Below are 57,671 nucleotides of genomic sequence, written 5' to 3'. Positions count from 1 at the left end.
TGCGCTCTCTCAGGCATCTTACATTCACGTTCGTGAAGGGCGTGGGGCCGTGAACTTCTCCCGCTTTAACCAGGCGTACATGATGCACGCCACCACCTCTCCGCTGTATGCTATCTGCGCCTCAAACGACGTGGCGGTCTCCATGATGGACGGTAACAGCGGCCTGTCGCTCACTCAGGAAGTGATCGACGAAGCAGTCGATTTCCGTCAGGCCATGGCACGGTTGTACAAAGAGTTCACCGCCGAAGGCGACTGGTTCTTCAAACCGTGGAACAAAGAAGTGGTAACCGATCCGCAGACCGGTAAAACCTATGACTTTGCCGACGCGCCAGCCACATTGCTGGCAACCGATCAGAACTGCTGGGTGATGCGTCCGGGTGAATCCTGGCACGGCTTTAAAGACCTGCCGGATAACTGGAGCATGCTGGACCCGATCAAAGTCAGCATTCTGGCACCGGGGATGGGCGACGATGGCGAACTGGAAGAGAACGGCGTACCGGCCGCACTGGTTACCGCCTGGCTTGGCCGCCACGGCATCGTGCCGACCCGAACCACCGATTTCCAGATTATGTTCCTGTTCTCCATGGGGATTACCCGCGGGAAATGGGGCACACTGATCAACACGCTGTGCTCTTTCAAACACCACTACGATGCCAATACCCCGCTGGCACAGGTGATGCCAGAACTGGTTGAGGAACATCCTGACACTTATGCCAACATGGGTATTCACGATCTGGGCGACACCATGTTCGCCTGGCTGAAAGAGAACAACCCAGGCAGCCGTCTCAATGCAGCCTACTCCGGTCTGCCGGATGCGGATATTACTCCGCGTGACGCTTACAACGCGATAGTCAGTGACAACGTTGAGATGGTGGCGATTGAAAATCTGGCGGGACGTATTGCGGCAAACTCCGTGATCCCTTACCCACCGGGAATTCCGATGCTGCTGTCCGGTGAAAACTTTGGCGATGCCAACAGCCCGCAAATTGGGTACCTGCGTTCGTTGCAGTCCTGGGACCACCACTTCCCTGGATTTGAACATGAAACCGAAGGAACGGAAATTATTGACGGTGTTTATCACGTTATGTGCGTGAAAGCATAAGGTCTCTTTTAGATAGTCCGATGTTTAAGGTAGACATGTCATTCTTGAGTAATTCCTGAGTATTGCTGCAAAACAATAACACTGTCATACCTTTTTGCGCGGGACCACCCCGCGCTTTTTTTATACGCAAATAGCATCTTTCCACTTGCGTAAAAAAATGTGTACATAAGAAAAATCCCACCAAACATTGTAATTAATTTCAGACACGTTATTTTATTGCGGTCCTGGTTTCATCATACAATTTCAATTTAGCCGATTTGGCTCATCTGATGTTGAGCTACGGTGTTTTTTCATATTCCTGGAGTTGGGTATGAAGCTTTGCAGCAAAGAAGCTTGTGTTGTTGTATTAACGGAGAAGGATGTTTGGTTAAGGATTAACGGTAAAGAAGCCATCAGTTTAAAAGCTAATCATATGGCACTGGTGGCATGCGATAATAATATTATCGATTTTTCATCACTTAATAACGCATTGGTCGTACATATTAGCCGCGATATCATTAAAGACTATCTGCGCTTTTTAAATAAAGACCTTTCACAGATCCCACTCTGGCAACGCAGTGCCAGCCCAGTAATGACCTCAGCGTGTCTGACGCCGGATGTCTTCAGGGTGGCTGCCCAACATAGCGTAATGGACACAGTGAACGAAGCTGAAAGAGAGCGTACGCGCTCGCTACTGTTCACGGTGTTATCACGCTTTCTCGACAGCAAAAAGTTTATCTCTTTGCTCATGTATATGCTGCGCAACTGTATCAGCGACAGCGTTTATCACATTATTGAGAGCGATATACATAAAGACTGGAATTTAAGCATGGTTGCCAGTTGCTTATGCCTGAGTCCCAGTTTGTTAAAGAAAAAGCTCAAAAGTGAAAATACAAGTTACAGCCAAATAATTACCACCTGTCGCATGCGATATGCCGTCAATCAATTACTGATGGACGGCAAAAATATTTCCCAGGTCTCTCAACTATGTGGATATAACAGTACCTCATACTTTATCTCCGTATTCAAAGAGTTCTATGGGATGACGCCTCTGCATTATGTTAGTCAACATAGGGAGCCATCCGCCGCCTGATTTTTAATCAGTTAGCGATAAGCCATAATAATATCAGCATTAGCGATACCCCAGCTCCGCCATCATTAAACAGACTTTTGACGAGGTATGATAAGGCGTCATTTATCCTTATCAGGAGTTAGAAAATATGTCGACGGATGCTGATGCTCACAAAGTGGGCTTAATCCCCGTCACCCTTATGGTGTCGGGGAATATTATGGGTTCCGGTGTATTCCTGCTACCCGCAAACCTTGCGTCAACTGGCGGGATTGCAATCTACGGATGGTTGGTCACGATTATCGGTGCTCTGGCACTGTCGATGGTGTACGCCAAAATGTCGTCCTTAGACTCCAGTCCCGGTGGTTCTTATGCTTATGCCCGCCGCTGCTTCGGTCCTTTTTTGGGCTACCAGACCAACGTGCTGTACTGGCTGGCCTGCTGGATTGGTAACATCGCCATGGTGGTCATTGGTGTCGGTTACCTGAGCTACTTCTTCCCCATCTTAAAAGATCCGCTGGTCCTGACGCTGACCTGTGTCGTAGTACTGTGGATCTTCGTATTACTGAACATTGTCGGACCGAAAATGATCACCCGCGTGCAGGCCGTCGCAACGGTACTGGCACTGGTACCAATTGTCGGGATTGCCGTCTTCGGCTGGTTCTGGTTCCGCGGTGAAACCTATATGGCGGCCTGGAACGTCAGCGGCATGAACACCTTCGGCGCGATTCAAAGCACTCTGAATGTTACCTTATGGTCATTTATCGGGGTAGAAAGCGCCTCCGTCGCGGCTGGCGTGGTTAAAAACCCCAAACGTAACGTACCTATCGCCACCATGGGCGGCGTGCTGATTGCCGCTGTTTGCTACGTGCTCTCCACCACCGCGATCATGGGTATGATCCCTAACGCGGCGCTACGTGTTTCAGCCTCTCCGTTCGGTGATGCCGCACGCATGGCGCTGGGTGACACCGCAGGGGCAATTGTCTCCTTCTGTGCTGCGGCCGGGTGTCTTGGTTCTCTGGGCGGCTGGACGCTGCTTGCCGGGCAAACCGCCAAAGCCGCAGCCGATGACGGCCTGTTCCCACCGATTTTTGCCCGCGTGAACAAAGCCGGTACACCAGTGGCCGGGTTAATTATCGTCGGCATTCTGATGACCATCTTCCAGTTCAGCAGCATGTCGCCGAACGCAGCGAAAGAGTTTGGTCTGGTCTCTTCGGTCTCCGTTATCTTCACCCTGGTGCCGTATCTGTATACCTGTGCCGCGCTGCTGCTGCTCGGCCATGGTCACTTTGGTAAAGCACGCCCGATGTACTTACTGGTGACCTTTATCGCCTTTGTCTACTGCATCTGGGCGGTTGTCGGTTCCGGAGCCAAAGAAGTGATGTGGTCGTTCGTCACGTTGATGATCATCACCGCTCTGTACGCACTGAACTACAACCGGATCCATAAAAACCCGTATCCACTGGATGCCCCGGTAAACAATAACTAACACCAACAATCGTCGTGGCCCGATGGCGTAAGTTCATCGGGCCAACGTTCTCCCACCGCTCTTCGAAAAATCAACATTAAGAACTTAAGGTTGGCTTAATTTTACTTTGAGAGGATTTGCGCCACATAGTCGATGGAACCCCCCTTAATGTTAAAGCTCTTGTTTAAAAGGCCCACTCTCGGGCTAATCAGCTGGCTTCTGCTGATCTCATTTTATCTTGCGACCTTCCTGAACATTGCGTTCTATAAACAAGTGCTGCAAGACCTGCCTCTGGACTCTGTGCGTAACGTGCTGGTGTTTTTATCAATGCCGGTGGTCGCGTTCAGCGTCATGAACATTGTGCTGACACTGGCCTCATTCCTGTGGCTTAATCGCCTGGTGGCGTGCATTTTCATTCTGGTTGGCGCATCGGCCCAATATTTCATCATGACCTACGGCATCATCATCGACCGCTCAATGATCGCCAATATGATGGACACCACCCCCGCCGAAACCTTTGCTTTGCTGACGCCACAACTGCTCATCACGCTCGGGGTGAGCGGCATTCTGGCCGCACTTATTGCCTGCTGGGTAAAAATCAAACCGATCACGTCTGTCATGCGCAGCATACTGTTCCGTGGCGCGAACATTCTGATCTCCGCACTGCTGATCGTGCTGGTCGCTGCGTTCTTCTATAAAGATTACGCTTCACTGTTTCGCAACAACAAAGAACTGGTGAAATCCCTCAGTCCATCCAACAGCATTGTGGCGACGTCATCCTGGTATTCACACCAGAGGCTGGCCCACCTGCCGCTGGTACGCATTGGCGAAGATGCACACCGCAATCCGTTGATGGTGAAAGAAAAGCGTAAGAACCTGACGATTGTGGTTCTCGGCGAGACTTCACGTGGCGATAACTTCTCGCTGTCAGGCTATTCGCGCCAGACCAACCCGCTGCTGGAAAAAGATAATGTGGTCTATTTCCCCCGCACAACGTCCTGCGGAACGGCAACGGCAGTATCAGTACCCTGCATGTTCTCGGATATGCCACGCGCGCACTACGACGAAGAACTGGCGCAGCATCAGGAAGGCGTGCTCGACATTATTCAACGGGCGGGAATTAACGTTCTGTGGAACGATAACGACGGCGGCTGCAAAGGGGCTTGTGACCGGGTTCCACACCAGAATATGACTAAGCTGAACCTGCCGGGGCAGTGTATTGACGGTGAATGCTACGATGAAGTCCTGTTCCACGGGCTGGAAGAGTACATTAATAACCTGAAAGGCGACGGCGTGATTGTGTTGCATACCATCGGCAGCCACGGTCCGACCTATTACAACCGCTATCCTGCGCAGTTTAAGAAATTTACGCCAACCTGCGATACCAACGAAATCCAGACCTGTTCACAGCAACAGTTGGTCAATACTTACGACAACACTATTCTTTACGTTGACTATATTGTTGATAAAGCAATCAATATACTGAAAGAGCACCAGGATAATTTCACCACCAGCCTGGTCTATCTTTCCGATCACGGCGAATCCTTAGGGGAAAATGGCGTCTATTTGCACGGCCTGCCGTATTCGATTGCACCTGATACGCAAAAACATGTGCCGATGCTGCTGTGGCTCTCCGAGGATTATCAGCAACGCTATCAGGTCTCTCAGACATGTTTGCAAAAACGGGCAAGCTCAGAAGATTTCTCACAGGATAATCTCTTCTCGACCCTGCTGGGATTAACGGGCGTACAAACACAGAAATATCAGGCGGCGGATGATATTCTGCAACCCTGCCGGGGAGGCTAAACGAATGAAAATCCTGATTGTTGAAGATGATACGTTGTTATTACAGGGACTGATACTCGCCGCGCAAACAGAAGGCTACGCCTGCGACGGCGTATCCACGGCCCGTGCAGCGGAGCAGTGTCTGGAGAGCGGACATTACAGTCTGGTTGTTCTGGACCTGGGTTTACCGGATGAAGACGGTCTGCATTTCCTGAACCGGATCCGGCAGAAAAAATACACCGTGCCGGTACTTATCCTCACCGCCCGCGACACGGTGAAAGACCGGGTCAGCGGGCTGGACGTGGGGGCCGATGACTATCTGGTCAAACCGTTCGCACTGGAAGAACTGCACGCCCGCATCCGGGCACTGCTGCGTCGTCACAACAATCAGGGTGAAAGTGAACTCATTGTCAGCAATCTGACGCTAAATATCGGTCGGCGCCAGGTGTGGATGGACGGGCAAGAGGTTATCTTAACGCCGAAAGAATACGCACTCCTGTCGCGCCTGATGCTCAAAGCGGGCAGCCCGGTACACCGGGAAATTTTGTATAACGACATCTACAGCTGGGATAACGAACCGTCGACCAATACGCTGGAAGTGCACATTCACAACCTGCGCGACAAAGTCGGAAAATCTCGCATCCGCACGGTCAGGGGATTTGGCTATATGCTGGTTGCCACTGAGGAAAGCTAAGTGAAGCTGCTGCAATATCTAAAACAACCGCTCCCGCTTCGTCATCGCCTGATGCTGACGATTGGTCTTATTCTGCTGGTCTTTCAGCTGATTAGCACCTTCTGGTTGTGGCATGAAAGTACCGAGCAAATACAGTTATTCGAACAGGCATTGCGCGAAAATCGCAATAACGATCGCCACATCATGCATGAGATCCGCGAGGCCATCGCCAGTCTGATCGTCCCCGGCATCTTTATGGTCAGCCTGGCACTGCTGATTTGCTACCAGGCAGTGCGACGTATTACTCGCCCGCTGGCAGATCTGCAAAAAGAGCTGGAGGCGCGGGCAGCCGATAACCTGACCCCGATTGAAATTCACAGCTCAACCATTGAGATCCAGGCGGTTGTCTCCGCGCTCAACGACCTGGTAACGCGGCTAACCAGCACGATTGAAAACGAACGCTTATTTACCGCCGATGTCGCTCACGAACTGCGCACACCGCTGTCAGGCGTGCGCCTGCATCTGGAATTATTATCCAAAACCCATAAGGTCGACGTTTCGCCGCTAATTGCCCGCCTGGATCAAATGATGGACAGCGTATCGCAACTGCTGCAACTCGCCCGCGTCGGACAGTCGTTTTCGGCCGGGAGCTACCAGCATGTCAAGCTGCTGGAGGATGTTATTCTGCCCTCCTACGATGAACTCAGCACCATGCTGGACCAACGTAAACAGACGCTGCTCCTGCCACAAAGCGCGGCGGACGTTGTCGTGCCTGGTGATGTTACGCTGTTGCGGATGCTACTACGAAATCTGGTGGAAAACGCGCATCGTTACAGCCCGGAAGGCACCCATATTACAATTAGCCTGAACACAGAGCAGGATGCCGTCCTTGCCGTCGAAGATGAAGGGCCGGGCATTGATGAAAGTAAATGTGGGGAGTTGAGTAAAGCGTTTGTGCGTATGGACAGCCGCTTTGGCGGAATTGGACTGGGGCTGAGCATTGTCAGTCGCATCACCCAGTTACATCAAGGGCATTTCTATTTGCAAAATCGCCAGGGAGCCAACGGCACTCGCGCATGGGTGAAATTGGCGAAAATTCAGTAAGAGCTCACCCATACATACAAAAAGCTGCTGACGATCAGCAAACTGCACACGGTGGTCAAACTTTCATAAATACGGGTTTTCATGACACTCTCCTCCGAAACTATGGAGGAGAGTTTGCCTGAAGGATATTAAGCCAACCTTAAGGCCACGCGCCGGATGGCGGCTGACGCCTTATCCGGCCTACAAAGTACAATGCTACCCGTAGGCCTAAAAGCTGCGTGCCATCAGGCAATGACACGATTACTCATCAATACGCGGATGCTGCTGCACCAGACGCGTGCGCTTAACCTGTAGCTCAGCAATTTCCTGATCGATATCTTCGATTTTCTGTTCAATGTTATCGTAGTGTTCGCCGAGGATCTCTTTCGCTTCCTGAATATCTGAAGCGGCAGGCGTGGCCCCTTTCAGCGGCTGATTGGCGGTCTCTTTCATGGTCACGCCGGTAATTAAACCAATCACCGCAATCACCATCAGATAATAAGCAGGCATCATCAGATTCTGCGAGCTTTCCACCAGCCATGCGGCCAATGTCGGAGTCAGACCAGCAATCAATACCGAGATATTAAACGCGGCGGCCAGTGCACTGTAGCGAATATGCGTCGGGAACATTGCCGGTAACGTGGACGCCATCACCCCGGTAAAGCAGTTGAGGATCACCGCCAACATCAGCAACCCGGCGAAAATCAGACCGATAACATTACTGTTAATCAGGATAAATGCCGGAATCGCCAGCACAAACAGCGCAATACTGCCCATGATCACAAACGGACGACGCCCGAAGCGGTCGCTGAGCAACCCCATAATCGGCTGCACAAACAGCATACCAATCATGATGGCGATAATAATCAACACACCGTGGTCTTCGGAGTAATGCAGGTTATGCGACAGGTAGCTCGGCATATAGGTGAGCAGCATGTAGTAGGTGACGTTGGTAGCAATCACCAAACCAACACATGCCAACAAGCTGCGCCAGTGCTTAGTCGCAATCTCTTTAAACGAAACCTTCGGACCTTCCTGTAGACCCTGACGATCGCCCTGCTCCAGTTTATCCACGTGCTGCTGGAACGCCGGCGTCTCTTCCAGCGCATGACGCAGGTACAGACCAATCAGCCCTAACGGTAGCGCCAGGAAGAACGGAATACGCCAGCCCCAGTCAAGGAAATTTTCCTCGCCGACGACGGTTGAAATCAGAACCACCACGCCCGCACCCAGCACAAACCCGGCAATCGATCCGAAGTCCAGCCAACTGCCCATAAATCCACGCTTACGGTCCGGCGAATATTCCGCGACAAAAATCGACGCCCCGGTGTACTCTCCGCCGACCGAGAATCCCTGTGCCATCTTACACAGCAGCAGCAGAATCGGCGCCCAGATACCAATCGAGGCATACGAGGGAATAAGACCGATACAGAAGGTACTTATCGACATAATCACAATGGTGATAGCCAGTATCTTCTGACGACCGTATTTATCGCCGAGCATACCGAAGAACAATCCGCCAAGCGGTCGAATCAGAAAGGGAACAGAGAAGGTGGCGAGTGCAGCAACCATCTGCACGCTGGGGTCAGCCCCCGGGAAGAACACTTTACCTAATGCGTAAGCAACAAATCCATAAACACCAAAATCGAACCATTCCATCGCATTACCTAACGACGCTGCGGTAATGGCTTTTCGCAATTTACCGTCATCAATGATGGTAACGTCGCGCAGCGTTATAGGTTTTATTTTTTTCCTTTTTAGCATACTCGTCCTCATAGACTTAGCCCTGTCACGCTCCAGTTCGAGTCCCCCAACGCCCATGCGTCAAGGTCATCACCGAGCGGGGAACGCACAGGCGCATTCCCTGTAACAAGCGTAGCAGGTTTACTTACACTGACGAGAAACGCACAGTACAACCGAACCTGTTGACGCCTGATTGGGCGGTTAATGACCTCTTTACCCTAACAGCGTTTAAATTTGTGATCAACTTCACATATAGTTTTTCATTTCGTCAACATGCGTAAATTAGGTCATTCTTAGTCATCTTTTTTACATGTAACGCTTGCGATTTACTGACAATTAAATACAAGAATAAATCGCTTTATTGCACCAACAATCACAGTGGTCATTATTATTCTGCTAGCAAAAAAAATACCTAATCCCTTCACAAAAAGATCACAGCTTTTTTAATAATCAGAGCGACCGGGAACTTTTGCTCGGAATATGTGATGAAGATAACTAAAACATCGTTTTATTTTGATTGAATCAATGTTCCCATGAATGCAAACTAATTCCAGACGCAATATCCCTGGGAGCAGCAACACGCTCAACGTATGCCGCGTTAGATTTTATAAAACAAAGAGATAGCGAGTTTCTTTGTTAAGAAAAACCAGTAACCATTTGAATTTATTAATTTTTACTCTCTTGCGCTAGTATTAGCGGCGACAAGACATGAGGACGTTTATGAAAATTAAAGCCACGATTGAACGCATCCCCGGCGGAATGATGTTGATTCCTCTGTTATTAGGCGCAGTGTTAAATACGTTAGCTCCGGATACCGGTGCGTATTTCGGTTCGTTTACCAAAGGAATGATCAGCGGAACGGTACCGATTCTGGCAGTGTGGTTTTTTTGTATCGGCGCATCTATTGATTTACGGGCAACCGGCACGGTATTACGCAAGTCCGGTACGCTGGTAATAACCAAAATAGCCGTGGCGTGGGTAGTGGCAATGATTGCGGCTTCATTCATTCCTGATACCGGTATTCAAACCGGGTTCTTTGCAGGCCTCTCAGTTTTGGCAATTGTCTCCGCAATGGACATGACCAACGGTGGTTTGTACGCCAGCCTGATGAACCAGTACGGCACCAAAGAAGAGTCCGGCGCATTTGTGTTGATGTCTCTGGAATCCGGCCCGTTAATGACCATGGTGATCCTCGGCTCCGCGGGTCTGGCCTCCTTCGAGCCACACCATTTCATCGGCGCGGTATTACCGTTCCTGATTGGCTTTACATTAGGCAACCTGGATCATGACCTGCGTTCTTTCTTCAGCAAAGCCACTCCGGTGCTGATCCCGTTCTTCGGCTTCGCGTTGGGTAACACCATTAACCTGAGCGTAATCGTTGATACCGGTCTGCTGGGTATCCTGCTGGGTGTCGCGGTTATCGTCATCACCGGTATCCCTCTGATTATTGCAGACCGTGTTATTGGTGGCGGGAACGGTACGGCAGGCGTAGCAGCCTCTTCAGCAGCAGGCGCTGCGGTAGCAAACCCGGTGATTATCGCCCAGATTAACCCGGCGTTCGAACCGGTTGCCGCATCCGCTACGGCGCTGGTTGCCGCCAGCGTAATTGTCACCGCCATTCTGGTGCCGATTATCACCGCGCTGTACGCCAAACGTTTTAATAAAAACCTGGTCGCCAACGAAACGGTGTCCACCCCGGCAGACTCTCTGCACCACTAACTCTGTCTTAGCCACACTGACCGTCCCTGCTCAATTGATGAGTGGGGACGGTGCAAAAATCTCCTCAACCATCGCATCAGCCAGTCGTTTCGCCGAACACAATCGCGGCATTCCTAACGCCACATTTTGCCAACGCTGCGTCACCGACCAGCTCACCGGATGACGCTGCGCATCGCACCAGCCGCCTAACCAGCTCAGCATATCGTTATACTCGCCCGATCCGCCGACAACTGGCGTGCTGAGCCAATGATGATAGTAATGACGCGTAGCAGGCGCCGCATTCACGCTGTCCGCCAACGCCTGAGCGGCCATGGTTCGCAGGTTGTCTTTTAGCATTAACACCACATCGGAATTCGCTAACCGGCAGGCGTCACCGAAGGCTCCCCAGCGCAACTCCTCCAGCGCAACAAAACAGCGTTCAGGTAACGACCAACCGTCATATGCGCCAGCCCGCCAGCGGGTAAAAATTTGTTCGCTGTGTTCGCCCGCCTGAACCGTCAGACCACGCTGGGTCAGCGCCTTCTCTTTATACGCAGCGCGTTGGGTAAACCAGTCAGTCAGTGAATTTATTTGTTGTAAAAGACCGGGGGTTGAAAGCCCACGCGGGTGTTCGGTTTGTTGTAAAAACTTCAGCCCTTCGGCAATACGCACCAGCGCCAGATGGCCTGGGTCGATCATGCCCGCCAACTTTTCTACCAGCTTAAGACGCATCACCAGATGCTCGCTGGACACTCCCGCCATCACCCACGCCCGCAGTTGTGTCTGGGATAACACCTCCTGCGTCAGACGCGCGCGCAGCCGCTGCTGCTGTTGCAGAAAACCGCCGGAACGTTTGGTTTCATCTCCCTGAACCAGATCGACCATAAACTTCGGGTAGACACACTCCAGCGTCCTCCCGGGGCCTTCCAGTAAAACGTTAGTCATGTGTGCTCGGTTGCAAAAAGGGTATTGATATCGTCACGCAGCAAACGGGAATCTTCATAAAGCCATGCCGCAATCGTAATGCGCTGCTGCAATTGCTCATTCATTGCATTCACCGCGGATTCATTTTGTTGGCGTAGCGTCAGACTCTCACTCAGGCTCGCCTGCAATTGCGCCAGACACAGTGAAAAATCTGCAAAAAACGTGGCCATGCCTGCCGTAACGGAAATATCGACCTGAGCAACTAAAGCTTTACGAATTTGTTGGCAAAACTGGGAGACATACTGCACAAGGTTCTTATGCAAAGCGCCCATATCAATGAGATAACGCGTTTTTGTTTCGACGTAATCATTCCATCCCCAGTTGGGTTGATTTAGCCAACGAGAGAAAGTGTCACGCACCGCACCACCAGTAGACGGTGGATTTTCCACCGGGATATCCTGTTCAATGGCTTCGTTAAACAATTGGCGGGTATTGAAATTAAACATCGCTGTATGGAACGCTGGAAAACGGATCCGCGCACGAAAACCGGCGTGGTTTAGCTCCTCTTTCACCCTTTGCTCAATTGGCCGCATCGCGTCATTTAGCGCCCGGGAGAGCGTCGACTCAAGCTGTTCAAAACGCAGGGCTAAGTCACGGCTGATGCTTTCCTGCGCTGCCAGCAATACCCCCTCGCAGGACGAGCGAATTTTATCTAACACAATTTTCGCCTGGCCTTCATCGTGCAGCACCAGCATTTCTCCGGCCATTTCTGCCGAGGAGACGCCAGCTCCCAGGCTATGTTGTGACATCATCAGGACGTTTTCTTTGATAAAGAACGTGTTGATACCGCAAAGAATCTCGGTTTGTTGCTCTCTGAGATAGGCTGCAGCAGCCTCCAGCGCCAGTTCTACTTCATGGCTGACTTCATCGCTTACCCGCCCCTGGCTCACTTCTAACTGCTGCATATCCTCTTCAATATGCGTGATGTTCAGCCGCAGTTTGTCATAGGCGACCGTTAACCCGTGAGCACGAAACTCCAGATATTCGTGCACGCTTTGCGCATAGTTCAATAACTTATGTGACGCTGAGCGTAGCGCATACAGCGATGCATTGGCGTAAGCGGCGTGAATCACTTTCTGGATAGGCTGTTCAAACAGCGAGTCTTCCCACAACAGGTCGGCGGCATGACGGATATGCTCCGTATCTTCAAGATCGGTGGTTCGCCAGCGTCTGCCAAGCGCCGCTTCGGCAAAATCCTGCACCCAACGTTGCACCTGATGATCCGGCAATCGCCCACGGGCCGTCAGCTCATGACGCGCCCTGTTTGCCAGATAGCCCCACATTGAGGAAACCGGATAGATTCTCTCAGGGGCAATACCACCTTGCATCAACGTGCCAGAAATCAACGCCCGCACCTGCTCTTCATCGTCACTGTTGCGGTCTTTCTGATCGAACTTGTTCACCAGCGCATACAACGGTACTGACTTGCCAACCGCCATAATCGCCTGACGCACTTCCTCATCAGAAATCGATTTCAATTGGGTGTAATCCAACACCGCCAGCACCGCAGAGGCCCGTACCAGCTGTTCATTAAGCATTTTTTGTAAGTGCGGTTGTCCCGCCTCGTTCGGCCCCGGCGTATCCAGCAACGTTAATTGCCCTGGGTAGCTTGCTTGTCCGGCCAAATGGACAAACTCAACCTCAATAACCGGAATATGCTCAATCGCGGCATAGGCAGCAAAAGGAAAATCAACATCCAATGCTTTTGACAGGCGCACCAGGTCGTTCAGGCTTTTAAGGCAATGGAAAATAGGCTGTGCGCCAAGATAATACCGTTCAAATGCCACGCCGTTTTCAATATGCTGCAGCAGGACATTCATATCCTTGTCAATTTCCAGGGTCTGCGTAAGACGCAGGCGATCGCACTCGCGCACACGCTGCTGTAAAACCTTCATTAAGGCATCAATCGGCGCGACATGTGAAAAATGCAGGACCGGCTCTTTCTGCCCCGGCGTATGACGAATTAGCGTTGGTAACGCCGTCATGGGGCGATTACGATTAGGTAAAACTTCTGTCCCTACAATCGCGTTAATCGTCGTCGATTTTCCCGCTTTCATCGTGCCAACAATCGCCAGCACCATTTCCAGACGCGTAATCTTGCGCAACTCATTATTGAGCGTTGCTTGCTGGACATCCATGCCACGCGCGCTGAAATGCAGGGGCTGAACAACCTGACTGCTATGCTCTCCTTGTTTTAGCGCGACATCATCTAACGACGTCATGGGCAATTTTTGCAATTGCCTGAGATGTTCAAGCGAGAGCATCAGCAAGCGTTCCGCTTCCTGACTTAATTCATATATTGTCTGTGTGTGCATGGAAAATCTTTCCTTAACGCAAATAGCATTGCTTTTATTTAGCCCAATCGTTTTATTTATAGATTTTTTGGCTTTTATAATTACGTGTGAAAATAATTAAAATCAAAACAACCAATTGATATTATTAAAATAAGTTTGGCGTACAACCGTTGGCCTGAAACCTCTCACTTATGTAATAAGTAAGAAAGATAAACAGCGTAGTTCAGTTTTAAAAAATGCCAGCTTAATCCCCCTACTAAAATTAAGGGGGATTGAGATATTCAATCACAATGACTTAGACATCCCCAGGCGATGTTACCTATGAATATCAGATATTTCGCCTCACCTTATCTTAAATAACCTGACGTAGCAATTTCCCTTAAAAAATATTACCCCATACTTTCATTGAGGTAAAAGCAAAGGGTCTTTACAGCAGATCATTTACGTAATCACGCAGTAGTCCCGACAAAAGCAGGGATTTTATGTATAATTGCGGCCTTTTTCGGCAATCTGCCATTTTTTGGGCGCATTTGCCCCTGCTGACTTTTGAGGAAATCCACATGTCATTACCACACTGCCCACAATGCAACTCCGAATACACTTACGAAGATAACGGCATGTTCATCTGCCCGGAATGCGCGCACGAATGGAACGATGCTGAACCGGCACAGGACAGCGACGAACTGATCGTTAAAGATGCCAACGGCAACCTGCTGGCCGACGGCGACAGCGTTACCGTCGTGAAAGACCTGAAGGTAAAAGGTAGCTCTTCCATGCTGAAGATCGGTACCAAAGTGAAAAACATTCGCCTGGTTGAAGGTGACCACAACATCGATTGCAAAATCGATGGCTTTGGCCCAATGAAGCTGAAATCTGAGTTTGTGAAAAAGAACTGATGCAAATTGCCTGATGGCACTACGCTCATCAGGTCTACACCAGCTCATCTGCCAGGCGGGAAGCTCATACTTCCCGCCTGGTTTATTTATGCAGACGATAACTACACTTAACTGGTTTCTTTTACCTGAGGTAAAGATTATGCCGTTAAGTCCCTATATCTCCTTTGCAGGCAACTGCGCTGACGCTATCGCCTACTATCAAAAAACGTTAGGCGCTGAACTGCTCTACAAAATCAACTTCGGTGAAATGCCCAAATCGGCGCAGGATAGTGAAGATGGTTGCCCTTCAGGCATGAAATTCCCCGACACCGCCATCGCCCACGCCAACCTGCGCGTTGCGGGCAGCGACATCATGATGAGCGATAGCGCCCCGGACGGAAATGCTCACTACTCTGGCTTTACGCTGGTGCTCGACACGCAAAACGTCGATGAAGGCAAACGCTGGTTTGATAACCTGGCAGCAAACGGAAAAATCGAAATGGACTGGCAGGAAACCTTCTGGGCCCACGGTTTCGGTAAAGTGAGCGACCAGTATGGCGTGCCGTGGATGATCAACGTCGTCAAACAACAGCAACCCCCTACAGAGTAATCCAACGGGAGGCCAGCCCTCCCGTACTGTCATCAAATAGCGCTCAACTCTTCATCATCGAGTAACTATCCCTTAACGAAAACGTCACATTGATCCGCCACGATGGGGCCACTTTTTTAGGGAGGCCGCAGCATGCAAACGATTATTCGCGTCGAAAAACTCTCCAAGTCCTTCAATCAACATCAGGCGCTCAATGCGGTTGATCTGAATATCTGTTCCGGTGAGATGGTGGCTCTGCTTGGGCCGTCCGGCTCCGGCAAATCCACCCTTTTACGTCATTTAAGCGGTTTGATCGTCGGTGATAAATCACCCGGTAGCCGCGTCGAGCTGCTGGGCCGCACCGTTCAACATGAAGGCCGCCTGGCGCGCGATATCCGCAAAAGCCGCGCCCACACCGGCTACATCTTCCAGCAGTTCAATCTGGTGAACCGCCTGACAGTGCTGGAGAACGTCCTGATTGGCGCGCTCGGCAGCACGCCGTTCTGGCGCACCTGTTTTAACTGGTTTACCGCTGAGCAGAAACAGCGTGCATTACAAGCGTTAACCCGCGTTGGCATGGCGCACTTTGCATACCAGCGTGTTTCCACGCTTTCGGGCGGACAACAGCAGCGCGTCGCAATCGCCCGCGCGCTGATGCAGCAGGCCAAAGTGATCCTTGCCGATGAGCCGATTGCCTCACTGGACCCGGAATCCGCACGCATCGTGATGGACACCCTACGCGACATCAACCAGACCGACGGCATCACCGTGGTCGTCACGCTGCATCAGGTGGATTACGCCCTGCGCTACTGCGAACGCATCGTCGCGCTGCGCCAGGGCAACGTCTTCTTTGATGGCAGCAGCCAGCATTTTGATAACGATCGTTTTGACCATCTTTACCGCAGCATGAACCGCGTCGAACAGAACGCGCAGGCTGCATAGTTCTAAAAAACCAGGCGTTATTGGCGCAGCCAGGCTGGAGACGGCCAGCGCGGAAAAACCGGAGCGTACACGCAGTACGTGAGGATTTTGAGCACTGCCCGGATTCAGGCTGGCAAGCGAAATAGCCTGGAACAATGACTAATTAAGGAAACGACATGAGCTATAAGACTGTTGCCGCGCTGGCCTTCACCAGCATGTTTAGTCTCAGCACACTGCTCACCCCGGCCCATGCCGAGGAGCAAGAAAAAGCGCTGAACTTTGGCATTATTTCGACCGAGTCACAGCAAAACCTGAAGCCGCAGTGGGAACCGTTCCTGAAGGACATGGAAAAATCACTGGGCGTGAAAGTGAACGCCTTCTTCGCCCCGGACTACGCCGGGATCATCCAGGGCATGCGCTTTAACAAAGTGGATATCGCCTGGTACGGCAACCTCTCGGCAATGGAAGCGGTGGATCGCGCGAACGGACAAGTGTTTGCCCAGACCGTTGCCGCCGACGGATCCCCAGGTTACTGGAGCGTGTTGATCGTTAACAAAGACAGTCCGATCAATAACCTGAACGATCTGATCGCCAAACGTAAGGATCTGACCTTCGGCAACGGAGATCCCAACTCAACGTCAGGCTTCCTTGTTCCCGGCTACTACGTCTTTGCCAAAAACAACATCTCCGCGAGCGATTTCAAACGCACCGTTAACGCCGGACACGAAACCAACGCCCTGGCCGTCGCCAACAAGCAGGTCGATGTCGCCACCAACAACACCGAAAACCTCGACAAGCTGAAAACTTCCGCGCCGGAAAAGCTGAAAGAGCTGAAGGTGATCTGGAAGTCACCGCTGATCCCGGGCGATCCGATCGTCTGGCGTAAAAACCTCTCCGAAACCACCAAGGACAAGGTGTACGACTTCTTTATGAATTACGGCAAAACGCCGGAACAGAAAACCGTACTGGAACGCCTTGGATGGGCACCGTTCCGCGCCTCCAGCGATCTGCAACTGGTGCCGATTCGCCAGCTGGCACTGTTTAAAGAGATGCAGGGTGTGAAGGACAACAAAGGGCTGAACGAGGAAGAGAAAACCAGCAAAACCTCGGCGTTGAAAGCGCAGCTCGATGACCTTGACCGTCTGACCGCCGCACTGGGCGCTATGACCAGCGTCACCAAAGCGGTGCAGTAACCCTGGTGCCCGGTGGCGCTTCGCTTACCGGGTCTACGATGTTTTGTAGGCCGGATAAGGCCCCTGCGCCGCCATCCGGCAATAACCTATGCACGGAGCTAAACATGCAAACCATCACCGTCGCCCCGCCCAAACGTAGCTGGTTCTCACTACTGAGCTGGGCCATTCTGCTCGCCGTACTGGTGGTCTCGTGGAAAGGTGCCGAAATGGCTCCGCTCACGCTGATCGAAGATTCCGGCAATATGGCAACCTTCGCCGCCGACTTCTTCCCACCGGACTTCAGCCAGTGGCAGGACTATCTCGGTGAAATGGCCGTCACCCTGCAAATTGCCGTCTGGGGAACTGCTCTCGCCGTGGTGCTATCGATTCCCTTCGGCCTGATGTGCGCCGATAACCTGGTGCCGTGGTGGATTTACCAGCCGATGCGCCGCCTGATGGACGCCTGCCGCGCCATCAATGAAATGGTCTTCGCGATGCTGTTCGTGGTCGCCGTCGGGTTAGGGCCATTCGCCGGGGTGATGGCGCTGTTTATCCACACTACCGGGGTACTCTCCAAGCTGCTTTCCGAAGCGGTAGAAGCCATTGAGCCGGGTCCGGTAGAAGGTATTCGCGCCACCGGAGCCAACAAAATTGAAGAGATTCTGTACGGCGTTCTGCCACAGGTCATGCCGCTGCTTATCTCCTACTCGCTGTATCGCTTTGAATCCAATGTTCGCTCAGCCACGGTAGTCGGCATGGTGGGCGCAGGTGGTATTGGCGTGACCTTATGGGAAGCGATTCGCGGCTTTCAGTTCCAGCAAACCTGCGCCCTGATGGTGTTAATCATCGTCACCGTCAGCCTGCTGGATTTCCTTTCCCAGCGTTTGCGTAAGCACTTTATCTGATTAGCGAGGCATTGATTGCTATGCACTTGTCTACACATCCGACCAGTTATCCAACGCGTTATCAGGAAATTGCCGCGAGACTTGAGCAGGAGCTACGTCAACATTATCGCTGCGGTGACTATCTGCCCGCCGAGCATCAGCTTGCCGCGCGCTTCGAGGTAAACCGCCACACTCTGCGCCGCGCCATTGACCAGTTGGTTGAACGCGGTTGGGTTCAGCGTCGCCAGGGAGTCGGCGTGCTGGTGCTGATGCGCCCGTTCGATTACCCGCTTAATGCCCAGGCACGCTTTAGTCAGAACCTGCTGGACCAGGGCAGCCACCCCACCAGCGAAAAACTGCTGGCGGTGCTGCGTCCGGCCTCCAGCCACATTGCCGATGCGCTCAGCATAAACGAGGGCGATAACGTGATTCACCTGCGTACCCTGCGCCGGGTTAACGGGATCGCACTGTGCCAGATCGACCACTATTTTTCCGACCTCACGCTGTGGCCGCTGCTGCAAGGCTTTAACAGCGGCTCACTGCACGACTATCTGCGCCAACAATCAGGTCTGACGCTGCTGCGCACGCAAACGCGCATCAGCGCCCGCCGCGCGCAGGCCAAAGAGAGCAAGGTGCTGGAAATCCCCAATATGGCGCCGCTGCTGTGCGTGCGCACCCTGAACCACCGTGAAGGCGAAGAACACGCGGCGGAATACTCCGTCAGCCTGACCCGCGCCGACATGATCGAATTCACTATGGAGCACTGAATGCATTTCGATACCGCCACCCGCCAGCGCTGGATGCGCGCGCTGGCTTACAGCAATGCCGATGCCCTGAACGTCCGCATCAACGCGCTCAAATTGACGCCGGACTATGAACTTATCCGCGCACCGGAAAGCGGACTGATGCAGATCCAGGCCCGTATGGGCGGTACCGGTAACCGCTTCTTTGCCGGTGACACCACGCTTACCCGCGCAGTGGTACGCCTGAAGAGCGGCACGCTGGGTTACAGCTACCTGCTGGGACGCAATAAACAACATGCCGAGCAGTGCGCGGTAATTGACGCGCTACTGCAGGAACAAACGCATTTCCAGAACCTAATGGAAACCTTAATTGCCCCGCTGGAAGCGGAACGCGATGCGTTGATTAACGCACGCTGTGCCGAAGTCAACGCCAGCCGGGTCGACTTCTTCACGCTGGTACGCGGAGATAACGCATGACCTTACAGACCGCATTTAATTTACCCGTTCAGGATGCTCAGCAGAGCTTTCGTCGCCTGCTGAAAGCCATGAGCGAACCGGGCGTAATCGTCGCCCTGCATCAGCTGAAACACGGCTGGCAGCCGCTGGGTCTGGCGACCACCAGCGTGCTGCTGACCCTGGTCGATGGCGACACGCCGGTCTGGCTGGCACCGTCGATGGATAACGATATCGCCCGGCAGAACCTGCGTTTTCACACCAACGCGCCGCTGGTGGATCAGCCACAGCTGGCGGCCTTTGCCGTCGCCGACGAACGTATCAGCAGCGAACAGCTTAACGCCCTCTCCGCCGGTTCCGCCGTCGCGCCAGAAACCAGCGCCACGTTGATTGTGCAGGTCTCTGGCTTAAGCGGCGGACGCATGCTGCGTCTGACCGGCGCGGGCATCGCCGAAGAGCGCATGATCGCGCCACAGCTGCCGGAATGCCTGATTCACGAACTCACCGAACGCCCGCATCCGTTCCCACTGGGGGTCGATCTGATCCTCACCTGTGGCGAACGCCTGCTGGCTATTCCGCGAACCACCCATGTGGAGGTGTGCTGATGTACGTCGCCGTCAAAGGGGGCGAAAAGGCGATAGCCAACGCCCACGCCCTGCAGGAAAACCGACGCCGGGGCGATGAGACCATTGCTGAACTGAGCGTGGCGCAAATCGAACAGCAGATGAACCTGGCCGTTGATCGGGTGATGACCGAAGGTGGCATCGCTGACCGCGAACTGGCTGCACTGGCGCTCAAACAGGCCAGCGGCGATAACGTCGAGGCCATCTTTTTGCTCCGCGCCTACCGCACTACGCTGGCAAAGGTAGCTGTCAGCGAACCGGTTAACAGCGCAGAAATGCGTCTTGAGCGCAGAATCTCCGCGGTCTACAAGGATATTCCCGGCGGGCAGCTGTTGGGTCCAACCTACGACTACACCCATCGTCTGCTGGATTTTACCCTGCTGGCGAACGGTGAAGCGCCGCCGCTGCGCACCGCTGAGAGCGAACAAGATGCCTCCCCGCACGTCTTTTCCCTGCTGGCGAACCAGGGCCTGGCTAAACGTGAAGAGGATGATGGCGCAACACCCGACGACATCACCCGCACGCCACCGGTTTACCCCTGCTCACGCGCTTCACGTCTGCAACAGCTGATGCGTGGTGACGAGGGATATTTGCTGGCGCTGGCCTACTCCACCCAGCGCGGCTACGGGCGCAACCACCCGTTTGCCGCCGAAATCCGTAGCGGCTATGTGGCACTGGAAACCGTACCGGAAGAGCTGGGATTTGCGGTGAACGTCGGCGAACTGCTGATGACGGAATGTGAAATGGTCAACGGATTTGTCGCGCCAGAAAATGAATCCCCCCATTTTACCCGCGGCTACGGGCTGGTGTTCGGTATGAGCGAACGTAAAGCGATGGCGATGGCGCTGGTGGACCGCGCCCTACAGGCAGCCGAATACGATGAAACGGTCACAGGACCGGCGCAGGACGAAGAGTTCGTGCTGGCGCATGCGGATAACGTCGAGGCGGCGGGTTTTGTTTCGCACCTCAAACTTCCCCATTACGTCGATTTCCAGGCCGAACTGGAACTGCTCAAACGCCTGCAACAGGAGGCCACCTGTGACCACTAACCTCTCCGGCTACAACTTTGCCTATCTTGATGAGCAGACCAAACGCATGATCCGCCGCGCAATTCTGAAAGCGGTAGCGATCCCCGGTTACCAGGTACCGTTTGGCGGCCGTGAAATGCCGATGCCATACGGATGGGGAACCGGCGGTATTCAACTTACCGCCAGCGTGATTGGCGAGCCGGACGTGCTGAAAGTGATTGACCAGGGCGCGGACGACACCACTAACGCCGTATCGATTCGTAATTTCTTCAAGCGTGTGACCGGAGTGAATACCACTGAGCGTACGGAAGATGCGACGCTGATCCAGACCCGCCACCGCATCCCGGAGACGCCGCTGGTGGAAGATCAAATAATCATCTTCCAGGTACCGATCCCCGAGCCGCTACGCTTTATCGAACCGCGTGAAACGGAAACTCGCACCATGCACGCGCTGGAAGAGTACGGCATCATGCAGGTGAAACTGTATGAAGATATCGCCCGCTTCGGTCATATCGCCACCACTTACGCCTATCCGGTGAAGGTCAACGGCCGCTACGTCATGGACCCGTCGCCCATCCCGAAATTCGACAATCCGAAGATGGACATGATGCCAGCCCTGCAACTGTTTGGCGCAGGCCGCGAAAAACGCATCTATGCCGTTCCACCTTACACCCGCGTGGAAAGTCTCGATTTCGACGATCACCCGTTTACCGTGCAGAGCTGGGATGAACCTTGTGCCATCTGCGGCTCAACCCACAGCTATCTCGATGAAGTGGTGCTCGATGACAGCGGCAAACGCATGTTTGTCTGCTCCGACACCGATTACTGCCGCCAACAGAGCGAGGCCCTCAGCAAATGACGCAACCGCTGCTTTCAGTCAACAACCTGACCCATCTCTACGCGCCGGGCAAGGGCTTCAGCGATGTCTCTTTTGACCTGTGGCCAGGCGAAGTGCTGGGTATCGTCGGCGAGTCCGGTTCTGGCAAAACCACGCTGCTGAAATCGATCTCTTCACGGCTGACGCCGCAGAGCGGTGAGATTTTGTATCAGAACCGTTCGCTGTACGGCATGAACGAGGCCGACCGTCGCCGTCTGCTGCGCACCGAATGGGGCGTGGTGCATCAGCATCCGCTGGATGGCCTGCGCCGTCAGGTCTCCGCAGGCGGCAATATCGGCGAACGCCTGATGGCCACTGGCGCGCGTCACTACGGCGATATCCGCGCCACCGCGCAGCGCTGGCTGGAGGAGGTGGAGATCCCTGCCTCGCGTATTGACGACCTGCCAACCACCTTTTCCGGCGGTATGCAGCAGCGCCTGCAGATCGCCCGCAACCTCGTCACCCATCCCAAACTGGTGTTTATGGACGAACCCACCGGCGGGCTGGACGTTTCGGTACAGGCCAAACTGCTGGACCTGCTGCGCGGCCTGGTGGTGGAACTGGATCTTGCAGTGGTCATTGTCACCCACGATTTGGGTGTGGCGCGTCTGCTGGCAGACCGTTTGCTGGTGATGAAGCAGGGTCAGGTGGTGGAAAGTGGGTTAACCGACCGCGTGCTCGACGACCCGCACCATCCGTACACCCAGTTGCTGGTGTCGTCCGTTTTGCAAAATTAAACATCGGATGCCGGATGGCAGCTTACGGGGCGCTGTTTGTAGGCCGGATAAGCGCAGCGCCATCCGGCAATAAGAACCATGAGGCTCAAATGATTCGCGTTGAAAACATCAGTAAAACTTTTGTCCTGCATCAGCAAAACGGCGTGCGTCTGCCGGTGCTGCAAAACGCCACGCTGGAAGTGAAAAATGGCGAATGCGTGGTGCTGCACGGTCACTCGGGTAGCGGCAAGTCCACGCTGCTGCGATCGCTGTACGCCAACTATCTGCCGGATGAAGGACACATCCACATTCGCCACAGCGATGAGTGGGTCGATCTGGTGCAGGCCCCAGCGCGCAAAGTGTTGGAAGTTCGCCGTTCAACCATCGGCTGGGTGAGCCAGTTCCTGCGCGTAATCCCGAGGATTTCCGCGCTGGATGTGGTGATGCAACCGCTGCTGGATCTGGGTGTCTCCCGTGAGGAGTGTGCAGCCAAAGCGGCTAACCTGCTTACCCGCCTGAACGTGCCGGAGCGGCTGTGGCACCTGGCACCGTCGACCTTCTCCGGTGGCGAACAGCAGCGCGTCAACATCGCCCGCGGGTTTATCGTCGATTACCCGATTCTGCTGCTCGATGAACCCACCGCCTCGCTGGACGCCAAAAATAGCGCCGCCGTCGTCGCATTGATTGAAGAAGCAAAAGCCCGCGGCGCAGCAATTGTCGGTATTTTTCACGATCAAACCGTGCGCGACCGCGTAGCGGATCGTCTGCATCTGATGGGAACAACAGCATGATTATCAATAATGTAAAGCTGGTACTGGAAGATGACGTGGTGCAAGGATCGCTGGAAATCGAGGGCGGGGTCATTCGCGCCTTTGCTGAAAGTCCGAGCAGCCTACCTGAGGCGCTGGACGGCGAAGGCGGCTGGCTGCTGCCAGGGCTTATCGAGCTGCATACCGATAATCTCGACAAATTTTTTACCCCGCGCCCGAAGGTAGATTGGCCTGCCCACTCGGCGATGAGCAGCCACGACGCGCTAATGGTCGCCAGCGGCATTACCACCGTGCTGGACGCAGTGGCGATTGGCGATGTGCGCGACGGTGGTGACCGTCTGGAAAATCTGGAGAAGATGATCAACGCGGTGGAAGAGACGCAAAAGCGTGGGGTCAATCGCGCCGAGCACCGCTTGCACCTGCGCTGCGAGCTGCCGCATCACACTACCCTGCCGCTGTTTGAAAAACTGGTCGGTCGTGAGCCGGTGACGCTGGTGTCGCTGATGGATCATTCCCCCGGCCAGCGTCAGTTCGCCAATCGTGAGAAGTACCGCGAGTATTATCAGGGCAAGTATTCGCTCACCGACGAGCAGATGGCCCGTTATGAAGAAGAACAGTTAGCGCTGGCTGCGCGTTGGTCACAGCCCAACCGCACGGCGATTGCCCAGATGTGCCGTGAGCGCCAGATTGCGCTGGCGAGCCATGACGATGCCACCTGCGATCATGTGCTGGAATCGCATCAACTTGGCAGCGTGATCGCCGAATTTCCCACAACTTTCGAAGCCGCCGATGCCTCACGCCAGCATGGCATGAACGTGCTGATGGGCGCACCTAACATCGTGCGCGGCGGTTCTCACTCCGGCAACGTGGCGGCACATAGGCTGGCTGAGCTGGGGCTGCTGGATATTCTCTCCTCCGACTACTACCCCGCCAGCCTGCTCGATGCGGCATTTCGCGTAGCGGATGACGACGCTAACCGCTTTACGCTGTCGCAGGCTATTCGTCTGGTGACCCGCAATCCGGCGCGGGCCTTAAATCTCGACGATCGCGGCGTTATTGCCGAAGGTAAACGCGCGGATCTGGTGCTGGCGCATCGCAAAGGCGGCAACATCCATATCGACCACGTCTGGCGTCAGGGCAAAAGGGTATTCTGACTATGGGTAAACTGATCTGGCTGATGGGGCCGTCCGGCTCCGGTAAGGACAGTCTGCTGGCAGAATTGCGCCAGCAGGAACCGGCGCAACTGCTGGTGGCGCATCGCTACATCACCCGCGCCGCCAACGCCGGGAATGAAAATCATATTGCGCTAAGTGAACCAGAGTTTTTTACCCGCGCCGGGCAGAATCTGCTGGCGCTGAGCTGGCACGCCAACGGTTTCTACTACGGCGTCGGCGTGGAGATAGACCTCTGGCTGCACGCTGGTTTTGATGTGGTGGTCAACGGCTCGCGTGCGCATCTGCCCCAGGCGCAGGCCCGTTATGGCGCTTCTTTGCTTCCCATTTGCTTACAGGTTTCTCCGGCAGTTCTCCGCCAGCGCCTGCAGGCTCGTGGGCGGGAGAGCGAAACGGAAATCGCCGCCCGTCTTGAACGCGCAGCCCGCTACGCCCCGTATGACTGCCACGTCCTGAATAACGATGGTAGTTTGCTACAGTCTGTCGATACACTGCTCGCACTGATGGGACGCAAGGAGAAGAAACATGTCTGTCTGTGAATTACGCCGCGCCACGCTCTACGATACCGATGCGGTTTACGCGCTCATCTGCGAGTTGAAGCAGGGTCAATTTGACCTGCAGGCTTTTAGCGCTGGTTACGCCGTTAATCTGCAAGATGCCAATATGCACTACCAGCTGGCACTGATCGACGGACAGGTCGTCGGCTTGATCGGTCTACACCTGCAGTTTCATCTTCACCACGCCAACTGGATTGGCGAAATCCAGGAACTGGTGGTGATGCCGCAGGCGCGAGGGTTAAGGGTTGGCAGCCAGCTACTGGCCTGGGCCGAAGCCGCCGCACGCGAAGCGGGCGCAGAAGTCACCGAGCTTTCCACCAGCACCCAACGCCTTGACGCACACCGTTTTTACCAGCGCGAAGGCTATACCATGAGCCATTTTCGCTTCACCAAACCGCTGTAGGGGGAGCCATGAGTCTGACCATTACGCTAACGGGAACGGGCGGCGCACAGCTGGTGCCGACATTTGGCTGCGACTGTGCGGCCTGCCAACGAGCACGCTTACAGGCGCAATATCGTCGACGCCCTTGTAGCGGGGTGGTCAAATTCAACAATGCGGTGACGCTGCTGGACGCGGGGATCCCGCATCTGATGGACGACTGGCCAGCGGGCAGCTTCCAGCAGTTTCTGTTGACCCACTATCATATGGATCACGTGCAGGGGCTGTTTCCGCTGCGCTGGGGCGTGGGGGCGACTATCCCGGTGTACGGACCGCCGGATGAACAGGGTTGCGACGATCTGTTTAAGCATCCCGGTATCCTCGATTTTAGCCATACCGTCGCGCCATTCGTAGTGTTTGACCTGCAAGGATTGCAGGTCACGCCGCTACCGCTCAACCATTCAAAGCTGACGTTTGGTTATCTGCTGGAGACCGCACATAGCCGCGTGGCGTGGCTCTCCGATACCGCCGGACTTCCCGACAAGACGCTGAAGTTTCTCCACAATAACCAACCCCAAGTGATTATCATCGACTGCAGCCATGCCCCGCGCGCCGAGCCACCGCGCAATCACTGTGATTTAAATACCGTTATCGCGTTGAACGACGTTATCCGCTGTCCACGGGTGATCCTGACGCATATCAGCCATCAGTTCGACCTGTGGATGATGGAAAACCAGCTTCCCGCAGGGTTTGAGGCAGGATATGACGGAATGGAGATTATGCTGGAGTAAGGAAATTTGCCGGATGCGATGAAAACATCTTATCCGGCCGACAAGACGACAGCCAGGCGACTTTTCCATAAGCATAGAGAGATTGCAATGCATACATGCACTGTGCTCAAGTGCATGCATTGACATAAAATGGCGAGATGTTGAGCTGACAGCGAAATCCCTTACAGGGGATAAAATATTCTTACATTTAGATAGTTACAGTTAACGATCGTAATCTTCTTCCATTCTGCGTTCTTCGTCTTCTAACTGACGCCGTTCTTGATCAAGCTGGCGCTGACGGTCATCCAGTTGGCGACGTCGATCTTCAAACTGGCGGCGGCGATTGTCATATTGCCTGCGCCGGTCGTCACTCATCTGGCGCTGCCAGCTTTCATCACGGGAATCATCATAATCCCGCCCGTTGTCCGGTTTGTATGCGTCGTTTATCGCCTGCTGAATATTACCAATGGCGTCATCGATAATATCCGCCTGCGCCGATACGGTGGTCAGCATCAGCAAACTAAAAAGAAGGAATGTCGCGGAGCGTTGCATAAAACCAGCCTCATCAAGAAACTCGCCCCACGGTAACCAAAGCGTATTTGCGCGGGTAGCGGAGGAATCTCAATTACGCGAATGCCGCAGCGCCTGCGCCAGTTCTCCCCGGGTAAAAGGCTTACGCAATAGTGCCACATCCGGCAGCGCCGGGTTATGCGCCGGGCGTAAATCCTGACCGCTCATCAGCAGGATGGACAACTGCGGATAATGTGCCTGGGCATGGTTAACCACATCCACGCCGCTTAAACCACCTGGCAGCATTAAGTCGCTGATAAAAATATCAATCTCGGATGAAGCCGCCAGCATATGCATCGCCTGTTCGCCGTTGGCGGCCTCTAACGTCAGGTAGCCCAGCAGGTGTAATTGCTCGCACAACGTCTGGCGTACATCGTCCTCATCCTCGAGCACCAACACCAGTTTTTCATCGTTGGTCGTTGTGTGTTGCGCTACCGCTTCCACTTGAGCCTGCACCGGAACAACGGCGCGAGGCAGTTGCAGCCGGACAGTCGTTCCCTGCCCGGGGGCGCTTTCAATCTCCACCCGGCCACCGGACTGGCGCACAAAACCGTAAACCATCGACAGCCCCAGCCCACTGCCGCTGCCGGTCTGTTTGGTGGTGAAAAAGGGCTCGAAGACCTGCGCTTTCACTGCCTGCGACATCCCACTTCCCTGGTCGGCTACCTCCAGCATCACCATGTCCTGCTTACGCCCATCGCTGCGCGTAACCCGTTGATTCCAGGTACGGATTTTTATCGTGCCCGCCTGCCCGTCCATGGCGTCACGGGCGTTCATCACCAGATTGATAATGGCGTTTTCCAGTTGGCTGACGTCAATCCACGCGGGCCAGGCAGGCGACTGGGCTTCAATCTCCAGCGTCAACGTGGCCGGAAGAGAGTGGCGCATCAGTTCGCCCAGGTTTTCCAGCAGCGTTTTCAGCTCCACCGCATGAGGGTGCAATGACTGTTTGCGCGAAAAGGCCAGCAGCCGTTGGGTAAGCAGCGCCCCGCGCTCGGCGGCTTTTAGCGCCCGATTGACCCGTGGCGCATCGGGCGACTCCGGATTCACCAAATCCAGACTGCCAATAATCACTGCCAGCAGGTTATTGAAATCATGCGCTAATCCACCCGTCAGTTGCCCCACCGCCTTCAGCTTTTGGCTGTGCAACAGCGCTTCTTCCAGCCCCTGACGCTCGGTGCGATCGATTTCCATCTGGCTGGTTTTTTCTTTTAGCAGTCGGGTGGTGTGCTCCAGCGATGCCGTATTGCGGGCAAAGACGCTAAAGGCGCGGGCCAGCTCGCCCAGCTCATCGCGCCGCTGCAGGGCCGGGACACTGACGTCTGATTCACCGTGCGCCAGCCGGGTCATCGCCCGCGAAATGGCCGTTAGGTTGGAGCCGAGATTACGGTAGATATACCACCCGGCAAAACCGGTGATCACCACCGCCAGCAGCGCAAACACTAAAATAAACAACGCGCCGGATTGCAGTTCCTGATGGCTTTGCGCCACCCGCTGCTCTGAGATCAACGCCACCTGCGAGGCATACTGGTTGATATCGCTGTTGAGGATCGCCACCAACGCTTTGATGTGGAACATATACCAATTGATGGCCAAATCGCTTTGCTCCAGCGCGGAAGAGAGCGGCTCCAGCTTATGCAGCTCCTGGTTGAAGTCGTTGAGGATACCGCTAATCAGCGGATTGGCATGAAACAAGGGAAGAGCGGGCATCACCGCATCCAGTTGTTTCACCACTGAACGCGGCGTGGGCGTGTCGATGGCGGCAACAATTAAGCGGTCCATCTGCCCCAGCAGCACATCGTCCTGCGCGCCGGTGAGCTTTTGCAGATGACGTAAATAGCTTTGATTCTGATACAGCGAACTGAGCAGCGCGTTACGTTCCAGGTGCCGCCGCTGACCGCGCTGCAACATCCCTTCCACGCTGCTTTGTAGTTCATTACTGCGCTGGATAATTCGCTCGACCAGCACCGGCTCTTGCTGTGCCAGCGGCGCGGTAGCCAGTTGTTCCAGCGACTGCTTCAGCGCCCTTTGCGTCTCCTGCAGCCGCTCCGCTTCCCCTTTGTATTCCAGCGCCCCGACTACCTGCGACAACCGCACCGCCGCTGTCGCGACGTTCGCCGTATCCCGTGCCAGGTTCATGCTGCCGGTCATGTCGTCAACGGTTTGCTGCTGCACCTGCTCCTGGATCTGGCTTGCGTGCTGAAACCCCAGCACCGCCACGCCGCTCACCATCAGCGTGACCGCCACCACCAGCAGATTGAAGAACAGCAATCGTCCACGCGCACTGGCGAAAAAGTGACGTCCCGGTTGCGGCATATCACGCTCCGTGAAGAAAAATCGCAATATGACAAATATGAACGGCTTCTGACATTTTGCATTTACATTCCTGTGATGGACTGCTGATATCGGCCACCCCACAGGAGATCCGCCATGAGCAGGACACCGGTTCTGGAGATGCGCAACATTGCTAAAGCGTTTGGCAAATTTTACGCGCTGAAAGGGGTCGATTTAACGGTCTGGCCGGGCGAGATTCATGCCCTGATGGGCGAGAACGGTGCGGGGAAAAGCACCCTGATGAAGATCCTCGCGGGCGCCTATACCGCCACCAGCGGTGAAATCCTGATTGACGGTCAGCCGTTTCACATTCGCGGTCCCAAAGATGCGCTGAGCGCAGGCATCACGCTGATTTACCAGGAGATGCAGCTCGCGCCGAACCTGACGGTGGCAGAAAATATCTTTCTTGGCAGCGAGCTGTCGCGCGGCGGTCTGGTCCAGCGTAAAGAGATGATCATGCAGTCACAGAAAGTCATCGACCGACTCGGTGCCCAGTTTAAGGCCAGCGACCGTGTGATGACGTTGACCATCGCCGAACAGCAGCAGGTTGAAATTGCCCGTGCCCTGCACCGTAACAGCCGCATTCTGGTGATGGATGAACCCACCGCCGCCCTCTCCTCACGTGAAACCCACCGCCTGTTTGAACTGATCATGCGCCTGCGCGATGAGGGGATGGCGATTATCTACATCAGCCACCGCATGGCGGAAGTTTACGAACTCTCCGATCGCGTCAGCGTCCTGCGCGACGGGCAATATGTTGGCAGCCTGACCCGCGACAAGCTCAACGCCTCGGAGCTGGTGCGCATGATGGTGGGCCGTCCGTTGAGCGATCTGTTCAACAAAGAGCGCGATATTCCCTTAGGTAAAGCACGCCTCAACGTCCATCACCTTACCGACGGCCATAAGGTCCAGCCGTGCAGCTTGCTGGTGCGCTCCGGGGAGATCGTCGGCCTGGCCGGGTTAGTCGGCGCAGGGCGTTCTGAACTGGCGCAGCTGATTTTTGGCGTGCGCAAAGCCATCGGCGGCATGATTGAAGTGGACGGTGAACCGGTGGTGATCCACTCCCCGCGCGAAGCAATTGACCACGGCATTGGCTTTCTGACGGAAAACCGCAAAGAGCAGGGATTATTTTTAGAGCTGGCAGCGGCAGAAAACATCACCATGGCAACGCTGGAACGTGACGCGAACTGGGGCATGCTCGATCGCAAAAAGGCGCAGGCGATTTCCGATGACGCCATCAAATTGCTCAATATTCGCGTCCCGCATGCCCAGGTCCGCGCAGGCGGCTTGTCCGGCGGCAACCAGCAAAAGCTGCTGATTTCGCGCTGGGTGGCGATCGGGCCACGCATTTTGATCCTCGATGAACCGACGCGCGGCGTGGACGTCGGCGCCAAAAGCGAGATCTACCGGATCATGAACGATATGGCGCGCAAAGGCGTGGCGATCCTGATGATCTCCAGCGAACTACCGGAAGTGGTCGGGATGAGCGACCGCGTGTACGTCATGCGCGAAGGCAGTATTGCCGGCGAGCTGAACGGACAAAGTATTACCCAGGAAAATATTATGACGCTGGCAACCGGCGTGAACGACTCCCATCATCAGGCGGTGCCCCATGAATAATCCAACCACTCCCCAGCAGGTGGCGAAATCCGCCTCCGCAAAAAAAATGCTGATGAGCGATCTGATGCAAACGGTCGGTATCTTACCGATTCTCATCCTGATAGTGGCGGTTTTTGGCTTTATCGCGCCTAACTTTTTTACCGAAAGCAACCTGCTGAATATTACCCGCCAGGCGTCGATCAACATCGTGCTGGCCGCTGGCATGACCTTCATTATTTTAACCGGCGGCATCGATCTTTCGGTTGGTTCGATTCTCGGCACCACCGCCGTCGCAGCCATGGTGGTTTCTCTCATTCCTGAGTTTGCCATGCTGTCAGTCCCTGCTGCACTGTTGCTCGGCATGGTGCTGGGGTTGTTTAACGGCGCGCTGGTCGCTTTTGCCGGCCTGCCGCCGTTTATCGTCACGCTTGGAACCTATACGGCGCTGCGCGGCGCGGCCTATCTGCTGGCGGACGGCACGACGGTGATTAACTCCAACATCAGCTTTGAGTGGATCGGCAACAACTATCTCGGTCCGGTTCCGTGGCTGGTGGTCATTGCGCTGGCGGTGGTGGTGGTGTGCTGGTTCATTCTTAGGCGCACAACGCTCGGCGTTCATATCTATGCGGTTGGCGGCAATATGCAGGCCGCGCGCTTAACCGGGATCAAAGTGTGGCTGGTGCTGCTGTTCGTCTACGGCATGAGCGGTTTGCTCTCAGGTCTTGGCGGGGTGATGAGCGCCTCGCGGCTGTACAGCGCCAACGGCAACTTAGGTATGGGTTACGAACTGGACGCCATCGCGGCGGTGATCCTCGGCGGCACCAGCTTTGTTGGCGGGATCGGCACCATCACCGGCACGCTGGTGGGGGCGTTGATCATTGCCACGCTCAATAACGGCATGACGCTGATGGGCGTCTCCTATTTCTGGCAATTGGTGATCAAAGGGGCGGTGATCATCATAGCGGTGCTGATCGACAAATACCGTACCCGACACCATCAAAGTGCATAGACAAGCTTACTGGCCTACTCATTCGTAGGCCTGATAAGCGCAGCGCCATCAGGCGTATAACAACAATACCCTACGTGAGGAAACGAGTATGCGTTTGAAGCCATTAGTGACCGCGCTCTGTGCTGGCGCCCTACTTGCTGCAGCTCCATTTGTGCAGGCAAAAGAACTGAAATCCATCGGCGTTACGGTGGGCGATCTGGCCAACCCGTTCTTCGTGCAGATCACCAAAGGCGCGGAGCTGGAAGCACGCAAACTGGCAGGTGATAGCGTTAAAGTAACGCTGGTTTCCAGCGGCTACGATCTGGGGCAACAGGTGTCGCAAATCGACAACTTTATTGCCGCCAAAGTCGACATGATTATCCTTAACGCAGCCGACTCCAAAGGCATCGGCCCGGCGGTTAAACGCGCGAAAGACGCCGGGATTGTGGTGGTCGCCGTTGACGTGGCGGCGGAAGGCGCAGACGCCACCATCACCTCCGATAACACCCAGGCGGGAGAAATGGCCTGTAAATATATTACCGACCGTCTGAAAGGCAAAGGCAACGTGGTCATTATCAACGGGCCACCGGTATCTGCCGTCCAGAACCGTGTGGAAGGCTGCCAGACCGAGTTTAAACGCCACCCTGACATCAAGGTGCTGTCATATAACCAAAATGCCAAAGGCAGTCGCGAAGGCGGGCTGGAGATCATGACCGCGTTGCTGGCGGCGAATCCGAAGATCGACGGCGTATTCGCCATTAACGATCCCACGGCGATCGGTGCCGATCTGGCGGCAAAGCAGGCGCAACGTAGCGAATTCTTTATTGTCGGCGTAGACGGCAGCCCGGACGGCGAAGAAGCCCTGAAGCGCGAAAACTCACTATTTGTGGCGACGCCAGCACAAGATCCGCAGGTGATGGCTGCCAAAGCGGTCGAAATCGGTTATGACATATTACAGGGGAAACCCGCCCCGAAAGAACCCGTGCTGATCCCAGTGACGATGATCGATAAAAACAACGTCGGCAGTTATAAGGGTTGGACGGTGAAATAAGTGCTGGGCCGCCTGATACCTCTCCCCACGGTAAAGACAGTATAAGAAATTGAAGAATAAGCGCCCGTCAGGGCGCTTTCCTCATAAAAATGGAACATAGTAAATACCCATTTCCTGCTCAATTTTATCACTCACGAATATAGAAAAAAACAATACCGCTATAAAAATAACCAATATACCAACCACAAAAGGAACAATAGAATACCAGGGATGAATGTTGAAGGTTTCCTCTGACACTAAACAGAGATACCCAGTACACCATAAAATAATTGAGCATGCGGATATAATTTTCCAATAATTCGAGAAGTCTGCTATGTCAGGAGCAGGTTTACGCCCTGGATATTTAGCCGCGATTATCCCGGATTGAATAGTATCTGCAGATTTACTGGCGAATAATTGGTGTCCTTGCCCGTATTTTGCAGCATCCGCAGCCAACGCTAATACGACCCAGCGCTGAACCTCAGAGCCTTTCCCGGTGACGGTTTCCAGATCATATATGCTATCAGGGAGAATGCCCGTTTTTGCATTTTCTATTGCACCAGATATTACGAATTTTGACTGTTTATCCAGCGAGTTGAACCATAACCTTTTAATTTTATCAATTACCACTTGCTGAGCGGAGAGATATGTATTCACTATTTCATCGAGATAATACGGTGTACTGTCCATCATGCGTAATAAATATAATGGTGTATCTTTACTTTCAAGGAACCTGTCATCGGTGAAAACAAATGCGTTTGCACTTTCAAAAAAATCAGAGTCATTTTCGCTGTGCAATTCAACTGTAACGATTAGATTATTTTCAAACATATTAAAACCAATCCAGTCGTTGATTAAATAATAATCAGGGCATTCATGGAGGATTTTTATTTCCCCAATTTTATCTTTGGGGACGCTCAAGCTTTCAAGCACCGTTTTGAAGCTATTACCTATAGAGTCATCTGCTCCCTTAACATATAGCCAGGTCTTAAAGGGAGAATATTGTCTAACAAGAGAGTTTTTGAGTGGCTCGATCAACTGCCTTAGTACTTTATCAACTCTGATGTCATCCATAGAATCAACTTCAATAGCAATTCTTAACGGCGTTGCGGCGCCTGTAGGTGCCTCACCCTCTAGTTTTTGCATCTTTAGCGCCAGCTCTGATACTGGAAGAATTGATGAGTAATCTAAAAGAGGTAACGCCTGTCTGGCCCAATTTTGCCATCGATTCATACCATATTTTTCAAGGAAATCCGCATAACAAAATGGATAAGCTATAAAACAGTAAGCCATCCCTACAGCGCACCAGATCACTAATACTAGTATCAACGGGGTTGATAATGTAATCGATATCAATTCACCAGTAACTTTTTCTCCCTGCTGCCAATTTAATATACTGTATGTTGTAAAAACTAAAAATATACCAAAGCTAATGACCAGCATAGTAATCAGCGGAAATTTTCCTACATCCTGATACGGATTCTTGTTTGGTCTCTTCCATTTATTCATTTGCTTGTCCCCGCTGTTGGCAGTGTGGTTTTTATTGCACAACCGCATGCAGCCCTACACCCATCCACAACAACACCTCTACCGTCCATTGTCCAGGTTGGTTCAAAATCAAGTATGGGAAAGGTCCCTTTATGCGCAATACAAACAACAGTATCCCCCATTAAAGCGACGGGAATTCCCATAAACTTGCTACCAGAAGCTTTATTCACATACCCACCGTTTTCCAGCGGGTCATTTAGTCTGATTACACCTTTCATATTATTTCCCTGCATCCATATCGCAGTACATCCGGGTCCAGCCCTTATAGCCCACCACTTCTGGTTCTTTGTCCGGCAGGTTTTGATAGTTGGCCTTATATCCCTCCGTTAAATGGGCCAGGGATGCTTTCATAAACACCACCGTTCCCCAGGCAGCACCTGGCGATTCAGGTCTCATATGGCCGTTCACATACTCGCCACTGGATTTATGCTTGCCTGGTCTGTAGAGATAATACGTGTCATCAAAGTATTGATAATCTATACCCGGACCACCCGGCTTTAAGCGCGGGTCGTCAAAAGGGTATGAGCTCAGATATAAATGTCCTTGTGCAGTGGAAATAAATGCCTGATTATTAACCACCACCACTCTTTTTATTTCTTTTCCTTCAGGTCTATCTACCATATTCCCATCAGAATTTTTCTCTTGCCCCTGAGATGGGGACATATACGTTGCGACCTGCCACGTTTGTCCATAGTCTTTAGATATTGTATATGCACCGGGTTCCCATTCAGGAATAAAGATGTATTTATCCGATGGATGGATATATATCCCAGAGAATATCCTGAAGGAAGCAAATACTCCATCATATATCTCTTTATGAATATTTTTTTTACCATCGTGATACCAAAGTGCTCCCTCACAATAATAGCCTTTTAACTCCAGATAACGATTATCGTCATAACGATAAATAACCTGTGAGGGTGTTCTTTTTGTACAGGCAGCGATAGCACATAGCGAAATAGTTCCGATTATTATTTTTAACGCACTTCCCTTATTCATAATTTATCCTTAAACGTTAAGTGTTTTAGGCATATCCCATTGCCGATTATTTCCCCGCATTCAGGTCGCAGTGCATTCGGGTCCAGCCCTTATAGCCCACCACTTCTGGTTCTTTGTCCGGCAGGTTTTGATAGTTGGCCTTATATCCCTCCGTTAAATGGGCCAGGGATGCTTTCATAAACACCACTGTTCCCCAGGCAGCACCTGGAGATTCAGGACGGGTATGACCATAATAATATTTTCCTTTAGATTTTTTCTTTCCGTCTGTATATATAGAGAGATAGTCGGTATCATTGAAGTATTGATAATCTATACCCGGACCACCCGGCTTTAAACGCGGGTCGTCAAAAGGGTATGAACTCATATACAAATGATTTTTCGAGGTGGTAATAAACGCCTGGTTATTGACCACCACCACTTTTTTTATTTCTTTTCCTTCAGGATAGTCACGCATAACCCCATCGGAGTTTCTCTCCAGCGCCCGGGAAGAAGCCATATAGTTTGCGACCTGCCATGTTTGCCCATAATCTTTAGATATTTTATATGCCCCGGGTTCCCATTCAGGCACCAGAACGTACTGTTCTGAGGGATGGATAAACTCACCCGAGAACACTCTATAGATTGGATTGCCATAAATTGATTTGTGGATTTTTCTTTTTATGTCATGGTAAACAACATATCCTTCACAATCATATCCGATCAACTCCAGGTAGCGATTATCATCAAACCGATAAATAACCTGTGAGGGTATTTTTTTTGTACAGGCAGCGATAGCGCATAGCGAAATGGCTCCAACAATTACTCTTACCGTATTTCCTGGTTTCATGATTTATCCTTAAACGTTAAGCGGTTTGGGCATATCCCATTGCAGATTGGGAGTCTCGGTATTGTATATTTCATTATGTCTGGCAGGTTGAACCGTTGTTGAATGATAATATTCGTTAACCACACCAAATTGACCCTTTGGTAAAATATCATCCGGCCTGTTCATATAATCTTTTGTGTCAGCTTTATTCAATATCCCTGTATTATAATAATCAACAGTCCTTGGCAGACCATTAAGCTTCATACGCCAGTCCCCACGGCGAAGTAGTTTTACCCAGAACTCACCATTTTCGTAATCAAATGCCCCGCATATCCCCACCGCCAGATCGAAGGCCATCGCTTTCGCGGGGGCATCTTTCGACATAACAATAGAGGAATGCTGGCTGTAACCAACCTGCTCTGATTTCATCCATTCTTTTTCCAGCTCATCCGGCGTTTTTTCATAGATTAGCTTCACGCTCTTATTGTATCCCCCTCCGAGGACAACGCCTTTGGTGTAACGCTTACCATATTTTTTGGCGAACATCGTGAGTTCTGCTGGCGTTAATTCCTGCCCCGGCTGTAAATAATCGAAACCTGCGCCGCTGAGATTTTTGAAATCTGTCTCAGTGCGCGCAATAACCGTGGCTTTTGCCGAAAATGAGATGTCCTGATCGGGTGAACCCGGCGCTATCGAATATTTATACTGACTTCCCGCGCCCTGTAACTGGTGTCTGAAGGTGACGGGGAGCTGCTCACCATTCACAACCACATCCGCAAACGTATATTGTCTGGTCGCCAGCGTATCCTGATCAAAACAATCCTTTTTTAACGCCGGCATTTCAAAAGGCACGCTCAGTGGGCTGCCGCCTATTTCCGGACCATTTTCGCAGAAAACCCGCTGGCGCAGATTGTCTATGCCGCTGGCAATGTCATGAGGGACTCCCCGCCAGCCCAAACCCTGCACGTTAAGTAATGAAACCACGCTGTCATTGGGGCAAAAATAGTTATACACTTTGCCAAAGTTATTACGGGTATAAAGTTTATTCTTGCGCCATTGAGAATTGGTTTTACTCAGACAAATTGCACCTTCTAATTCATCAATCTCGGCTTGCGTGTGATATTCCCCCTTGCCATATCTGGCGTTTGTCGCCATCAAATGACAGAAATTTTTAAACGTCTGCTGGCGGGCGCGATCCGTCTGGTGATGTCCGGGCGTCATCCCTTCAGCAGCCGTTTTTTCCAGGGCGTAGGGAGAATGGTTGAGGATCACACAATCGGCGGGATCGGCACCAGCTGCTTTGACCAGCATATTGGCGAGCATGGTAATAATCGTTCCCTGGGAGTGCGCAATAATATTAATGGGATCGAATTTTGTTGCCGGTTCTCTTCGAATCATCAGAATTAAATCGGCCAGCCGCTGCGCGGCAAAAAACTGATAAATTCGGTGCGGGTTATCATAAATAGGATGCGTAAAATCCCCGGCATTCAGATGAAATGAAGCAAATCCTGCCGCAGCGTTCGCAGGGCCGCCGGAGCCAGGGCCTAGCATATCCGGAATAGTGGTTGTCGCATTGGCAAAGGTCCCCCCGCCTTTGGCGTACACATCGTCCAGCACGTTGCCGAAATTATCATTCTGAAATTTCAACGTGGTTTGAGGAATGTGTCCTAACTTTGCCAGCGTTGCGTTGTCATCTTCCTGGTAGGCGTTATAAGGCAGTTTTGCGGCGTCTCCTGATTTAGCCCGCTCATCGCGATAACGCCGCTGATCGTCAATATACGTTGCATGGTCAACAGGTTTATATCCCCAGTAAAATGGGATCACCGGACTGCGCCCGGGCATTTTCACCTGCTGCTGCTCGCCATCGCCCATATCCATTTTGTACTGATGCCATTCATGCGGATACATATCCGTGCGGCCCATACGTTCATTCAGGCCGGCAATAATCCCCTGCTCCTGATTTTGATACGCCTCGCCCACATCGTTGACGCCATGAACAAGGATCACAATACAGGGCATAGGGTTTTTAACCGCCACTTCGCAGACGGCCATTTTTCCGCCGGTGGATTTAGGTACGCCTTGTACACCTGTCGCCACGACTCGCGGATTAAAGGGACTGTTACTCATTTGGCAAAATCTCCATTTTCATTTCATCCATTTCCGTCATATCCAGTAACGGCGTCATGCCTTCATCGTCGGTAACACCTTCAATGATTTCACCGGAGGCCTTAGTCAGTCTGAATTTTGTTTTTTTCAGAACATCGTCCGTATTTCCATAACCATGTAATTTAATACGGCGGTGAAACTGGTCTTCCTGAAAAACAGGGGATTTATCTTTAACGGATTCCGGCCCGCTCCAGTCAAGCGTGGTGCCTTTGAGCTGCACTTTCGTGGGAGAGAATATTTTTACTGAGCCATCTTCATTTATTCGAATACCGCCGCCTCCACACAGCAACTGAATATTCTTTTTGGCGCTGATGGTTACGTTGCCGTTCATACTCTGAATATGAAAATGCTGATCGGAAAGCAGGCCCATTTCCCCGCGCTGTGCCTGGACGGAAATATCATCTTTTGCGGCGATAATTTTGATCCCGATCGCTCTGCTGAAAAGCGATAACCCCTGCCCGACTGCCATGGAGAGTTTCTTAAAAACGTTAAAACTGCCGTTGTTGGCCGCGTTCAGCGACAGATCTTTGTTTGCCGACAGCGCCATGGTTTCCGGTGTGAGCAGAGCCATACCGTGATCGGCATAGGCCACCAGCCCCGAGCGGGTGAGCTGTTGAAGCGCGGCGTTAAGCTGCTGCTGTTGCTCCATTTCAACGTTTAACGCTTGCGCCGTCAGGGCGCTTTGCTGAAGAGAAGTTGCCAGCACAAGGGCTGCCTGTAGCTGTTGAACGACTGCATTCATGTCGAGCTGCTGGCCCTGGGCTTTTGGCTGCGCCTCTGTCGTCAGCAATATTCCCTTTGCAGCCCTCAAAACAGCCCGGTCATCGGTGCGCAGTTCTGCGCCTTCACCGCGCGGCTTACCACCTGCATCAACAAGATGTCCCATGTTCAGCTGCGTTTTAGCGTACTCGGTACTCAGCTTGACGTGTTCCTGCCCGCGCCGGTCTTCCATCCGCAGCTTATTGAGACCCGCAGTGCGGATGACATTGCGGGTATTATTGCGGCTGGTAACGGGGTCAGGTTTTGGCGCATGATGCAGCGCATGGGCAATGAAAGGTCTTTCCGGATCGCCACCTTCAAACGCAATGGCAACCTCCGCACCCTGAATGAGTGGAAAGTGATGACCATAAGTATCGCCGGCATAAATCCGCGCCAGACGGACGGGCATACTTTCATAGCCTTGCCTATGTTGGTCGAGGTCAAAATCAAACTTCACCCAATAGCGACCCTGCACATCGATATGAGCATATTGGTCATTGTCTATTGGTGATGAAACGATCGCGGGAAAAGTACCTGCAATACGTGGCCGGGGTAGCGGCTGCGGTCGAAAACAAACGTTCTGGCTGTAGGGAATACCGATAAGCCGGGACTGGAGCGCTGCATCGCGCCTCCCCGTCACCTGCATTGCCGTTACCACAAATCCAGAGGCGAAGGCATGTGGAATGGCGCCGTCAATTTCCAGCACCATCCCCGGCACGATCGACGGACTGGTGGTCACACCGGTTAAAATGGATTGATTATTAAGAATAATTTCGTGATGCAGTTTGGCGTAAAACCAGCTGGACTCGCCTGGCTGCGCCTCGGCAATTTGCGATCCTGGCTGATGATGGATATCCGCATAGCGATACTCTGTGCCATATGCCGTAGCCCTTTCCGCAGACACATCGGCGTCAGCGTTTAGCATCTGCGAGTTTGCCAGCCTGTAATCAAAGTTCTTCACTTTAACGCCAGCGGAGACAACGTTGTGCTTTGATACCAGCTGATCGATCGAATACTCATTTGATGTCAGCCCGGCATGGGATGAGTGCATAATCTTTTGATCAAAGAGGTATTGGCATTGTGAATCACTGAAGATAACCACCATAATGTGCGAAACAGCATGATGATTTGCGATCCTGAACCAGATCCCAACTTCTGACAGGATGCGGCTGATAAACGCTAAATCTGACTCCTCCCACTGAACAATCATTTCCCGGTTGGGATAGATACAAACAAGATTATCAAAGTCGATTTCATAATCGGCAAAAGCATGTTCTTTGAGGATCTGCGTGACCAGTTTCGGCACATTTATGTTCAGGTAAATAGCCGAACGCTTGCGTCGTGAGAGTAATGCCAGCTTATGCTCTAACCTGATTTCGTACAGTGACTCATCCGCTGATGTGCTAATAAGCGAAAATGACGTAATGACGCCTTCAATTTGCCGTTCATATAGCCACTTCTCAGAACCTTGAATATATTTATTCCAGTTATGATTAGGTGCTCTGATTTTCAGCGAGCCTTCAATGTTAAGAAGTGAGTCAGGAGGGATGTTTTTTAGTTTTGATGTAAATGTAATCTTATAACTGTATGGTTTACTTAAATTTTCATGACCTTCAATTGTTTCAACATCAAGCCACCCTAACTTACCTTCGCCCCTTACGGAGAATAAATATTTATTTATACTCTCCTCTGAAACTATACCTTCCAGATTATAGAACCCTGAAACTTTTTTCATTATCGCATCCCTTGCCAAAAGAAAGTAATACATAAGAAATAAAGTCCAGTCAGCATATCAATAATAACTAAAAAAGGTTATTTTTTATTGAAAAAATCTGGAAGTGATTTAACTATTATTAGTCAAACACGTAATATAACCCTGGAATATAAATAAACGATTAGCTGGCGAGATTTTATATTCAATGAAATTGATTTTTTAACAAAAAGATTTATAAAACGCCGCATTCGTTTTTTCACCGCGAGGCAACAATCCAGCGTTCATATCCAAATGGTTCCAGAAAACTGAGATGTGACTAAAAAAACGAACGCATTAACCCAATGATTTACAATAACATTTATGAAAATATTCTTTTCATTTATCATTTTATTGAATGAATCACACCACCCCATAAAAAAACACAATAAAATATAACGATTCCCTGTTCTGCTGTGAGGGAGAGGTAACCGGATGGTATCCCATTTGATCCATGGGAAAGCTTTTGATTTTCTCCCTCTCCCTTTGAGAGAGGGCCGCATAAAGGTCATCTTATCAGCCACAGGAGAATCAATGAAACGCTCCGCAATAAACGAGATCCTTGGCCACACGCGCCAGTTTTTTTCTCAGCACGACGTGCATCTCCCCCCTTTTGCCAGTTTCCCGCCGACCCAATGGCGCAAGCTTGATGCCGCTGCCTGGAGCGAAGTGTTCGACCTTAAGCTCGGTTGGGATGTCACCGCGTTCGGCGGCAACAATTTTGCCGCGCAAGGATTAACGCTGTTCACCCTGCGTAATGGTTCGCCGAAAGGCATGCCTTACGAGAAATGCTACGCCGAGAAAATCATGCATGTTCGCGATGCACAGGTCACGCCGATGCATTTTCACTGGCGCAAACGCGAAGACATTATCAATCGCGGCGGCGGCAATCTCATTGTAGAACTGTGGAATGCAGGGATCCGCGAGCAAACGGAAGACAGCGACGTTAGCGTGGTGATTGACGGCTGTCGGCAAACCCATGCCGCAGGCAGTCAACTGCGCCTGACGCCGGGTGAAAGCATCTGCCTGCCGCCGGGCCTGTATCACAGCTTCTGGGCGGAAGAAGGTTTTGGCGACGTGCTGGTTGGCGAGGTCTCTTCTGTTAATGACGACGACCACGACAACCATTTTCTGCAACCGATTTCCCGCTACAACGACATTGAAGAAGACGAACCGGCGCTGCTGGTGCTGTGTAACGAATATCGCCTGTTCCGCTAACCAAGGAGCACATTATGCCGTTGATCTCACTCGCTGATGGCCTTGCCCATGCCCGCGAGCACCGCTATGCCTTAGGGGCGTTTAACGTTCTGGATTCACATTTCCTGCGCGCGTTGTTTGCCGCGGCAAAGCAGGAACGTTCGCCATTTATTATCAACATTGCCGAGGTGCATTTTAAATATATCTCGCTGGATTCTCTGGTCGAAGCGGTCAAGTTCGAAGCCGCCAGACATGACATTCCCGTAGTGCTGAATCTTGACCACGGCCTGCACTTTGAGTCGGTGGTGCGAGCGTTACGCTTAGGTTTCAGCTCAGTGATGTTCGATGGCTCCACGCTGGAGTACGAAGAAAATATCCGACAGACCCGCGAAGTGGTGAAGATGTGCCACGCCGTCGGCGTGTCGGTGGAAGCTGAGTTGGGCGCAGTCGGTGGCGATGAAGGCGGTGCGCTGTACGGTCATGCCGACGAATCACTGTTTACCGACCCAATGCTGGCGCGTGATTTCGTTGACAGAACCGGGATTGACGCGCTGGCGGTCGCCATTGGCAATGCCCACGGCAAATATAAAGGCGAACCGCTGCTCGACTTCCCGCGTCTGGACGCCATTCGCCAGCAGGCGGCAATCCCGCTGGTACTGCACGGTGGCTCCGGCATCAGCGACGACGATTTCAAGCGCGCAATTGAACTCGGCATTCACAAAATCAACTTCTATACCGGCATGTCGCAGGCGGCGCTGTCGGCAGTGGAGACGCGGATGGCGAATCGTCAGCCCTTATACGACGAATTCGCCGAACTGCTGCTCGGCATTGAGGAAGCCATTACCGATACCGTTTCAGAACAGATGCGCATTTTTGGCAGCGCGGGACGGGTCTGATGGAACGCAAAGGCGTTATCGCCGCAGGCAACATGCTGGTCGATCATGTGCATCAAATTGTGCAGTGGCCGGAACGCGGCTGGTTGGCGGAAATCACCCGTAGCGAACGCGCCACGGGCGGTGCGCCGCTTAATGTGCTGCTGACGCTGGCAAAAATGCACACTGGGCTGCCGTTGCAGGCGGTGGGGTTAATCGGTCAGGACAGCGATGGCGACTACATCATGGCGATGCTGGAGCAGTATCACGTTAATCGCCAACACGTACAGCGCACGACATTCGCGTCCACGTCAATGTCGCAGGTGATGACCGATCCCAGCGGTCAGCGCACCTTTTTCCACTCGCCGGGCGCCAACAGACTGCTGGATTTACCCGCTTTTGAGCAACTGGATACCTCGATGAAAATCTTCCATCTGGGATATCTGCTGCTGCTCGACAGTCTGGACATGCCGGATGAGGAGTACGGGACGCGTAGCGCGAGGCTGCTGGCGCAAATGCGCGACAACGGCTTTGAAACGTCGCTGGATCTGGTCTCACGCAAGGGCGACCCGCGCTACCAGCCACTGGTGATGCCAGCCTTGCGCCATCTCGACTATCTGGTGATTAACGAGCTGGAAGCCGGAGAATTTAGCGGGCTGGAGATCCGCCAGCCCAACGGCGAGCAGCATATCCCGCATATCGCTACCGCCGCGCGCGAATTATTGGGTGCAGGAGTACGCCAGCGGGTGGTTATTCACTGTCCGGAAGGTGCCTGGGGTGAAGCGCCGGATCTGCCGGGCGTCTGGATCCCATCGCAGTACCTGGCGCAGGAGGAGATCGTTGGCAGCGTCGGGGCGGGTGATGCGTTTTGCGCCGGATTTTTGTATGGCTGTCATGAGCGCTGGTCGCTGACGGACAGCGTCAGGTTGGCACACGCCTGTGCGCGGGCAAGCTTGCTGTGCGCCAATGCGATAGACGGCGCGAAGACGCTGGCAGAGTTAAAAGCAGAAATGGTTGACGCCTGATGCGCTGCGCTTATCAGGCCTACGACCGCATCCGGCAAGTGCACACGATCACGCCGCCTTGTCGTGATGCTGCACGTCGGCGGCGAATACATAGCCCAGCCCGCGCAGGGTTTTGATCAACATCGGTTGGTGCGGGTTGATCTCTATTTTTCGCCGCAAGCGCATGATTAACACATCAATGGTGCGGTCAAACACCTCAACGCTGTCGCTGCGCGTCAGTTCCAGCAATTGTTCGCGGCTCAGCACCCGGCGGGCATTTTGCGCCAGCGCCAACAGGAGACTGTATTCACCCTGCGTCAGTTCAACCTTCAATTGCTGAGGATTGCGAAGCTGGCAACCCGCGGTATCAAGATGCCAGCCGTTAAAAGAAAGACCCGTGGTTTGTGGACTGCCGCTTTCAGCCGTGAGCACGCCCACGCGTCTGAGCACCGCCTTCACCCGCGCCACCAGCACCCGGGCATTGAAGGGTTTACCGATGTAATCGTCAGCGCCCATTTCCAGCCCGACCACCACATCCGACTCGCTACCAAGCCCGGTAAGCATCACCACCGGTAATCCAGGCCTCATCTTTTGCACCTGCTGCAGCACCATCAGACCGTTGATGTCGGGCAACATCATATCCAGCAATACCAGCGCGATCTCCGGCTGAGTCTCAATGCAGCGCAACGCCTCCTGCCCGGTGTGACAAGCGGTCACCGCAAAGACGTGTTCGTTCAGCACATCCTGTAAAAGCGAGCAGACTGCCACGTCATCATCCACAACCAGTATGGCTGGCTTCATTGTTTTTCCCCATTTCTGGCCAACTTAAATGAGTGTGATTGATTCTGCCCAGAGTGACAGCGATAAGGCACAAGGATATGTGGGAAACATAACCTCGGTCACACTGCCGGGGCGTCACGTATTGGAGATTCGACACGTCAAATATGACGACAGCCTGTTTTTCGTCAGGGTTTTGACCAAAAATCACCCGTAATATCAGGGAATGCCCACAATAAAAAAGTGGCATAGAAGATGCATACTGAGGGCGACAGCGCGTATGCGCGATTTGATTAACTGGAGCGAGACCGATGAAAAAAGTCGTCACGGTTTGCCCATATTGCGCATCAGGTTGCAAAATCAACCTGGTGGTCGATAACGGCAAAATCGTCCGGGCTGAAGCGGCGCAGGGGAAAACCAACCAGGGTACTCTGTGTCTGAAGGGCTACTATGGCTGGGATTTTATCAACGATACCCAGATCCTGACCCCTCGTCTGAAAACCCCAATGATCCGTCGCCAGCGTGGCGGCAAACTGGAATCTGTTTCCTGGGATGAAGCGCTTGATTACGTCGCCACTCGTCTGAGCGCCATCAAAGCGAAGTATGGCCCGGACGCTATTCAGACGACCGGTTCATCTCGCGGTACGGGTAACGAAACCAACTATGTAATGCAAAAATTCGCGCGCGCCGTTATTGGTACCAATAACGTTGACTGCTGCGCTCGCGTCTGACACGGCCCATCGGTTGCAGGTCTGCACCAATCGGTCGGTAACGGCGCAATGAGTAATGCTATCAATGAAATTGATAACACAGATTTAGTGTTCATCTTCGGGTATAACCCGGCGGATTCCCACCCGATCGTGGCGAATCACGTGATTAACGCTAAACGTAACGGGGCGAAAATCATCGTCTGCGATCCGCGCAAAATTGAAACCGCGCGTATTGCCGACATGCACATCGCGTTGAAAAACGGCTCGAACATCGCGCTGCTCAACGCCATGGGTCATGTCATCATCGAAGAAAAACTGTACGACCAGGCGTTCGTCGCCTCCCGTACGGAAGGATTCGAAGAGTACAGCAAGATTGTCGAAGGCTACACGCCGGAGTCCGTCGAAGATATCACTGGCGTTAGCGCGCAGGATATTCGTCAGGCTGCACGTATGTATGCCACGGCAAAAAGCGCGGCTATCCTGTGGGGCATGGGTGTTACCCAGTTCTATCAGGGCGTGGAAACCGTGCGTTCACTGACCAGCCTCGCAATGCTGACCGGCAACCTCGGTAAGCCAAGCGTGGGCGTTAACCCGGTTCGTGGCCAGAACAACGTTCAGGGTGCATGTGACATGGGTGCGCTGCCGGATACCTATCCGGGCTATCAGTACGTTAAGTTCCCGGAAAACCGCGAGAAATTCGCTAAAGCCTGGGGCGTGGAAAGTCTGCCTGCACATACCGGTTATCGCATCAGCGAACTGCCGCACCGTGCTGCGCATGGCGAAGTACGCGCGGCGTACATCATGGGTGAAGATCCATTACAGACCGATGCTGAACTCTCCGCAGTGCGCAAAGGCTTTGAGGATCTGGAACTGGTCATCGTGCAGGATATCTTCATGACCAAAACCGCCGCTGCCGCAGACGTTATTTTACCGTCTACGTCATGGGGTGAGCATGAAGGCGTATTCTCCGCGGCTGACCGTGGCTTCCAGCGCTTCTTTAAAGCCGTTGAGCCGAAGTGGGATCTGAAAACGGACTGGCAGATTATCAGTGAAATCGCCACCCGTATGGGCTATCCGATGCACTACAACAACACCCAGGAAATCTGGGACGAGTTGCGTCATCTGTGCCCGGATTTCTACGGTGCCACTTACGAGAAAATGGGCGAACTGGGTTATATCCAGTGGCCTTGCCGCGACACCTCAGAAGCCGATCAAGGGACGTCTTATCTCTTTAAAGAGAAGTTCGACACCCCGAACGGCCTGGCGCAGTTCTTCACCTGCGACTGGGTAGCGCCAATCGACAAACTCACCCCAGAGTACCCAATGGTACTGTCTACGGTGCGTGAAGTCGGCCACTACTCTTGCCGTTCGATGACCGGTAACTGTGCGGCGCTGGCCGCGCTGGCGGATGAACCGGGCTATGCCCAGATCAACACCGCCGACGCAGAACGCCTGGGCATCCAGGACGAAGAACTGGTGTGGGTTAACTCGCGTAAAGGTCGGGTCATTACCCGTGCGGCAGTCAGCGATCGTCCAAACAAAGGCGCGATTTACATGACCTACCAGTGGTGGATTGGCGCATGTAATGAGCTGGTAACCGAGAACTTAAGCCCGATTACCAAAACGCCAGAGTATAAGTACTGTGCCGTTAACGTTGAACGCATTGCCGATCAGCGCGCTGCCGAGCAGTATGTTATTGATGAGTACAACAAGCTGAAAGCCAGTCTGCGCGAAAGCGCGATGGGTTAGTCCGTTTACGTACCTGTTCTGCAACAGCCTCCGCCCGGAGGCTGTTTTTTTATCCATACGATCTCTTTATACTGTTCATTCCGTACCCTAAATAAAACTCAAAATGAAACAACTCATTGCATTGATGTTCTTTATGACATTCTTTGCCCATGCCAGTGATACTGAGCCAGGAAGCCAGTACTTACAGGCCGCTGAGGCAGGGGACCGTCGCGCACAGTACTTTCTTGCCGATACCTGGTTCAGTTCGGGCGATTTGAGCAAAGCCGAGTATTGGGCGCAAAAAGCCGCCGACAATGGCGATGCCGACGCCTGCGCGCTCCTGGCGCAAATCAAAATTACGAATCCGGTCAGTCTGGATTACCCCCAGGCCAAAACGCTGGCGGAAAAGGCAGCCAAAGCGGGCAGTAAAGCAGGAGAACTCACCCTGGCGCGGATTCTGGTCAACACCCAGTCAGGACACACAGATTACCCCAAAGCCATTACCTTGCTGCAAAACGCCTCTGAAGATCTGGAAAATGACTCAGCCGTCGACGCGCAAATGCTGCTCGGGCTGATTTACGCCAACGGCGTGGGGATCCCCGCAGACGATGAAAAAGCGACGTGGTATTTCAAACGCAGCTCCGCCATCTCCCGCACCGGTTATTCCGAGTACTGGGCCGGAATGATGTTCTTAAACGGCGAGCAGGGCTTTATCGTGAAGAATAAACAGAAGGCGCTACACTGGCTGAATCTGAGCTGTATGGAAGGGTTCGATACCGGCTGTGAAGAGTTTGAAAAGTTAACAAACGGGTAATGGTTTGCATTGCCGGATGGCGGCATAAACGCCTTATCCGGCCTACAGTTCACCGTCTTCCGTAGGCCGGATAAGCGCAGCGCCATCCGGCAATCTTTCATTAATTAATGATTAGCGGTCTTATCAAATTTACCCAGCATCTCGCGCTCGTAAGCCAGCGCCTTCTTGCGGTCAAATTTGTGCTCCCACTTGGCGATAACCAGCACCGCCAGCGCATTCCCCACTACATTCAGCGCGGTACGCGCCATGTCGAGGATACGGTCAACACCGGCGATAAACGCCAGACCTTCCAGCGGGATCCCGACGCTGCCAAGCGTAGCCAGCAGCACCACGAATGATACGCCCGGCACGCCCGCAATCCCTTTCGACGTAACCATTAGCGTCAGTACTAATACGATTTCCTGCCACAGCGACAGGTCGATACCGTACAGCTGCGCAATGAAAATAGCGGCAATACTCTGGTACAGCGTTGAACCATCAAGGTTGAATGAGTAGCCGGTCGGCACCACAAAGCTGGTGATTGAAGCCGGTGCGCCATAGGCTTCCATCTTCTCGATAATACGTGGCAGTACGCTCTCGGAACTGGCGGTAGAGTAAGCCAGAATCAGCTCATCTTTCAAAATGCGGATCAGGATCCAGATGCTCAGACCGCAGATACGCGCCACAATCCCCAGCACCACCAGCGCGAAGAACAGGATGGCAAAATGAACCAACAGCACCAGTTTCGCCAGCGGCCACAGGGAGGCAAAACCGAAGTTCGCGACGGTCACAGCAATCAGCGCAAAAACACCGACTGGCGCATAACGCATCACCATGTGGGTCACTTTAAACATGGTTTCTGAAATCGAGCGGAACACGGTCACCAGCGGCTCGCGGTGGGTTGCTGGTAGGGAAGACAAGCCTAAACCAAACAGCACCGAGAAGAAGATAATCGGCAACATATCGCCTTTCGCCATCGACGCGACGATATTAGTCGGCACCAGCGACACAATCGTGCCCATCAGGCCATGCGCGTGGCTCTGCACTTCTGCGGTCGTATTTTGATATTTCGAAATATCCACGGTCGCCAGTTGCGACATATCAATCCCGGAACCCGGCTGGAAAACATTCGCCAGCGTGATGCCAAGAATAATCGCTACGGTGGTGATCACTTCGAAATAGAGAATGGTTTTGGCGCCAATACGGCCCAGCTGTTTTGCATCACCCACCCCGGCAATACCAACCACCAGCGTGGAGATAACAATCGGCACGACGATCATTTTGATCAGATGGATAAAGATATCGCCCGCCGGAGACAGCAGGTTGACCACCAGCCATTCGCGGCTGTCGCTATGGTAATGCAGGTAACTCCCTAGCAGAATGCCCAGCACCATGGCGATTAGAATCTGCCATGCCAGGCTGACTTTCAAATTTTTCATAACAACGGACTTCCTCGATGGAGCGCTATTCCACATGCGGTGTGTGGGAATAGTACATACTGAAAGGGTATGAATTGTGTTGCGTTCGTTTATGGAGTTTTTTAACGCTTATTATCATTATCATCTGCATGGCATTCCGCGCAACCCTCTAAGAACAGGGCTTTTGGCTGAATTTATGCATAAAAATGCAATTTTATCGCGGTATTGATGAATAACTTTTTGTTATAAAAGAATTTTAATATGTTCAAAAATGAAGAAGTCATAGCGTGAGTTTTTTTCGCTCACCTGTTCGTTTGCCTGTTTTTTAAACAGGCAAAATGATACAAATCACAAATAAAACAAATTTATTTTTGCCGATTCTGCAACAACTTCGCCATATTAATAGAGTCAACGAGCTGTGCCCGGTTCACCCTCGGCGAGTTTAAATCCATAACTTTTTGCCAAACTGAAATAGCCTGGGCGTAGTCTGCTTGCATAAACGCATCTGAGGCTAACAACATCAGCGCGGTGACCTCTGCCGGGTCCAGCGCCAAGGCCTTATCAATCATCTCGCGAGTGGGCGGCGCCATATGTTGTCCGGCCTGGTAATACAATACCGTTGCCATCGCTGAATAGATCTCAGCATTTTCACCGCCGACACGCAGCGCCTGCTCGTAGGCCAGCAGCGCATTATGATACGCGTTTTGCCAAAGATAGTACTCCCCGAGTTGCGCCCATTTCACGCCGTCCTGTGGATTGGCTCGAATCTGCGATTGCAGCAAAAGCAACTGTTTTTCCTGAATATTTTCATCAGAGAAAGCATGTAAAGGGTCCGCCAGTCGCGTCTGCTCCTGACGAACCGCCTGCCATTTTGGCGTCAACAGGTAACCTCCAATGCAGGCCACAACCATCAGTACCACCGCAGCGGTCAACCGCTTCACGGGCATTGGGCGTAACAGCGGCTCGCACTGGCTCATTATTCACCTTCCTCCGTATGCTGACGTCTTCTCACTCGCCAGACCACTACACCTACCAGCAACAACAACAGGCACGGCAACGCCCACAGCAGCAGCGTTTGTTCATTCAGCGGCGGATTATAACGAACGAAGTCACCGTAACGCTCGGTCATCCAGGTGGTTATCTCGGCTTCACTTTTCCCTTCCGCCACCATGCTGTAAACCTGATGGCGCATACTGACCGCTACCGGCGCATTGGATTCCAGCAAATTTTGGTTTTGGCACTGTGGACAACGCAGTTGGCTGGCAATAGACAGCGCTTGTTCCTGCTGTTGCGGATTTTCAAAGCGCCAGGTATCCACAACCTGGGCATGCGTAGCGAAAGTAATGAAAAACAGGACGAGCGTTAGGAGTAATAACTTTCTGCTGGATGGTGCTGCGCTTATCCGGCCTACGGTTTGCGCACCTTGTAGGCCGGATAAGGCGTTTACGCCGCCATCCGGCAACGCTGTGATTAATTTACGCATCACGCTTCCTCCCTCGCCATCCGCTCAGCAGCGCGCCAAAGACCATTAATAGTCCCCCACCCCAAATCCAGCGCACGCCGGTCTGCACGTACAAGCGCATGGCATAACGGTCTGGTCCGGTTTTTTCACCCATTACCGCATACCAGTCATGCATCAGGTTCCAGCGGATCCCCGGCTCCATCATCTGTTGACGACGCGCGGCATAGAAGCGCCTTTCAGGTTGCAGGCTGCCAATGCGTTTCTCATTGTGCCACAGCGTGATCTGCGCTTTTTCACTGGTGTAGTTACCTTTGGCTTCCAGGTCGAGACGCTCAAAACGGAAAATGTAACCCGCCAGTTCAACCTGCTGCCCAGGGCTCAGGTTCAGGCTTATCTCCTGACGGCTACCGCTGGAAAAGACGATCCCCGCCGCAAACACCAGCACTCCGGCATGCGCCAGCAGTGCCGGAAGTTGGATGCGGAAAGACACTTTGCGGCTTCTGACCGTAGCCAGCACAATAACCAGTAGCATCAGCAGCCCAAAAGGCAGCGTAGCGCGATTAAAGTACGGTGCGCCCACAGAAAGCCGCCCCCAGCCGAACAGCCCGTAAATCATCGGGTAGAGCGTGCCAATCAGCACAATCAGCAGCACCGCACTAAAGAGCAGCAGCGCAACCAGAATCAGCATCTCGCGTGACCAACCGCCAAAACGAGCATTCTGCCGGACTTGCTGGCCCCGCCAGGCGTACAGCCCGAGCGACGCCAGACTCAACACGGTAAACAGCGCAAACAGCGGCGCGGCACGAACGTTATCCAGCGCGAAAGCATGCACCGAAACGAGAATGCCGGAACGCACAATCAGCGTCCCCAGCAGCGATAAAATCAGCGTGACGATCGCCAGCAGCAGCGACCAGTGGCGGAAGATCCCGCGCTGGCGCGTGATATACAGGCTATGTAGCAGCGCGCTGGCGGAAAGCCAGGGTAATAAGGAAGCGTTTTCTACCGGGTCCCAGAACCACCAGCCGCCCCAGCCCAGCTCGCAGTAGGCCCACCAGGAGCCGAGGATAATCCCCAGCGTCAGCGCGCACCAACCGGGCAAGGCCCAGCGCCAGCACACCCAGGCGCTCTGCGCATTAAAGTCACTACGTAGCAGCGAGGCCAGCGCCACGCCTGCCGCCACCATCAAACCACCGTAACCCAGGTACAGCAGCGGTGGATGGAGGATTAACCCAAGATGTTGCAGCATCGGGTTAAGGTCGCGTCCTTCAATGGCTGGCGGAAAGATACGCACGAACGGATCGGACCATACCACCACAAACAGCAGCAGCAGGGCCGTTATCATTGAAAGGACACTGAGCGTCAGCGGAAACAGCGCGTTGGTATTACGCCGATAGCGAAGAGCAAACAGCGCGCTCCAGGCGGAAAGAAACAGCACCCACAGCAGCAGCGATCCTTCATGACCGCCCCACACCGCCGCCAGTTTTAATCCCCACGGCAGCAGGCTGTAGCTGTGCTGGGCAACGTAGACCACCGAAAAATCGCTGGTCAAAAAGCAGAATACCAGAATGGTAAAGGCCAGTAGCAGCAGGGCAAATTGCGTCCACACGCCCACGCTTGCCAGGCGCATCACCCCTTGCCAGCGCTGCCGGACACCTACCAACACGGCAAGCGGGGTCAACACGTTGACCCCGAGGCTTAATAACAGCGCCAGAAAACCGGCTTCAGGAAGGAGAACGTCCAGATATCACCTTACGCAACGGTTAGCTGACCCGCATAGAGGATAAAAAAGCGCAGCAGCAGTACGCCGGTCAGGCTGGCGCCGCACACTGCCAGCACACCATGAAACGTCGAACTGCGGTTGGCCCAGGGTTTTAGCAGCATCGGCAGTATCAACCCAAGCCCAGCCACGCCAAGCCAGAACCACCAGGTCCAGAATCCGCCACCCAATGCCGCCGCCAGCGCACGCATTTTTCCGTCATCGCCCAGCGCCAGGCCGACGAAGAACGCCGCCAGCAGGAAGATCTCCAGCCATACCACCGGGACTTCCATGCGATGCACAAAGTGCGCTTCCGTACTGTGCGGATTGCTACGATGACGTAACGCCATGGCGATCAGTGCCACCGCCGCACCGGAGGAGATCCCGGAGAACAGAAACAGCACCGGCAGGATCGGGTTATTCAGGAACGGGTAGGATTTCAGCGCCGACAGCAGGAACCCGGTATACGCCCCGAGCAGAACCGCCAGCACCAGCATCAGCGTCTCAAGCGCGCGATGGAACGGCGTGATTAGCGTCAGTAGTTTTGACACAATCGTCAGTCGCGGCACGAACCGCTGTTGCAGGACAATTACCTCTTTTTCAAAGATTTTTGCCAGCCACAGCACTAACACCACCATGTACAACTGGAACAGCATGACCCCCATCGACATCACCGAGGTGAAGCTGTAGTGGAACATCAGTTTCCAGAAAGTCCATGGACGCGTCAGGTGGAACACCAGAATCAGCAAACCGAGGATAATTGCCCCCGGCCCTAACACCAGCGTGGTGCGCAGCAGCGTGCTGTCTGAACCGCCCGCCTCCGGATGGAAGCGACGCAGCAGAATCGCCAACGTGACCAGTCCGGCAGAGATACCTATCAGGAACAGATAGATGGCAATGGGCCAGTCCCACACCAGTGATTCAAAATGAAATGCAGAAGCGGATGTCATTGGCTCACCTCCCCAAATTTAAAGGGAACGCGGTAGACCTTCGGTTTTGTACCCAACGCCAGTTTGTAACGGTAGGTAGTTTTCTGCTGCAACAAACGGGATATATCGCTGTTGGGATCGTCCAGATTACCAAACGTCAGCGCCTTCGTCGGGCATGACTCAACGCAGGCGGGCTGTTTGCCCGCTTTCAGGTTGGTTTTCCGGCAGAAATCGCATTTATCCGCCGTTTTGCTCACCGGATGGATAAACCGTACGCGATAAGGACACGCGGCGATACAGTACTGGCAGCCAACGCAAAGGTCCGGGTTCACATCCACAATGCCGCTGGCGGCATCGCGATACGATGCCCCCGTCGGGCAGACGTCAACGCAGGGAGCGTGGTCGCAATGCTGGCACGAGTGACGGAAGAAGCGATACTTCACATCAGGAAATGTCCCTTGCGGCTCACTGCGGATAATCGTCAGACGCGATACGCCTTCCGGCACGTTGTTAACTTCCCGACAAGCATCCATGCAGGCCGTACAGCCAATGCATAAAGACTCATCATGAACCATACCGTAACGCACGCCATTGATGTTCAGCGTCTTCGCCACAACGCGCCCCGCCGTCCCGCTCACTGCCACCAGCGCGCCGACGCCGGTGATAAACTGGCGACGAGAGCAACTCATGGATGCTCCTTAAGCAACGGAACCGACGCCGGGTTAAAGTTCGGATTGTTACGTTGATCGCTGTGGCAATCGACGCAAATCTTGATCCGTCCTTTATCGCTCAGCGTCTGCATCGTGTCTTGCTTCGGATGCAGTGAGTGACAGCTGGCACACGCCACTTTGGTTACGTGGACATCGTGCGGCCAGAACGCTTTTTGCAACTGCTCAGGCAGGTGACAGGACATACAGACACTGTTCTGCTGCTCCACGTTGTACATCGGCTCATTAAAGCGCATCACATCTTTCACCCCTTCGCGGTGGTTCGGTGACGGCTGGCCGTGACAATTGGTGCAGGTGACAGGCAGTTTGTTATTCGGGTTGATGGCTTCCGCATGCTTACCATGCATGCCTTCGGTATCCGGCTTGTGACAGTCCAGACAGGCGGCATCCGGATTACGCTGTTGGGTAACCGTCCAGCGTTGATCCGACTCCTGCGGCGTTGGCGTGGCAGTGATTCCACTCAGGCTCCATAACAAGCCTGACGCCAGCACCCCAGCAGTTAATAACGAACGTAATACGCTCATATTCACTCCGTTGAGTTATCCGCCCCTTGCGGGGCGAAATGGGGTTATTGGCTTAACAGACCGTTTTTACGCGCCTGATCTTCCCACTGCGGAATCACCGTTTTGATGAAGTCCTGCTTTTCAGCATTGATTTGCTGCATGTTCAGACCAATCGCCGCCTGGGCTTTCTCTTTGGTAGAGATATCCGGTAACGGGATTTCATGCGTGATGCCTTTGGTCGCCAGCAGACGGACCAGTTTGGTACGTGCGTCAGCGGCTTTATCCATTGCGCTACCCAGCATCCGCAGACCTTCTTCCGGGGCATGCATGTGAATACCGTGTGAGGCGATAGACAGGTCCCAACGCCATTGCGCGTGACGGATATCTTCCAGAATCGGCTTCATTTCCGCTTCGGTCGCACCCGCATCCCATGCGGCTTTCGCTTCGAAGTGCGCACGAACAAGCTGGTCTTCAACTTTGATTTTCAGGTCATGAATGGCCTGTTTACGCTCGGCGACCACTTTTTGCAGGGACGCTTTGTCCTGGGTGTGGCAGTTCGCACAGGTCTGAGCGAAGTTATCGAACGGATTACCAATCTTATGGTCGGTGTAAATCTTGCCTTCCGCGTTCTGCACTTTCGGCATGTGGCAGTCGATACAGGTCACATTGTTCTTGCCGTGAATGCCTGCGCTCCAGGTTTCATACTCCGGGTGCTGCGCTTTCAGCATCGGGGTTTTAGACAGGGAGTTGGTCCAGTCAGAGAAGGCGATGGTGTCGTAGTACTTCTCCATGTTCTCGACTTTCATGCCGTCGTCCCACGGGAACTTAACGGCTTTGTTTTTACCGTCGAAGTAGTATTCCACGTGGCACTGGCCGCAGACCATGGATTGCTGGTCAAAGCGACCGGCTTTCTCAAACGGTTTGCCGATTGTTTCCATCGCGCGTTCAGCATAAGGACGCGACAGCGTCAGTTCTGGCTTGCCTTTGGCAAAGTCTGGTGACGCGGTGTTATGGCAATCGCCGCAGCCAAGATTATTAACAATTTCAGGACCGCCGCGCGCCCATTTACCGTGGAAGTAGCCATCTTCACCGTCTTTCTGGATCAGACGCGCCACATCCGGGCTTTTACAGCTCCAGCAGGCCATCGGCAATGGACCATCTTCTGCCGTTTTGGGTGCGCCGGTACGTAAGGTTTCACGAACATCGGTCACTGCATACGCGTGCCCGCGCGGTTTGTTGTAATCGCGCGAGAAGGGATATCCCGCCCACAGGATCACCAGACGAGGATCTTCTGCCAGCGCATCTTCACGGGCTGATTGCTCAGACGTGGCTTTCCAGGAGAGATATTGATCGGGATGCTGAGGGGCGAAGACTTCATTCTTCGCTTCAACGGTGACGGTTTTTGCGGGTACGGGGGTTTGTTCAGCGTGAACTGCAGAGATAAATAATAAAGGTACTAACAGGCTGAAGAAACGGCGTACGCGTGATTTTATCCTTGCCATAGGGGTCTCATCCAGATGACGCCATTATCTGCAATGGCGGTTCTTTTATTGTTTTCCATAACAGCAACCACACGAATACTGTCTGTAATGGCTCAATAGTAATGTCCGCCTGTGGCTCAATTCAGATGTCCGCGCTATGGTAAGCTTCACTGGTCCGTTTAAACTACCGGGAGGCATATCATGAGCGCAGAAAGCTCAGGAGTGTTTACTTTGAAAGAGATCAACCGGATCAAGATTATACAGGACGTCATTGAACGTCGCATCACAACGCGCCGTGCGGCCGAGCACCTCGGTATCAGCGACAGGCAATGCCGCAGACTTCTTGCCCGTTACCGTGAAGGCGGACCGCTTGGTATGGCCAGCAGACGATGTGGCATGCGTGGTAACCGCCAGTTGCCACCCGGGCTCGCAGATCAGGCTCTGGAACTGATCAAGACGCGTTATGCTGATTTCGGTCCGACTCTGGCGCGTGAAAAGCTCGAAGAACTCCACGGACTGTTTCTTGGCAAAGAAACTGTCCGGCGCATCATGGTGCGGGCTGGCTTATGGGTTCCCCGTAAACAACGTGCCGCAAGGATCCCTCAACCACGGTACCGGCGTCCGTGTACTGGTGAGCTGATACAAATAGATGGCTGTGATCACGACTGGTTTGAAGGCCGTGGCCCGGCCTGCACCGCGCTGGTCTATGTTGATGATGCAACCAGCAAACTGATGGAACTGTTGTTTGTTAAATCGGAGTCCACGTTTTCTTACTTCGAAGCCACGCGGCGCTATATCGATAAGCATGGTAAACCGCTGGCACTGTACAGCGATAAAGCCGGTGTTTTTCGTGTTAACAATAAACACGCCACAGGCGGAGACGGGCATACTCAGTTTGGGCGAGCCATGCATGAACTGAACATCCAGACTATCTGTGCAGAAACCAGTCCCGCCAAAGGGCGTGTAGAACGAGCTCACCTCACTTTACAGGATCGTCTGGTCAAAGAGCTGCGGTTACAGGGCATTTGTTCAATGGAGGCTGCAAATGACTTCGCTGAGGCCTATATGGCTGACTATAACCGCCGTTTTGGCAAAGTACCGCGACATGATTTTGACGTACACCGTGCTGTAGAACATGATGAGGACCTGGGGCTTATTTTCACTGTTCGTGAAAAACGTAAAGTCTCAAAATCGTTGACGATACAATATGATAAAATGTTGTACCTGATTGAAGACAGCGAACTGAGTCGCCGTGCAATAGGTAAATATATCGATGTGTATCACTATCCTGATGGCAGAAAAGAGCTGCGCCTGAACGGTACGCTACTTCCCTACTCTACCTACGACCGACTGTCAGA

The 57,671-nt window shown here is 53.0% G+C and carries 51 protein-coding genes and 1 pseudogene (1 of these 52 running past the window's edge); 32 read left to right on the top strand and 20 right to left on the bottom strand.

The features are described 5' to 3' along the window. From adiA to pmrB, 6 genes are all read left to right on the top strand, one after another. Positions 1-1,102 carry the final stretch of an arginine decarboxylase gene (adiA, locus tag OGV85_RS18850; RefSeq protein WP_008321469.1) on the top strand. Its footprint begins 1,166 nt before the window's first position, so the window shows 1,102 of its 2,268 coding nt (coding positions 1,167-2,268); its start codon lies beyond the left edge, outside the window; its stop codon occupies positions 1,100-1,102. Positions 1,103-1,412: 310 nt separating this feature from the next. Further along, a complete protein-coding gene (locus OGV85_RS18845) occupies positions 1,413-2,174 on the top strand; it encodes an AraC family transcriptional regulator (RefSeq protein WP_003031855.1) in 762 nt (253 codons plus the stop codon). A 127-nt stretch (positions 2,175-2,301) separates the two neighbouring features. Then, positions 2,302-3,639, top strand: coding sequence for an arginine/agmatine antiporter (gene adiC / locus OGV85_RS18840; RefSeq protein ID WP_003031853.1), 1,338 nt, complete (start codon positions 2,302-2,304; stop codon positions 3,637-3,639). Between the two features lie 147 nt (positions 3,640-3,786). Continuing rightward, positions 3,787-5,424 carry a phosphoethanolamine transferase EptA gene (gene eptA, locus OGV85_RS18835; RefSeq protein ID WP_003031851.1) on the top strand — a complete coding sequence of 546 codons (1,638 nt, stop codon included), beginning with the start codon at positions 3,787-3,789 and terminating at the stop codon, positions 5,422-5,424. Positions 5,425-5,428: 4 nt separating this feature from the next. Then, positions 5,429-6,097, top strand: a complete 669-nt coding sequence (gene pmrA / locus OGV85_RS18830; RefSeq protein ID WP_003031849.1) for a two-component system response regulator PmrA — start codon at positions 5,429-5,431, stop codon at positions 6,095-6,097. Continuing rightward, complete coding sequence (gene pmrB, locus OGV85_RS18825) at positions 6,098-7,180, top strand: two-component system sensor histidine kinase PmrB (RefSeq protein WP_061547516.1); 1,083 nt, start codon at positions 6,098-6,100, stop codon at positions 7,178-7,180. Here pmrB and pmrR read toward each other — a convergent pair. Beyond that, positions 7,174-7,263: an LpxT activity modulator PmrR gene (gene pmrR, locus OGV85_RS18820; RefSeq protein ID WP_008321468.1), complete on the bottom strand. Its 90-nt coding sequence runs from the start codon at positions 7,261-7,263 to the stop codon at positions 7,174-7,176. The two genes, pmrB and pmrR, sit on opposite strands and share 7 nt — an antisense overlap. Positions 7,264-7,420: 157 nt before the next feature. Beyond that, entirely contained in the window at positions 7,421-8,923 is a 1,503-nt protein-coding gene (gene proP / locus OGV85_RS18815; RefSeq protein ID WP_003031844.1) for a glycine betaine/L-proline transporter ProP, read from the bottom strand. A 699-nt stretch (positions 8,924-9,622) separates the two neighbouring features. Between proP and kdgT the strand changes: the two genes are divergently transcribed. Then, positions 9,623-10,621, top strand: coding sequence for a 2-keto-3-deoxygluconate transporter (gene kdgT, locus OGV85_RS18810; RefSeq protein WP_003031841.1), 999 nt, complete (start codon positions 9,623-9,625; stop codon positions 10,619-10,621). Positions 10,622-10,651: 30 nt separating this feature from the next. Here the strand turns inward: kdgT and OGV85_RS18805 are convergent, their stop codons facing one another. Then, a complete protein-coding gene (locus OGV85_RS18805) occupies positions 10,652-11,545 on the bottom strand; it encodes a diguanylate cyclase regulator RdcB family protein (RefSeq protein ID WP_181522669.1) in 894 nt (297 codons plus the stop codon). Then, positions 11,542-13,899, bottom strand: a complete 2,358-nt coding sequence (gene crfC / locus OGV85_RS18800) for a clamp-binding protein CrfC (protein WP_047389621.1) — start codon at positions 13,897-13,899, stop codon at positions 11,542-11,544. The genes OGV85_RS18805 and crfC overlap by 4 nt, the downstream gene beginning before the upstream one ends. A gap of 539 nt (positions 13,900-14,438) precedes the next feature. Here crfC and OGV85_RS18795 point away from each other — a divergent pair. The 16 genes from OGV85_RS18795 (at position 14,439) to phnP (ending at position 26,428) form a co-directional block, all read left to right on the top strand. Further along, a complete protein-coding gene (locus OGV85_RS18795; protein ID WP_003031835.1) occupies positions 14,439-14,774 on the top strand; it encodes a zinc ribbon domain-containing protein YjdM in 336 nt (111 codons plus the stop codon). Between the two features lie 139 nt (positions 14,775-14,913). Beyond that, positions 14,914-15,363: a VOC family metalloprotein YjdN gene (yjdN, locus tag OGV85_RS18790; RefSeq protein WP_003031832.1), complete on the top strand. Its 450-nt coding sequence runs from the start codon at positions 14,914-14,916 to the stop codon at positions 15,361-15,363. A gap of 132 nt (positions 15,364-15,495) precedes the next feature. Continuing rightward, positions 15,496-16,284 carry a phosphonate ABC transporter ATP-binding protein gene (gene phnC, locus OGV85_RS18785; RefSeq protein WP_003031830.1) on the top strand — a complete coding sequence of 263 codons (789 nt, stop codon included), beginning with the start codon at positions 15,496-15,498 and terminating at the stop codon, positions 16,282-16,284. Positions 16,285-16,439: 155 nt separating this feature from the next. Next, a complete protein-coding gene (phnD, locus tag OGV85_RS18780) occupies positions 16,440-17,456 on the top strand; it encodes a phosphonate ABC transporter substrate-binding protein (protein ID WP_008786961.1) in 1,017 nt (338 codons plus the stop codon). A 104-nt stretch (positions 17,457-17,560) separates the two neighbouring features. Further along, positions 17,561-18,340, top strand: a complete 780-nt coding sequence (gene phnE, locus OGV85_RS18775; protein ID WP_003841119.1) for a phosphonate ABC transporter, permease protein PhnE — start codon at positions 17,561-17,563, stop codon at positions 18,338-18,340. A 20-nt stretch (positions 18,341-18,360) separates the two neighbouring features. Beyond that, the gene (phnF, locus tag OGV85_RS18770; protein ID WP_003031826.1) at positions 18,361-19,086 is read left to right on the top strand and encodes a phosphonate metabolism transcriptional regulator PhnF; all 726 of its coding nucleotides are present in this window, start codon (positions 18,361-18,363) and stop codon (positions 19,084-19,086) included. After that, complete coding sequence (gene phnG, locus OGV85_RS18765; protein ID WP_061547514.1) at positions 19,087-19,539, top strand: phosphonate C-P lyase system protein PhnG; 453 nt, start codon at positions 19,087-19,089, stop codon at positions 19,537-19,539. Beyond that, complete coding sequence (gene phnH, locus OGV85_RS18760) at positions 19,536-20,120, top strand: phosphonate C-P lyase system protein PhnH (RefSeq protein ID WP_003031824.1); 585 nt, start codon at positions 19,536-19,538, stop codon at positions 20,118-20,120. Before phnG ends, phnH begins: the two co-directional genes overlap by 4 nt. Next, the gene (locus tag OGV85_RS18755; RefSeq protein WP_003031821.1) at positions 20,120-21,187 is read left to right on the top strand and encodes a carbon-phosphorus lyase complex subunit; all 1,068 of its coding nucleotides are present in this window, start codon (positions 20,120-20,122) and stop codon (positions 21,185-21,187) included. The genes phnH and OGV85_RS18755 overlap by 1 nt, the downstream gene beginning before the upstream one ends. Before the next feature lie 46 nt (positions 21,188-21,233). Continuing rightward, a complete protein-coding gene (gene phnJ, locus OGV85_RS18750; protein WP_230472398.1) occupies positions 21,234-22,025 on the top strand; it encodes an alpha-D-ribose 1-methylphosphonate 5-phosphate C-P-lyase PhnJ in 792 nt (263 codons plus the stop codon). Beyond that, complete coding sequence (phnK, locus tag OGV85_RS18745) at positions 22,022-22,780, top strand: phosphonate C-P lyase system protein PhnK (protein WP_003844769.1); 759 nt, start codon at positions 22,022-22,024, stop codon at positions 22,778-22,780. The genes phnJ and phnK overlap by 4 nt, the downstream gene beginning before the upstream one ends. An 89-nt stretch (positions 22,781-22,869) precedes the next feature. Then, the gene (phnL, locus tag OGV85_RS18740) at positions 22,870-23,550 is read left to right on the top strand and encodes a phosphonate C-P lyase system protein PhnL (RefSeq protein WP_003031813.1); all 681 of its coding nucleotides are present in this window, start codon (positions 22,870-22,872) and stop codon (positions 23,548-23,550) included. Continuing rightward, positions 23,547-24,683 carry an alpha-D-ribose 1-methylphosphonate 5-triphosphate diphosphatase gene (gene phnM / locus OGV85_RS18735; RefSeq protein WP_003031811.1) on the top strand — a complete coding sequence of 379 codons (1,137 nt, stop codon included), beginning with the start codon at positions 23,547-23,549 and terminating at the stop codon, positions 24,681-24,683. Before phnL ends, phnM begins: the two co-directional genes overlap by 4 nt. A 2-nt stretch (positions 24,684-24,685) precedes the next feature. Beyond that, positions 24,686-25,240, top strand: a complete 555-nt coding sequence (gene phnN / locus OGV85_RS18730; RefSeq protein WP_032948343.1) for a ribose 1,5-bisphosphokinase — start codon at positions 24,686-24,688, stop codon at positions 25,238-25,240. Then, the gene (gene phnO, locus OGV85_RS18725) at positions 25,227-25,661 is read left to right on the top strand and encodes an aminoalkylphosphonate N-acetyltransferase (protein ID WP_061547512.1); all 435 of its coding nucleotides are present in this window, start codon (positions 25,227-25,229) and stop codon (positions 25,659-25,661) included. Before phnN ends, phnO begins: the two co-directional genes overlap by 14 nt. An 8-nt stretch (positions 25,662-25,669) precedes the next feature. Continuing rightward, the gene (gene phnP, locus OGV85_RS18720) at positions 25,670-26,428 is read left to right on the top strand and encodes a phosphonate metabolism protein PhnP (RefSeq protein ID WP_003844762.1); all 759 of its coding nucleotides are present in this window, start codon (positions 25,670-25,672) and stop codon (positions 26,426-26,428) included. A gap of 201 nt (positions 26,429-26,629) precedes the next feature. Here the strand turns inward: phnP and yjdP are convergent, their stop codons facing one another. Together yjdP and OGV85_RS18710 are read right to left on the bottom strand one after the other, a co-directional pair. After that, positions 26,630-26,959, bottom strand: a complete 330-nt coding sequence (yjdP, locus tag OGV85_RS18715; RefSeq protein WP_003031807.1) for a DDRRRQL repeat protein YjdP — start codon at positions 26,957-26,959, stop codon at positions 26,630-26,632. Positions 26,960-27,028: 69 nt separating this feature from the next. Continuing rightward, on the bottom strand, positions 27,029-29,293 hold the full coding sequence (locus OGV85_RS18710; protein WP_049016275.1) for a hybrid sensor histidine kinase/response regulator: 2,265 nt from the start codon (positions 29,291-29,293) through the stop codon (positions 27,029-27,031). Positions 29,294-29,407: 114 nt separating this feature from the next. Here OGV85_RS18710 and OGV85_RS18705 point away from each other — a divergent pair, with 114 nt between their 5' ends. From OGV85_RS18705 to OGV85_RS18695, 3 genes are all read left to right on the top strand, one after another. Further along, positions 29,408-30,931 (top strand): sugar ABC transporter ATP-binding protein, encoded by a 1,524-nt coding sequence (locus tag OGV85_RS18705; protein ID WP_032948336.1) that lies wholly within the window; start codon positions 29,408-29,410, stop codon positions 30,929-30,931. Continuing rightward, positions 30,924-31,919, top strand: coding sequence for an ABC transporter permease subunit (locus OGV85_RS18700; protein ID WP_003031803.1), 996 nt, complete (start codon positions 30,924-30,926; stop codon positions 31,917-31,919). The genes OGV85_RS18705 and OGV85_RS18700 overlap by 8 nt, the downstream gene beginning before the upstream one ends. Positions 31,920-32,007: 88 nt before the next feature. Continuing rightward, positions 32,008-32,949: an ABC transporter substrate-binding protein gene (locus OGV85_RS18695; RefSeq protein ID WP_003031801.1), complete on the top strand. Its 942-nt coding sequence runs from the start codon at positions 32,008-32,010 to the stop codon at positions 32,947-32,949. A gap of 81 nt (positions 32,950-33,030) precedes the next feature. On the opposite strand, the gene OGV85_RS18690 is transcribed toward OGV85_RS18695, so the two are convergent. From OGV85_RS18690 to OGV85_RS18665, 6 genes are read right to left on the bottom strand one after another with little or no spacing between them, the layout of a single operon-like run. Continuing rightward, complete coding sequence (locus OGV85_RS18690; RefSeq protein ID WP_048213897.1) at positions 33,031-34,437, bottom strand: KPHS_23130 family T6SS system protein; 1,407 nt, start codon at positions 34,435-34,437, stop codon at positions 33,031-33,033. Further along, positions 34,434-34,694 (bottom strand): PAAR domain-containing protein, encoded by a 261-nt coding sequence (locus OGV85_RS18685; protein ID WP_048213898.1) that lies wholly within the window; start codon positions 34,692-34,694, stop codon positions 34,434-34,436. The genes OGV85_RS18690 and OGV85_RS18685 overlap by 4 nt, the downstream gene beginning before the upstream one ends. A 1-nt stretch (position 34,695) precedes the next feature. Next, positions 34,696-35,475, bottom strand: a complete 780-nt coding sequence (locus OGV85_RS18680; protein ID WP_181522670.1) for a T6SS immunity protein Tli3 family protein — start codon at positions 35,473-35,475, stop codon at positions 34,696-34,698. Between the two features lie 46 nt (positions 35,476-35,521). Continuing rightward, positions 35,522-36,301, bottom strand: a complete 780-nt coding sequence (locus OGV85_RS18675) for a T6SS immunity protein Tli3 family protein (RefSeq protein WP_181522671.1) — start codon at positions 36,299-36,301, stop codon at positions 35,522-35,524. A 9-nt stretch (positions 36,302-36,310) separates the two neighbouring features. Next, a complete protein-coding gene (locus OGV85_RS18670) occupies positions 36,311-38,407 on the bottom strand; it encodes a T6SS effector phospholipase Tle3 domain-containing protein (protein WP_061547510.1) in 2,097 nt (698 codons plus the stop codon). After that, entirely contained in the window at positions 38,400-40,940 is a 2,541-nt protein-coding gene (locus tag OGV85_RS18665; protein ID WP_061547509.1) for a type VI secretion system Vgr family protein, read from the bottom strand. Before OGV85_RS18665 ends, OGV85_RS18670 begins: the two co-directional genes overlap by 8 nt. A gap of 549 nt (positions 40,941-41,489) precedes the next feature. On the opposite strand from OGV85_RS18665, the gene OGV85_RS18660 reads away from it, so the two are divergent. From OGV85_RS18660 to OGV85_RS18650, 3 genes are read left to right on the top strand one after another with little or no spacing between them, the layout of a single operon-like run. Then, positions 41,490-42,173 carry a D-lyxose/D-mannose isomerase gene (locus OGV85_RS18660; RefSeq protein WP_003031789.1) on the top strand — a complete coding sequence of 228 codons (684 nt, stop codon included), beginning with the start codon at positions 41,490-41,492 and terminating at the stop codon, positions 42,171-42,173. Positions 42,174-42,187: 14 nt separating this feature from the next. Continuing rightward, the gene (locus tag OGV85_RS18655) at positions 42,188-43,048 is read left to right on the top strand and encodes a ketose 1,6-bisphosphate aldolase (protein WP_003031787.1); all 861 of its coding nucleotides are present in this window, start codon (positions 42,188-42,190) and stop codon (positions 43,046-43,048) included. Next, entirely contained in the window at positions 43,045-44,049 is a 1,005-nt protein-coding gene (locus tag OGV85_RS18650; RefSeq protein WP_286553842.1) for a carbohydrate kinase family protein, read from the top strand. Before OGV85_RS18655 ends, OGV85_RS18650 begins: the two co-directional genes overlap by 4 nt. Before the next feature lie 48 nt (positions 44,050-44,097). Here the strand turns inward: OGV85_RS18650 and OGV85_RS18645 are convergent, their stop codons facing one another. After that, on the bottom strand, positions 44,098-44,829 hold the full coding sequence (locus OGV85_RS18645; protein ID WP_032948333.1) for a response regulator: 732 nt from the start codon (positions 44,827-44,829) through the stop codon (positions 44,098-44,100). Between the two features lie 287 nt (positions 44,830-45,116). Here OGV85_RS18645 and fdhF point away from each other — a divergent pair, with 287 nt between their 5' ends. Beyond that, positions 45,117-47,264: a formate dehydrogenase subunit alpha gene (gene fdhF / locus OGV85_RS18640; protein WP_080602221.1), complete on the top strand. Its 2,148-nt coding sequence runs from the start codon at positions 45,117-45,119 to the stop codon at positions 47,262-47,264. A 103-nt stretch (positions 47,265-47,367) separates the two neighbouring features. Beyond that, positions 47,368-48,057 carry a Sel1 family TPR-like repeat protein YjcO gene (gene yjcO, locus OGV85_RS18635; protein WP_061547507.1) on the top strand — a complete coding sequence of 230 codons (690 nt, stop codon included), beginning with the start codon at positions 47,368-47,370 and terminating at the stop codon, positions 48,055-48,057. Positions 48,058-48,161: 104 nt separating this feature from the next. Here the strand turns inward: yjcO and gltP are convergent, their stop codons facing one another. The 7 genes and pseudogenes from gltP to nrfA all read right to left on the bottom strand — a co-directional run bounded on the left by gltP (position 48,162) and on the right by nrfA (position 56,334). Then, on the bottom strand, positions 48,162-49,475 hold the full coding sequence (gene gltP / locus OGV85_RS18630; RefSeq protein ID WP_003031773.1) for a glutamate/aspartate:proton symporter GltP: 1,314 nt from the start codon (positions 49,473-49,475) through the stop codon (positions 48,162-48,164). A gap of 344 nt (positions 49,476-49,819) precedes the next feature. Next, complete coding sequence (gene nrfG / locus OGV85_RS18625; protein ID WP_003031771.1) at positions 49,820-50,431, bottom strand: heme lyase NrfEFG subunit NrfG; 612 nt, start codon at positions 50,429-50,431, stop codon at positions 49,820-49,822. Beyond that, positions 50,431-52,657: pseudogene (gene nrfF, locus OGV85_RS18620) on the bottom strand (heme lyase NrfEFG subunit NrfF). Before nrfF ends, nrfG begins: the two are co-directional and overlap by 1 nt. Before the next feature lie 8 nt (positions 52,658-52,665). Next, complete coding sequence (nrfD, locus tag OGV85_RS18615; RefSeq protein WP_003841070.1) at positions 52,666-53,622, bottom strand: cytochrome c nitrite reductase subunit NrfD; 957 nt, start codon at positions 53,620-53,622, stop codon at positions 52,666-52,668. Further along, a complete protein-coding gene (gene nrfC, locus OGV85_RS18610) occupies positions 53,619-54,290 on the bottom strand; it encodes a cytochrome c nitrite reductase Fe-S protein (protein WP_003031761.1) in 672 nt (223 codons plus the stop codon). The genes nrfD and nrfC overlap by 4 nt, the downstream gene beginning before the upstream one ends. Further along, a complete protein-coding gene (nrfB, locus tag OGV85_RS18605; RefSeq protein WP_003031758.1) occupies positions 54,287-54,853 on the bottom strand; it encodes a cytochrome c nitrite reductase pentaheme subunit in 567 nt (188 codons plus the stop codon). The genes nrfC and nrfB overlap by 4 nt, the downstream gene beginning before the upstream one ends. Before the next feature lie 44 nt (positions 54,854-54,897). Continuing rightward, positions 54,898-56,334 (bottom strand): ammonia-forming nitrite reductase cytochrome c552 subunit, encoded by a 1,437-nt coding sequence (gene nrfA, locus OGV85_RS18600; protein WP_003844735.1) that lies wholly within the window; start codon positions 56,332-56,334, stop codon positions 54,898-54,900. 180 nt (positions 56,335-56,514) lie between these two features. On the opposite strand from nrfA, the gene OGV85_RS18595 reads away from it, so the two are divergent. Continuing rightward, on the top strand, positions 56,515-57,671 hold a 1,157-nt coding region (locus tag OGV85_RS18595), incomplete at its 3' end, for an ISNCY-like element ISKpn21 family transposase (RefSeq protein ID WP_103787686.1).

This window comes from Citrobacter sp. Cf132, assembly GCF_030333885.1.
Taxonomy (GTDB): Bacteria; Pseudomonadota; Gammaproteobacteria; order Enterobacterales; family Enterobacteriaceae; genus Citrobacter; species Citrobacter freundii.
The sequence above is the reverse complement of the archived record's forward strand: the minus strand, read 5'-3'. Positions and strand labels throughout refer to the sequence as shown.

Bases quoted from the DNA above. Each gene is read 5' to 3' on its own strand.
- phnN (WP_032948343.1), top strand. From the start codon at position 24,686: ATGGGTAAACTGATCTGGCTGATGGGGCCGTCCGGCTCCGGTAAGGAC.
- gltP (WP_003031773.1), bottom strand. From the start codon at position 49,475: ATGAAAAATTTGAAAGTCAGCCTGGCATGGCAGATTCTAATCGCCATG.
- phnJ (WP_230472398.1), top strand. From the start codon at position 21,234: ATGATCCGCCGCGCAATTCTGAAAGCGGTAGCGATCCCCGGTTACCAG.
- eptA (WP_003031851.1), top strand. From the start codon at position 3,787: ATGTTAAAGCTCTTGTTTAAAAGGCCCACTCTCGGGCTAATCAGCTGG.
- OGV85_RS18700 (WP_003031803.1), top strand. From the start codon at position 30,924: ATGAATAATCCAACCACTCCCCAGCAGGTGGCGAAATCCGCCTCCGCA.
- OGV85_RS18705 (WP_032948336.1), top strand. From the start codon at position 29,408: ATGAGCAGGACACCGGTTCTGGAGATGCGCAACATTGCTAAAGCGTTT.
- OGV85_RS18675 (WP_181522671.1), bottom strand. From the start codon at position 36,301: ATGAAACCAGGAAATACGGTAAGAGTAATTGTTGGAGCCATTTCGCTA.
- yjdN (WP_003031832.1), top strand. From the start codon at position 14,914: ATGCCGTTAAGTCCCTATATCTCCTTTGCAGGCAACTGCGCTGACGCT.
- yjcO (WP_061547507.1), top strand. From the start codon at position 47,368: ATGAAACAACTCATTGCATTGATGTTCTTTATGACATTCTTTGCCCAT.
- OGV85_RS18670 (WP_061547510.1), bottom strand. From the start codon at position 38,407: ATGAGTAACAGTCCCTTTAATCCGCGAGTCGTGGCGACAGGTGTACAA.
- phnC (WP_003031830.1), top strand. From the start codon at position 15,496: ATGCAAACGATTATTCGCGTCGAAAAACTCTCCAAGTCCTTCAATCAA.
- nrfC (WP_003031761.1), bottom strand. From the start codon at position 54,290: ATGAGTTGCTCTCGTCGCCAGTTTATCACCGGCGTCGGCGCGCTGGTG.
- OGV85_RS18685 (WP_048213898.1), bottom strand. From the start codon at position 34,694: ATGAAAGGTGTAATCAGACTAAATGACCCGCTGGAAAACGGTGGGTAT.
- OGV85_RS18645 (WP_032948333.1), bottom strand. From the start codon at position 44,829: ATGAAGCCAGCCATACTGGTTGTGGATGATGACGTGGCAGTCTGCTCG.
- phnL (WP_003031813.1), top strand. From the start codon at position 22,870: ATGATTCGCGTTGAAAACATCAGTAAAACTTTTGTCCTGCATCAGCAA.
- adiC (WP_003031853.1), top strand. From the start codon at position 2,302: ATGTCGACGGATGCTGATGCTCACAAAGTGGGCTTAATCCCCGTCACC.
- OGV85_RS18755 (WP_003031821.1), top strand. From the start codon at position 20,120: ATGTACGTCGCCGTCAAAGGGGGCGAAAAGGCGATAGCCAACGCCCAC.
- OGV85_RS18690 (WP_048213897.1), bottom strand. From the start codon at position 34,437: ATGAATAAATGGAAGAGACCAAACAAGAATCCGTATCAGGATGTAGGA.
- OGV85_RS18660 (WP_003031789.1), top strand. From the start codon at position 41,490: ATGAAACGCTCCGCAATAAACGAGATCCTTGGCCACACGCGCCAGTTT.
- kdgT (WP_003031841.1), top strand. From the start codon at position 9,623: ATGAAAATTAAAGCCACGATTGAACGCATCCCCGGCGGAATGATGTTG.
- OGV85_RS18845 (WP_003031855.1), top strand. From the start codon at position 1,413: ATGAAGCTTTGCAGCAAAGAAGCTTGTGTTGTTGTATTAACGGAGAAG.
- OGV85_RS18680 (WP_181522670.1), bottom strand. From the start codon at position 35,475: ATGAATAAGGGAAGTGCGTTAAAAATAATAATCGGAACTATTTCGCTA.
- OGV85_RS18665 (WP_061547509.1), bottom strand. From the start codon at position 40,940: ATGAAAAAAGTTTCAGGGTTCTATAATCTGGAAGGTATAGTTTCAGAG.
- phnG (WP_061547514.1), top strand. From the start codon at position 19,087: ATGCATTTCGATACCGCCACCCGCCAGCGCTGGATGCGCGCGCTGGCT.
- pmrR (WP_008321468.1), bottom strand. From the start codon at position 7,263: ATGAAAACCCGTATTTATGAAAGTTTGACCACCGTGTGCAGTTTGCTG.
- phnO (WP_061547512.1), top strand. From the start codon at position 25,227: ATGTCTGTCTGTGAATTACGCCGCGCCACGCTCTACGATACCGATGCG.
- OGV85_RS18710 (WP_049016275.1), bottom strand. From the start codon at position 29,293: ATGCCGCAACCGGGACGTCACTTTTTCGCCAGTGCGCGTGGACGATTG.
- phnK (WP_003844769.1), top strand. From the start codon at position 22,022: ATGACGCAACCGCTGCTTTCAGTCAACAACCTGACCCATCTCTACGCG.
- phnP (WP_003844762.1), top strand. From the start codon at position 25,670: ATGAGTCTGACCATTACGCTAACGGGAACGGGCGGCGCACAGCTGGTG.
- proP (WP_003031844.1), bottom strand. From the start codon at position 8,923: ATGCTAAAAAGGAAAAAAATAAAACCTATAACGCTGCGCGACGTTACC.
- nrfB (WP_003031758.1), bottom strand. From the start codon at position 54,853: ATGAGCGTATTACGTTCGTTATTAACTGCTGGGGTGCTGGCGTCAGGC.
- phnD (WP_008786961.1), top strand. From the start codon at position 16,440: ATGAGCTATAAGACTGTTGCCGCGCTGGCCTTCACCAGCATGTTTAGT.
- pmrA (WP_003031849.1), top strand. From the start codon at position 5,429: ATGAAAATCCTGATTGTTGAAGATGATACGTTGTTATTACAGGGACTG.
- yjdP (WP_003031807.1), bottom strand. From the start codon at position 26,959: ATGCAACGCTCCGCGACATTCCTTCTTTTTAGTTTGCTGATGCTGACC.
- OGV85_RS18655 (WP_003031787.1), top strand. From the start codon at position 42,188: ATGCCGTTGATCTCACTCGCTGATGGCCTTGCCCATGCCCGCGAGCAC.
- phnF (WP_003031826.1), top strand. From the start codon at position 18,361: ATGCACTTGTCTACACATCCGACCAGTTATCCAACGCGTTATCAGGAA.
- phnH (WP_003031824.1), top strand. From the start codon at position 19,536: ATGACCTTACAGACCGCATTTAATTTACCCGTTCAGGATGCTCAGCAG.
- phnE (WP_003841119.1), top strand. From the start codon at position 17,561: ATGCAAACCATCACCGTCGCCCCGCCCAAACGTAGCTGGTTCTCACTA.
- phnM (WP_003031811.1), top strand. From the start codon at position 23,547: ATGATTATCAATAATGTAAAGCTGGTACTGGAAGATGACGTGGTGCAA.
- crfC (WP_047389621.1), bottom strand. From the start codon at position 13,899: ATGCACACACAGACAATATATGAATTAAGTCAGGAAGCGGAACGCTTG.
- nrfG (WP_003031771.1), bottom strand. From the start codon at position 50,431: ATGAGCCAGTGCGAGCCGCTGTTACGCCCAATGCCCGTGAAGCGGTTG.
- OGV85_RS18695 (WP_003031801.1), top strand. From the start codon at position 32,008: ATGCGTTTGAAGCCATTAGTGACCGCGCTCTGTGCTGGCGCCCTACTT.
- OGV85_RS18795 (WP_003031835.1), top strand. From the start codon at position 14,439: ATGTCATTACCACACTGCCCACAATGCAACTCCGAATACACTTACGAA.
- nrfA (WP_003844735.1), bottom strand. From the start codon at position 56,334: ATGGCAAGGATAAAATCACGCGTACGCCGTTTCTTCAGCCTGTTAGTA.
- OGV85_RS18805 (WP_181522669.1), bottom strand. From the start codon at position 11,545: ATGACTAACGTTTTACTGGAAGGCCCCGGGAGGACGCTGGAGTGTGTC.
- nrfD (WP_003841070.1), bottom strand. From the start codon at position 53,622: ATGACATCCGCTTCTGCATTTCATTTTGAATCACTGGTGTGGGACTGG.